Origin of the sequence: Stenotrophomonas sp. GD03794 (assembly GCF_029842145.1) — a bacterium.
GTDB classification, from domain to species: domain Bacteria; phylum Pseudomonadota; class Gammaproteobacteria; order Xanthomonadales; family Xanthomonadaceae; genus Stenotrophomonas; species Stenotrophomonas riyadhensis.
Window position 1 is genome coordinate 1 of record NZ_JAOCFV010000032.1, and the last position, 50,011, is coordinate 50,011.

Consider the following 50,011-nt stretch of genomic DNA (forward strand, 5'->3'; position numbering starts at 1 on the left):
CCTCATACCCCGCCCCGCCGCTGCCGCGCGCCGGCCAGCTCCGCGCCTGGTGGCGCGCCCCCGCCTCGCCGACCGCCCTGGCCTGGTATCTGGCCCAGGCCGCGCGTGCGCACGACGCCCCGCTGCTGGTGATCGCCCGTGACAACCACGGTGCCAACCAGCTCGAAGCCGACCTGCAGACCCTGCTCGGCGGCGATCCGGCCCTGCCGGTGGTGGCCTTCCCGGACTGGGAAACCCTGCCCTACGACCGCTTCAGCCCGCATCCGGACATCATTTCGCAGCGCCTGTCCGCCCTGCACCGCCTGCCCACGCTGAAGCGCGGCCTGGTGATCGTGCCGGTGCAGACCCTGCTGCAGCAGCTGGCCCCGCGCAGCTACGTGATCGGTGGCAGTTTCGACCTGAAGGTCGGCCAGCGCCTGGACCTGGAAGCCGAGAAGCGCCGTCTGGAAAGCGCCGGCTACCGCAACGTGCCGCAGGTGATGGACCCGGGTGACTTCGCCGTGCGCGGCGGCCTGCTCGATGTGTTCCCGATGGGCGCCGACGAGCCGTTGCGGGTGGAGCTGCTGGACGAGGACATCGACTCGATCCGCGCCTTCGATCCGGAAAGCCAGCGCTCGCTGGACAAGGTCGAGGCGGTGCACATGCTGCCTGGCCGCGAAGTGCCGATGGACGAGGCCAGCATCGCCCGCGTGCTGGCCACGCTGCGCGAGCGCTTCGATGTCGATACCCGGCGCAGCGCGCTGTACCAGGACCTGAAGTCCGGGTTGGCCCCGGCCGGCGTCGAGTACTACCTGCCGCTGTTCTTCGAACGCACCGCGACCCTGTTCGACTACCTGCCCGACGGCAGCCTGCCGGTGGTCTGCGCCGGGGCCGGCGAAGCCGCTGAAGCATTCTGGGCGCAGACCGGCGAGCGCTACGAACAGCGCCGCCACGATGTGGAACGGCCGCTGCTGCCGCCGTCGGCGCTGTACCTGTCGCCGGAGCTGCTGCGCGAGCGACTGAACGATGCCGCGCGCATCGAGGTCTGGGCACCCGAGCACGCCCGCATTGCCGATGCGCACGCGCTGGGTGACCAGCCGCTGCCACCACTGCCGGTGGCCGCACGCGAAGCCCCCGCTGGCGATGCGCTGAAATCCTTCCTCGGTCACTATCCGGGCCGGGTGCTGATTGCCGCCGATTCGCCCGGGCGTCGCGAGGCCCTGCTGGAAGTGTTGCAGGCCGCCGAGCTGAAGCCGCCGGTGGTGGCCGACCTGCCCAGCTTCCTCGCCGACGATGCGCGTTTCGCGATCGCGGTGGCGCCGCTGGAGGATGGCTTCGCACTGGACGACCCGCGCATCGCGGTACTGACCGAGCGCCAGCTGTTCCCCGAGCGCGCCGGCAGCACCCGCCGCACGCGCCGTGCCGGCCGCGAGCCGGAAGCGATCATCCGCGACCTCGGCGAACTGACCGAGGGTGCGCCGATCGTGCACGAGGACCATGGCGTCGGCCGCTACCGTGGCCTGATCGCGATGGACGTCGGCGGCATGCCCGGCGAGTTCCTGGAAATCGAGTACGCCAAGGGCGACCGCCTGTATGTGCCGGTCGCCCAGCTGCACCTGATCAGCCGCTACTCCGGTGCGTCGGCGGAAACCGCGCCACTGCATTCGCTCGGTGGCGAACAGTGGAGCAAGGCCAAGCGCAAGGCCGCCGAGAAGGTGCGCGACGTCGCCGCCGAGCTGCTGGAGATCCAGGCCCGCCGCCAGGCCCGTGCCGGCCTGGCGCTGCAGGTGGACCGCGCGATGTACGAGCCGTTCGCCGCCGGTTTCCCGTTCGAGGAAACGCCGGACCAGCTGGCCGCGATCGACGCCACCCTGCGCGACCTGGCCAGCAGCCAGCCGATGGACCGTGTGGTCTGCGGCGACGTTGGCTTCGGCAAGACCGAGGTGGCGGTGCGTGCGGCATTCGCCGCCGCCAGTGCCGGCAAGCAGGTGGCCGTGCTGGTGCCGACCACGCTGCTGGCCGAACAGCATTACCGCAACTTCCGCGACCGTTTCGCCGATTACCCGCTGAAGGTCGAGGTGCTGTCGCGCTTCAAGACCACCAAGGAAATCAAGGCCGAGCTGGAGAAGGTCGCCGCCGGCACCATCGACGTCATCGTCGGTACCCATCGCCTGCTGCAGCCGGACGTGAAGTTCAAGGACCTGGGCATGGTCATCGTCGACGAGGAACAGCGCTTCGGCGTGCGCCAGAAGGAAGCGCTGAAGGCGCTGCGCGCCAACGTGCACCTGCTGACCCTGACCGCCACGCCGATCCCGCGCACGCTGAACATGGCCATGGCCGGCCTGCGCGACCTGTCGATCATCGCCACGCCGCCGCCGAACCGGCTGGCGGTGCAGACCTTCATCACCCAGTGGGACAACGCGCTGCTGCGCGAAGCCTTCCAGCGCGAGCTGGCGCGTGGTGGCCAGCTGTACTTCCTGCACAACGACGTGGAAAGCATCGGCCGCATGCAGCGCGAGCTGTCCGAGCTGGTGCCCGAGGCGCGCATCGGCATCGCCCACGGGCAGATGCCCGAGCGCGAGCTGGAAAAGGTGATGCTGGATTTCCAGAAGCAGCGCTTCAACGTACTGCTGTCGACCACGATCATCGAGTCGGGCATCGACATCCCCAACGCCAACACCATCATCATCAACCGCGCCGATCGCTTCGGCCTGGCCCAGCTGCACCAGCTGCGTGGCCGCGTCGGTCGTTCGCACCACCGCGCTTACGCGTACCTGGTGGCCCCCGACCGCCGCTCGATCACTCCGGACGCCGAAAAGCGCCTGGAAGCGATCGCGTCGATGGACGAGCTGGGCGCCGGCTTCACCCTGGCCACGCACGACCTGGAGATCCGCGGTGCCGGCGAACTGCTCGGCGAAGACCAGAGCGGGCAGATGGCCGAGGTCGGCTTCAGCCTGTACACCGAACTGCTGGAGCGCGCGGTGCGCAGCATCAAGCAGGGCAAGCTGCCCGACCTGGATGCCGGCGAGGAAGTGCGCGGTGCCGAGGTCGAGCTGCATGTGCCGGCGCTGATTCCGGAAGACTACCTGCCGGACGTGCACACCCGCCTGACCCTGTACAAGCGCATTTCCAGCGCGCGCGACAGTGATGCGCTGCGCGAACTTCAGGTGGAGATGATCGACCGCTTCGGGCTTCTGCCGGATGCGGCCAAGCACCTGTTTGCCATTGCCGAGCTGAAGCTGAAGGCCAACACCCTCGGCATCCGCAAGCTGGACCTGGGCGAGAACGGTGGCCGCATCGTGTTCGAGTCCAAGCCGAACATCGACCCGATGGCGGTGATCCAGCTGATCCAGAAACAACCGAACCTGTACGCCATGGAAGGGCCTGACAAGCTGCGCATCAAGCACCCGCTGCCGCTGCCGGAAGACCGCTTCAATGCGGCCCGCGCCCTTCTGACCACCCTCGCCCCGGGTTGATCGCCCCAGAACACCTCGCACCGGTCCCCACCCGGTGCGGGCGGATGACCATGTTTCCTGACGCCGTACCCGCCCCCGACCTGCTGCACGCGCAGGCCTGCCTGATCGATGCCCTCTCGATGTCGCTGCAGATGCGCGACGCCTACACCCGCCACCACTGCGATCGCGTCGGACTGCTCGCGCAGCGCCTGGCCACGCACTGCGATCTCGATGACGATGCCTGCTCGCAGATCGGCCTGGCCGCGCGCTTCCACGACATCGGCAAGATCGGCATCCCCGACGATGTACTGCTGACACCGCGCCGGCATACCGACGAGGAACGCGCGATCATGCGCGAGCACCCGGTGCGTGGCGAGCACATCTTCCTGGCCACCGGCCGCAGCGATGCGGCACCGGTCGCGCGGCTGATTCGCGCCCACCATGAAGCGTTCGATGGCAGCGGCTATCCCGACGGCCTGCGTGGCGAGAGCATTCCGCTGGGCTCACGCATCGTCACCGTTGCGGATGCCTACGATGCCATGACCAGCGTGCGCCCCTACCGCGCAGCGATGGAACGCGAGACTGCGTTGCGCATCATCGACGAGCAGTCCGGCGGCCTGATCGATCCCTATGTGCTGCAGCGCTTCCATCGCATGCTGGCGCAGGAACCAGCGCTGGCCTGAGATCCGCCGGGCATGGCCCGGCGCTACCGATCAGACAAACAAAAGGCCCGGCATTCGCCGGGCCTTCTGCATCACGCATCACGTGCGATCGATTACCAGATCACCACGCGCTTGTCGTCGGCACGCACCATCGCGTCGCCGGCCTTGCACTGGAACGCAGCGGCATACGACGGCATGTTCGACGGCGCGCCGTTGGCACGGAAGTTGGCCGGCGCGTGCGGGTCGGTGTTCAGGCGGACGCGCAGCTCACCGTCGGTGAAGTTGCGGCGCCACACGGTGGCCCAGTTCATGAAGAAGCGCTGGTCCTGGCTGTGACCATCGACTTCGACATTCGCCTTCGGATCTTCCTTCAGCGCCATCTGCAGCGCGTCGTAGGCCACGGTCAAGCCGCCCAGGTCGCCGATATTCTCGCCCAGGGTCAGCTTGCCCTTCACGAACACGCCCGGCACCGATTCATAGCCATCGAACTGCGCGACCAGCTGGTCGGTACGTTCGGTGAAGGCCTTGCGGTCGGCGTCGGTCCACCAGTTGTCGAAGTTGCCGTTGGCAGCGAACTGGCTGCCCGAGTCGTCGTAGCCGTGCATCATCTCGTGGCCGATGACCGCACCGATGCCGCCGTAGTTCAGCGCCGGATCGGCCTTGGCGTCGAAGAACGGCGCCTGCAGGATGGCGGCCGGGAATACGATCTCGTTCTTGGTGGCGTTGTAGTAGGCGTTGACGGTCTGCGGGGTCATGCCCCACTCGGTCTTGTCCACCGGCTTGCCGATCTTGTCCAGCATGTAGCGGTAGTTGAACGCGCGCGCGGCCTGCATGTTGCCCAGGTAGCTGTCACCGTTGGTCTGCAGGCCCGTCCACTCGCGCCACTTGTCCGGGTAGCCGATCTTCGGGGTGAAGCTGGCCCACTTCTCCAGCGCCTTCTTCCTGGTCTCTTCGCCCATCCACGGCAGCTGCTCCAGGCGCGCCTTCAGCGCCACCGAGAGGTTCTCCACCAGGTGCTGCATGGCCACCTTGGATTCGGCCGGGAACACGGCGTCAACGTACAGCTGGCCCAGGGCTTCACCCATGCCACCGTTGACCGACTCCAGCACGCGCTTCCAGCGCGGCTGCATTTCCTGCTGGCCGCGCAGGGTCTTGCCATAGAACTCGAAGTTGGCCTTCTCGAACTGGCTGCTCAGGTACGGCGAAGCATCGTCGATGGTGTGGAAGCGCAGATAGGCCTGCCAGGTGCTGGCCGGCACATCGGCCAGCATCTTGTCCATTTCACCGAAGAAGCCCGGCTGGGCCAGCGAGAACTTCTGCGCGGCCGGCACCTTCAGGGTGTCGAACAGCGCGGTCCAGCTGAAGTTCGGGGTCAGCTTGTCGGCGTCTGCGGCGCTGAGCGGGTTGTAACGCTTGGCCGGGTCACGCATTTCGATGCGCGACATCGAGGCCTTGGCCAGGCGGGTTTCAAAGGCCATCACGGCCTTGGCCTGCTCGGCCGCCTGCGCGGCGTCCACGCCGGACAGGGTCAGCACCTGGGCGATATAGGCCACGTAGGCATCGCGGATCTTGGCCTGCGCGTCATCGAAGTAGTAGCCCTTCTCCGGCAGGCCGAGACCGCCCTGGCCGACATAGGCGATGACGTTGGCCGAATCCTTGTAGTCGGCATTGGCGAACAGCGAGAACAGCACGCCCTTGCCCTCGGCCTGGCTGTCGCGCAGGTACTGGGTGATGGCGGCGGTGTCGTTCAGCGCGGTGATCTTGTCCAGCTGCGGCTGCAGCGGAGCGAGGCCTGCGGCTTCGATCTTGGCTTCATCGTTGCCGGTCTTCCAGATGTCACCGATCTTGGCTTCCACCGAGCCGGCCTTGGCCTGGCTGGCCGCGGCCTGCTGCACCAGTGCGTGCTGCACTTCCAGCGAGCGCTCGCGCAGGATCTCGAAGCTGCCCCAGGTGGTCTGGTCGCCCGGCACCGGGTTGGCCTTCAGCCACTTGCTGTTGACGAAGCCATTGAGGTCGGTACAGGCCGAAATGGCCGGATCCAGGTCGGCGCTGTTGAGCGAGATCAGCGGCGTCTTGATCTGCGACAGGTCGAAGGCCGGCTTGGCGTCGGCGCTGGCCGCCGGCGCGGTTTCATTCTTGCCACAGGCCGCCAGCGAGGCAGCGATGGCGATGGTCAGGCCCAGCGGGACCAGGTTGCGGACGTTCATGAGGCTCTCCTGCGGGTAATTTCACAGGGTAGCCGGGGAGGCCTGCGGTGGGACCGGCCAAAGGTCACAGGACGCGCTTATGTAGAGTCGAGCCATGCTCGACTGCTCTCCGTTCCGGGTTTATTGTCCTTGCGGCAAGAGGCCAACAGCAGTCGAGCATGGCTCGACTCTACAAAAAGCGAAGGCCGGCTTGCGCCGGCCTTCTGTTTTATTTCGCCTTGCCCTGGTTGGCCACGGCTTCAGCGGCCTTGCGCGCTGCTTCCGGGTCGCCCAGGTAGCGGAACGACTTCACCGTCAGGTCGTCGTTCAGTTCGAACAGCAGCGGGATGCCGGTCGGGATGTTCAGCTCGAGGATTTCCTCGCGCGAGACGTTGTTGAGGTACTTGTACAGCGCGCGCAGCGAATTGCCGTGGGCGGTGACCAGCACGGTCTTGCCGTCCTTCAGCTGCGGCGCGATGGCGTCGTGCCAGTACGGCAGCACGCGGTCCAGCGTGGTGGCCAGCGATTCGGTGCCCGGCAGCGCGTTGCGGTCCAGGCCAGCGTAGCGGCGGTCATGGATCGGGTGGCCCGGATCCTCCAGGTCCATGGCCGGCGGCGGGATATCGTACGAACGACGCCACACCTTGACCTGGTCCTCGCCGTGCTTGGCGGCGGTCTCGGCCTTGTCCAGGCCCTGCAGGCCGCCGTAATGGCGTTCGTTGAGGCGCCAGGACTTGTTCACCGGCAGCCAGTCCTGTTCCAGCTCGGCCAGTGCACCCTGCAGGGTGTGGATGGCGCGCTTGAGCACGGAGGTGTGGGCGACGTCGAACTGCAGGCCTTCCTCGCGCATCAGGCGACCGGCGGCAGCCGCTTCCCGGCGCCCCTGCTCGGTCAGGTCGACATCGACCCAGCCGGTGAAGCGGTTGTCCAGGTTCCACTGGCTCTGGCCATGGCGCAACAGTACGAGTTTACGGGTCACTGCAGGGTCTCCAACGCGAGGAAAGACAGGCCGCCATTGTAGCCCCGGCCGCCGCTCACCGGGCCGTGGCACCGCGCATGCGATGCTGTGACCAATGAATACGGTGATCGACCCCGGGCGCTGGGAAGGCAGCGTCGCCGCTGCACGCGCGCAGCAGCTCCAGCTGGCCGGCCGCGTGGAGCGCCAGGACCGCCTGCCACGCAACGTGCGCTGGCTGGCCGGGCTGGATGTCGGCTTCGAGGACGATGGCGCCATCACCCGCGCCGCGGCGGTGTTGTTGGATGCGGAGACGCTGCAGCCCTTGGCGCAGGAGATCGCGCGCATCCCCACGGTGATGCCCTACATCCCCGGACTGCTCAGCTTCCGCGAGCTGCCGGCACTGCTGGCCGCGCTGGCGCTGCTGCCGCATACGCCGGACCTGGTGTTCGTCGATGGCCATGGCATCAGCCACCCGCGACGATTGGGCGTGGCCGCGCATCTGGGCGTGGTCACCGACCTGCCGAGCATCGGCGTGGCCAAGTCGAAGCTGGTGGGCAGGTTCGTCGAACCGGGCGCCGAGGCCGGTGCGCATACGCCGCTGCTGGATGGCGATGAACAGTTGGGCTGGGTGCTGCGCAGCAAGATTCGCTGCAAGCCGCTGTTCGTGGCCGGTGGCCATCGGGTCAGTGCGGATACCGCGCTGGACTGGGTACAGCGCACGCTGCGCGGTTACCGGCTGCCGGAGCCGACGCGGCTGGCGGACCGGCGGGCCTCGCGACGGGACGAATGACCGCACCGGGCATCACCCGGCACGGTCGTCACCCTCGATCAGCGATGCACGTGGCCGCGATGGCCCTGCGCGTCCTCGCCGTGGTCATGGTCTTCATGGCCCTCGTGCTCGCCGCCCTTGGCCGGCGCCGGCTCACCACAGGCTTCGCCGCAATGGTCCGCTTCGATCTGCAGCGTCACGTGCTCGATGCCGAAGTCATCGTGCAGGCGTCCGCCCAGCTCGCGGCGCAGCGCGTCGGCGTCGGTGCCGTCGCGCATCACGATGTGCGCGGTCAGCGCCGGTGTGCTGGAAGCCAGCGCCCACACGTGCAGGTCATGCACGTCCAGCACGGCGGCATGGCCGGACAGGCTGTCGCGCACCTTGGCCACGTCCATGCCCTTGGGCACGCCTTCCAGCAGCACGTTGATCGCCTCGCGCATCAGCACATAGGTGCGCGGCAATACCCACAAACCGATCAGCACCGCCAGGATCGGGTCGATCGGCTTCCAGCCGGTCCACTTGATCAACAACGCACCGGCGATCACCGCCACCGAGCCGAGCATGTCCGCCCACACTTCCAGGTAGGCGCCCTTCACGTTGAGGCTCTCGCCACTGCCCGCCTGCAGCAGGCGCATCGAGATCAGGTTGATGATCAGGCCCGCAGCCGCGATCACCAGCATGCCGGAGGAGGCGATCTCCTGCGGCTCACGGAAGCGCCCGACTGCCTCCCACAGGATGTAGGCGGCAACCACGAACAGCATCGCGCCGTTGATCATCGCGCCCAGCGCTTCCAGGCGCGCATAGCCGTAGGTGCGGCGCGCGTCCGGCGGGCGCCGGCTCAGCCGCACCGCGACCAGCGCGATCATCAGCGCTAAAGCGTCGGTAGCCATGTGCGCCGCGTCGGACAGCAGCGCCAGGCTGTTGGTCCAGAACGCGCCTACCACTTCGACGACGAGGAAGGTGGAGGTCAGGCCGAGCGCCCACCACAAGGGTTTCTCGTGGCGGATCTCGGATGGCAGGTGATCGTGGTCGTGGCCCATGGCAACAGCTCCTTTGCGATGGGAGGCAGGCTACGCCGGAGGGCGTTGGGAAACTATCACGGTGTTTATAACATTGCAGGCCACGCGGTCCCTCACCGGGCATGGCCCGGCGCTACCGGAGCGCGGCCGGCAACGCCAGGCCACGCCTGGCGGACGCAGCGGACCGACGTCCGCCTGCGGTCAGAACCCGAAGCGCAGGCTGGCCCAGTACGCGCGGCCCGGCTCGTTGTAGGTCGCCGCGCCGGCATCGCTGCTGTTGGCCTCGCGGAACAGGCGCTTGTCGGCCAGGTTGTTGACGCCGAAACCGAAGCTGACCGTCTCGGTCACCTTGTAGCGCGCGCTCACGCCCCAGATGTTGTACGCACCACGGTCCTGCAGCGCGATCGACGGATCGCAGGTGCCGGTGCAGCGCGGATCATTGTTGATGTTGGTGGTGGCCGGCTTCTGCTTGCCGTAGAAGGTGCCGGTCAGCAGCACCGACAGCTTGTCGGTGGCCTGCCAGTCCAGCATCGTGTTGACGGTGTACTTCGGAATCACCGACAGCGGCTGGCCGGTGCTCTTGTTCTCGTTCTCCACCATGTAGGTGAAGTTGTTGCTCCACTTCAGGCGGTTGCCCTGCTCGCCCAGCAGCGGGACCACCAGGTTGCCTTCCAGCCCCTGCACGATCGCCTTGGGTGCGTTCTCCCAGCGGAAGATGCGACCCTTGGTGTCGGCGGTCAGCCCGATCTGGTTGTACCCGGCCTGGATCTTGTCCTTGTAGTCGTTGTGGAAGTAGGTCAACGACGCTTGCCAGCCGCTCTGCGGTGCCCACTCGATACCCAGTTCCTTGTTCAGGCTGGTTTCCGCCTTCAGGTCCGAGTTGCCGCGCATGTAGCAGCCGGCGCCCAGGCTCGGCAGTGCATTCGGGCAACCATTGCCCCGGGTGTAGTACAGGTAGTCCGGATTCGACTGGTACAGGTTCGGCGCCTTGAATGCACGGGCGATACCGCCCTTCACCACCCAGTCGCTGTTGATGCGGAACTGCGCGTTGAGGCTGGGGCTGGTGTTGTTGCCGAACTGGCTGTGGTGGTCGAAGCGCAGGCCCGGGGTGACGATCCAGCGCTCGCCCAGGTAGATGTTGTCTTCCACGAACACGGCGGTGGTCTGCGCGTCGGACTTGCCGCGTGCGCGATCGGCCGACAGCCCCGGGATGCCGCCGCCGCTGCTGCTGGACTGGCTCATCGAGTACGGGTCGGTCAGGCGGCTGTCCAGGTATTCAAAGCCCAGCGTCCAGATGTTCTCGGCACCACCCAGCGTGGTCGGGAAACTGACTTCGCCGTCCAGCTGGTAGTTGCGCAGGCGCGAGGTCGACCAGTCGGTCCCGTTGAAGCTGCCTTCCGGGCCACCGGCCAGGCCTTCATTGATGCGCGAGTTGTTGACCGCCTCAACCGCGGCCGTTACCCGCGAGGTCACGTCACCCCAGCGGCCGCGATGGGTGATCGCGCCGGTGTTGCGGTACATGCGGTTGGTCTCCGCCTTGTCGTCGGCCAGGGCGGCCAGATCGATCCCGGTCGACGTGCCGGTGGTGCTGACCGCGCGGTCGCCGGCGTAGATGTTGCCCTGGCGGCTGGTGCCGGCTTCGAATTCGACCACCTGATCGGCGGTGATGTCCCAGCGCAGCAGCGCGTTGACATCGCGGTTCTTGACGCCCTCGCGACCGGCCGGCGGCACCGCGTTCGGATTCGTCGCGAAGTCACGATTGAGTTCCAGCGAATCGGCGTCGGTCTTGTTGAGATTGCCGTACAGGCGGAACGACAGGGTGTCGGTCATCGGCCCGCTCAGCTGCAGGCCGACGCGCTCGCTGCCGCCTTCGGCGCTGTGCTCGGGCACCAGGCCATACAGGTCGACCGCGCCGGTCAGGTCGCCGGTCGGGCGCTTGGTGATGATGTTGACCACGCCACCGGAAGCACCCGAGCCATAACGTGCCGCTGCAGGGCCACGCAGCACTTCGATGCGCTCGATCATTTCCGCCGGCACCCAGTTGGTATCGCCGCGGGTATTGCGCTCACCGCTGCGGCCCATGCGCACGGCATCACGCGCACCGATGCGCTTGCCGTCGACCAGGATCAGGGTGTTTTCCGGGCCCATGCCACGCAGATCGATCTGGCGGTTGTTGCCGTACTGGCCCGAGGCACTGTTGCCGGTCAGGTTGACGCCGGGCATGGTGCGCAGCAGCTCGGCGATGTCGTTGGCCGGCGGGCGCCTGGCGATGTCCTCTGCGGTGATGGTCGAGGTACCCAGGGCCTGGCGCGCGATCTGCGAGGCGGTGACGTGCACCGTGTCGATATCGGTGGCGTCGGTTTCGGCGTGGGCGGTCAGAGCGCTGCCGGCCAGCAGGGCGGCAACGGCAAGCGCCAGCGGGCGCGGCGAAAGGACAACGGCAGGGGACATGATCAGGACCTTCTGGCAGGGCTACGGGGCCTCTGGCAAAGGGCTTGAGGCAACGACGAGGGGGAGGCGGAGCAGTCCTGCAGCAGGCACCTGCAGCCCGTTCCGTGCGCGCATTCTCCCATCAATGCGATTGATTCTCAAATGCGTTCACTCATTGCCGCAGCGGCGCCGATGTGGTTTGCGCACCGTGCAACCCTGCACCGCGCGTAAACTGGCCGGCTAACCCGCCATCAACCGTATGCCGCCGCGGCCGATACCCGTGGTTTGCCGTACGCAGTCAGAGATCGACGTGGAACCACCCCAATTGGACGATGCCAGCCAGCCGCTGGCCGAGGCCTGGCAGCAGTGTCTGCTGCAGGCCGGCCCTGCCGCCACCGCGCTGCTCAAGGCCGCTGCTACCGATGCCCCACCCGCGCTGGCCCAGCGCTTCTATGAAGTGCTGCTGCAGGATGGGCGGGCACGCCGCTTCCTGTCCCACGAGCAGGTCAAGCTGCGCCTGCAACCGGCCATGCAACGCTGGCTGGTGCAACTGTTGACCACCGATGCCGCCGGTATCGCCACCACCGTCGCCTCACAGCGGGTGATCGGCGATGTCCACGCCCGGGTCGGCATTCCTGTCGACCTGGTCACCCGTGGCGCACGCGTGCTCAAGCACGAACTGTTCGTGCGCCTGCGCGACGATGCGCCGGACAGCGACACCGCATTCGCCGCCATCGACTGCCTCAGCGCGATCATGGACATCGCCATGGAAGGCATGACCCTGGCCTACACCCATGCGCGCGAACGCTCGACCCGAGCCGATGCGGCCTACCGCCTGTTCTCGCTGGTGCAGAACGTCAGCACCGAACGCGAGCGCCAGCGCGCATTGCTGCTGGACTGGGAAAACGCCCTGCTCTACGCGTTGGCCGGCCATGTGCAGGGCAGTGACAGCGCCAGCCTCGCCACCTCGGAATTCGGCCTGTGGTTCACCCACAAGGGCATCCCCAGCTTCGGCGAAAGCAGCGAAACGCAGCAGGTGGGCCAGTTGATGGCCCGCATTGATGGCCACCTGCAGCGCGCGAGCGGCGATGCTCCGGCGCAGCGACTCGCGGTGCTGCCGGCCATCCGCGAGGACCTGGCCGCCATCCGCACCCTGATGACACTGCTGTTCGAGCGCATCGGCGAACTGGATGCCGGCAGCGACGCGCTGACCAACCTGCTCAACCGTCGCTTCCTGCCCACCGTGCTGCGCCGGGAAATCGAGCTGGCCACACGCAACCGCACACCATTCTCGCTGCTGCTGCTCGACCTGGATCACTTCAAGGCAATCAACGACGGCCACGGCCACGATGCCGGCGACCGCGCGTTGCAGCACGTCGCCGGCCTGCTCGGCCAGCTCACGCGCGGCAGCGACTACCTGTTCCGCTATGGCGGCGAAGAATTCGTGGTGGTACTGGTGGCTGCCAGCGAATCGCAGGCGACCGTGATCGCCGAGAGCCTGCGGCGGCATATCGCGCAGTCGCCGGTGGTACTGGCCAACGGCCAGGTGCTGGCACTGACCGCCAGCATCGGCGTGGCCGGCCACGATGGCCATCCGGACTACGAGCGGCTGATGGCCCGTGCCGACGCGGCAATGTACGAGGCCAAGCGCAGCGGCCGCAACCGCGTGGTGGTGGCCAGTGCGGACCTGCAGGAAGCCCCGGGACGGCGCGCACTGCAGCGATGACGGCAGGACAGGTAGAGTCGACCGCGGGTCGACTATCGCGCGCACCGCGGGGTTTTTCGCACGCAGGGCGAAGAGCAGTCGACTGACAGTCGACTCTACTGACAGCCGGCACTACCGATACGGCCGCCGGCCGCTGCTTTCACCGCCACCACCCGCCACGCTGCCCACCAGAGCAGCGCCAGCAACGCGATGCCCGCCCCCAACAGGCATACCGCCGGCCAGCCATGGCGCGCCTGCATCCACGGCCCGGCCGCTGCACCGGCACCACTGCCCACCGCATAGAACAGCATGTACAAAGCCACCAGGCGTCCATGCTGTTCAGCCGGCGCGCGCAGCAGCAATGCCTGGTTTGATACGTGCAGTGCCTGCCCACCCAGGTCGAGCACAATCACGCCCAACAGCAGCAACGACAGCGACTGCGGCAGGCCCAGCAAGGGCCACCACGCAACCAGCATCAACAACAGCGCACCGACGCTGACCGGATGCGCGAAACCACGGTCCATCCAGTGCCCTACCCGCGCCGCCAGCAGCGCACCGATCACCCCGGCCAGGCCCAGTGCACCGATGGCGGCGGTCGACCAATGCAGCGGTGGCGCCGAGAGCGGCAAGGGTGCCGCCGCCCAGAACACATTGAGGCCGGCAAACAGCAGCAGTGCCAGCGGCCCGCGTTCGCGCAGCATTCGATCGCGGCGCAGCATGCCCAGCATCGAGCCCAGCAGCTCGCGCCAGCGTGGGGGAACCGACGGCACCGGTACTGGGGGCAGGCGCCGCCACAGCAGCGCCGCCAACCCCGCCATCACCATCGCTGACAACAGGTAGACCATCTGCCAGCCAAAGGCCGCCGCCACCGTACCGGACACCACGCGCGCCAGCAGCAGGCCGATGAACACGCCGCCCTGCACCACACCGACCACGCGACCGCGCTGCTCGGGCGGTGCCAGCATGGCGGTATAGGCGATCAGGCCCTGGGTCAGCGCCGTGCCCAGCAAGCCGGCCAGCAGCATGCCCGACAACAGCCAGCCCGCCGTGCGTGACGCTGCCAGCCACAGCAGCGCCAGCACCAATGCGATCAACTGCAGCCGCAGCAGGCGTCGCCGGTCACCACGGTCCGCCAGCGGCAGCAGGCCAAGCAACGCCAGCACGCTACCGGCCTGGGTAGCAGCCAGCACCGCGCCAGCCACGGCCCGGTCCAGCGCAAAGGCGCGTGCAAGCTGATCCAGCAGCGGCTGCGCGTAATAGACGTTGGCAACGCTGGCACCTGCGGCAACCGCGAGCAGGACCAGCAGTGGGCGGGGAAGCGATGTGGCACTCATGACGTGGTTGCAATTTGAAACTTGATGCAGGCTACTGCCATTGGTTTTAAACTGCAACCACATCAGAGAGGTCCACCATGCACACCGACAGCCCCTGCCCCGTCGCCCGCAGCGCCGATCTGCTCGGTGACCGTTGGGCGCTGCTGGTCATCCGTGATGCCTTCGATGGCGTCACCCGTTTCGGTGATTTCCAGCGCAGCCTCGGCGCGGCCCGCAACATCCTCAGCGACCGCCTGCGCCGGCTGGTAGAGGCCGGCATCCTGCAGCTGCAGCCGGCCTCCGATGGATCGGCCTACCAGGAATACGTGCTCACCGCCGCTGGCCAGGAACTGTTCCCGCTGCTGGTCGCGCTGCGCCAATGGGGTGAACGCCATCGCTTCGAGGCCGGTGAAGCCCATTCACAGCTGATCGAATCGGCGACGCGGCGGCCGCTGCCCTACATGCAGCCGCTAGACGCAGCTGGTCATGCTCTCGCGTCAGGCCAGACGGTCGTGCTCAAGCTCGTCTGAAGCGCGCGCTTCCGCCAGACGAGGATCGGTTCCTCTACAACGTCTCGTAAGGTGCTCTCTACTCGTGATGCTAGACGATGACCACTGCTCATACCTCGGCCCAGTAGGCTTTTGTTCAAGCGTCTTTGAGCTTGCCCTCGTGGCACACGACGCCTCCAAAGCAATTGGCGCATTGCACCCACAGCTCGAACGCCACCGTGCCGAACACAGCACTCGCTGATCTACCCACTTCTAGGTCACTCATCACCACCAGCCCAATCAAAAGGGCAGATTGAAATTTTCAGATGTGCTCAACCCAAGTACGACGTTCTAGTTCTTTTGCAGCGGACAAATACGCAATTTGATCGGCCTTATCAAAGTCATCTCAGTATCTGAGACGAAGATCTCCGATGCTCGAGGCCCATTCCGCCCGTGCATCAAACATGATAGACAAAGACCAATACCCTGAGATCCCCAGCACCCGCATCTTGCTGCTTCGCATCAAACGTCCGAAGCAGGTTATACCCCTCAGCAAGGCGGAAAACTACGTAGTTGGCAGCATGGTCGCGTTGTTCCTTCTGAGCCTTGGATGCATGGCACTTCTGAAGGCAGATCAGATCACTCAGCAGGCTGCCAAAGTGATCGTGCTCCCGCTGACGGGGATTATCATGCTCCTGGGGCTAGTATTCTTTGTAATTCAGGTCATCCAGCTCTTTCTGCTATTCAGGCATGGCTTCAACAATATGGCGGATCGCGTGGATGTCTCTGCTGACGCAGATTCCGCCCTTGCCGAGGATCTTTCGCACTGCAATACCCAGCACTTGGACCAGCGCTCAAAGCTTCTGGAGCAGGAATCCAAGCTCCTCACAAGGCGTGCTGGATTGGCATCTGCAGCAACCGCCATCAGCGCACTGATCATCAATCTCTTGAGCACCGGGAACGGCGACAAGGCCGCGCAGTGGGTGTCAGATGCCAAGCTTCTGATCACCTGTTGCAGCTTGGGTTTGCTGGCGGGAGCAGTGATCGTGATTATCTTTGCAGGGAAGCTAGAGAAGATCTCCACATTGCTGAAACTTGCTTCAGAGAGGGGCTCGCAACGCAAGCTAGAGCGAGAGATGGCCGATTGAAACTCCAAGGGCCCGCGCGGCAGGATCGCACGGTCGGTCACATGCCAACGTAATCCGCGGATACGCGGCATCACGACGGGCCTTCTGGGTCCCCGGTCGACGTTCTTGCCGATGGCCTATCCAGACGACTTCACCTCCATGATCCGCCCATTCGCGCACACCGACGAACACCCGCGCCGGTTAGCATCGGGTCTTTCCGCCACTGGATGCCGCCGATGTCGCGTGATCGCCCTTCCCTGCTGACCGCCCTGCTGTTGCCGCTGCTGGCCTGCGCCACAGCAACCACGCAGGCCCGCGAGGTTGCCGCGCCCGCCGACCACGTGCAGGCCGATGGCCCCTATGTGTTCCGCCAGGGCGATCAGCTGCAGGCCAAGTGGATCTGCGACGACAAGGTCGAGTCGCACACGCTTGCCACGCAGGCCGCAGGTACCGACATCGCCCCGCGCTGCGGCTACGAGCACACGGTGCACGTGGCTGCCCCGAATGCGCCTTCGGTTTCCGTGCTGCCGGCCGTGCCGCGCATCGTTGCGCTGTCCGACATCCATGGCCAGTACGGGTTGCTGGTGCGCCTGCTGCGCGCCCACCAGGTCATCGATGCCCAGGATCGCTGGGCGCTGGGCAAGGACACGCTGGTCATCGCCGGCGATGTGTTCGACCGCGGCCCGCAGGTGACCGAGGCCTTCTGGCTGCTGTATGGCCTGCAGCAGCAGGCGGCCGCCGCCGGCGGTGCGGTCCACTTCGTGCTCGGCAACCACGAAACCATGGTGCTGTACGACGACCTGCGCTACGTCAACCCGAAGTACCTGCGCAGCGCCCAGCTGCTCGGCCGCAGCTACCCGCAGCTGTACGGTGCCGATTCGGTGATCGGGCAGTGGCTGCGCACCCGCCCGGTGCTGCTGAAGATCGGCGACACCCTGTTCCTGCACGGCGGCATTTCGCCCGAGGCAGTGCAGCTGGCGCTGGACCCGGCGCGCACCAATGCGGCCTACCAGGCGTCACTGGGCCTGCCAAAGGCCGAAGTAAAGGCCGACCCGGCCACCGCACCGCTGTATGACGGCAAGACCAGCCCGATCTGGTACCGCGGCTACTTCGATGGCCGCCTCGACACCGCGGGGGTGCAGACCGTACTCGACCGCCTGCAGCTCAAACGCATCGTGGTCGGCCACACCTCGATGCCACACGTCAGCAGCTTCCATGGCGACCGCGTGATCGCCATCGACAGCAGCATCAAGAACGGCGAGAACGGCGAACTGCTGTTCATCGAAAATGGCAGGCTCAGCCGTGGCCTGCTGGATGGCTCGCGGGTGCCGTTGGCGCCAGGTGAGCCGGGCCTGCAGGACTGAATGAAGGGACAGCGCGACGGCACCGGGCGGCGGCGGCGCGCTCCACCTTCACCCGGTTTGCGGCTACCCTCGGCAGCCGAGAGAGGCCCACCCCGTCCATCCGGTGGGCCTGACCGTTACAGGAGCCCCCGCGCATGCGCGTTCTGATTGCTGAAGACGACCCGGATATCGCCTCCGGCCTGTGCGCCTCGCTGCGCCGGCAGGGGCACGTGGTTGACCACGTCGACAACGGTGCGCACGCCGACGCGGCACTGGGCTCGACCCAGTACGCATTGCTGGTGCTGGACCTGGGCCTGCCTCAGCTGGATGGCCGCGATGTGCTACAGCGCCTGCGTCAGCGCGGCGATGGCCTGGCGGTGCTGGTGGTGACCGCCCGCGACGGCCTGGCCGAGCGCGTGCGCGTGCTCGACCTGGGCGCCGATGACTACCTGGTCAAGCCGTTCGCGCTGGACGAGTTCGAAGCACGCGTGCGTGCGCAGCTGCGGCGGGTCACCAGCAATGGCAACCCGGACCTGCGCATCGGCCGCCTGCGTATCGATCTGGCCGGGCACCGGGTGTGGATCGACGACCAGTCGCTGGAACTGACCGCGCGCGAGTTCGGCCTGCTGTCGGCACTGGCGGTACGCGCCGAGCGCATCGTGTCGCGCGCGCAACTGGTGGAAGCGCTGTGCGACTGGGGCCAGGACCTCACAGACAACGGCCTGGACATCGCCCTGCACCGCCTGCGCCGCAAGCTGCAGCCCGGCGGCATGGGCATCCGCACCGTGCGCGGGCTGGGCTACATGCTGGAAGACGCGCAGGACGACAGCGCCCCGTGATCAGTGGACCACCCAGCCTGCGCCGGCGCCTGCTCGCCTTCCTGGCGTTGCCGATGCTGGGCCTGCTCACCTTCAACACGATCCTGGCCTACTACGTTGCGCTGGACTATTCCAACCGCATCCACGACCGCAACCTGATCGACGACACGCATTCGTTCGCGCAGATGCTGAGCACCATGCCGGTGACCAGCGACCTGTCTCCGCAGGCGCGCTTCCTGATCGAGTACGACCCCGACGGCCATCGCTACTTCAACGTCGACAGCAGCCGCATGGGTACGCTCAGCGGCAATGCAGACTTCAGCCCGTACGCCCCTTCGCAGGACTGCACCGGTGTGCATCCGGCGCTGTACGACGGCAACCTCAATGGCCAGCAGGTGCGCATGGCCACCGTCTGCACGCAGGCGATGAACGATCCGCAGGACCAGCTGGCGGTGACCGTGGCCGAGAGCATGGCCGACCGCCGGCAGCGTGCGCGCGAGATCCTGATGATCATCATCCCGCTGATGACCATGCTGGCGCTGGGTACCGCAGCGCTGGTCTGGTTCGGCGTGACCTATGGCCTGCGTATCCTGACCCCGCTGAGGACCCGCCTGGCGCAGCGCCGCGGCGAACTGGCGCCGATCTCCGATGCCGACGTGCCCGAGGAGATCCAGCCACTGATCAGCACCATCGATGATCTGTTTGCCCGCCAGGCGGAAATGATCACCCTGCAGAACCGTTTCATCGCCGATGCCGCGCACCAGCTGCGTTCGCCGCTGGCGGGCATGGCCCTGCATGTGGACCAGGCACTGGCACATGGCGACCCCGATACTGTGCGCGAGGCGCTGCAGCACATCCGCCGGCTCAACCAGCGCACCGCCCGGGTCAGCACCCAGCTGCTGGCACTGAGCCGGGCGCAGACCGTGCCCGATACCGTGGAGGCACTGGACCTGTGCGAGCTGGTACCGCAGTGGGTCGGCATGCGCGTACCGGAGGCGATCCGCGATGGCATCGATCTGGGCTACCGCGGCAGTCCCCATCCGCTGCGTGTACTCGGCAACGGCGCCATGCTGCAGGAAGCGCTGGACAACCTGATCGACAACGCCCTGCGTTATGCCGGCCGCAATGCAACCGTCACGGTGGGCGTGCACGCGCTGGACGACAATGATGTCGAACTGTATGTGGAAGACAACGGTCCCGGCGTGCCCGACGACGTGATGCCACGGCTGGGCGAGCGCTTCTTCCGGGCGCCGGGCACCGCTGCCAGCGGCACCGGCCTCGGCCTGGCCATCGCGCATGAGGCGGTGGAGCACTTCGGCGGCCGCCTGAGCTTCCTGAACCGCCCCGGTGGCGGATTGAAGGTCGCCATCACGCTGCCGCTGCTGAAGGCGCCCTGACCCGGTCCGGGGCGTTGAAAGGCTGGCGAAAATCGCGCTTGCGATCCTGCCATCCCCACTGCCGTCCCGGAGCCGCCAGGTGACCGAATCGCACGACTTCTTCCTCCCCGGTGGCCCACAGGGTGTGCTGCTGGTCCATGGCCTGACCGGCACCCCGGCGGAAATGCGCATGCTGGGCAAAGGGCTGAACAATGCCGGTTTCACCGTGCACGGCGTGCAGCTGCCCGGCCATTGCGGCACCGTGGATGACCTGCTGGCGACCACCTGGGAACAGTGGTACCAGGGCGTGGAAGATGCGGCGGCCGCCCTGCGCGGCAAGGTCGACCAGCTGTTCGTGGGTGGCCTGTCGATGGGCGCGGTACTTTCGCTGGCGTTGGCGGCACGTCGCCCGGAGTGGGTGTCCGGCGTGGGCGTGTACGGCGCCACTTTCCGTTACGACGGCTGGAACATTCCCGCCGTGGCCCGCTTCTCGTTCCTCCTGCCGTGGTTCAAGCGCTTCAACATCGGCCGCGACCGCATGTTCATGGAAGAACCGCCGTACGGCCTGCGTGACGAGCGCCTGCGTGCACAAGTCAGTGCCGCCATGCTGTCCGGCGACAGCGCCGCCGCCGGCCTCCCGGGCAACCCCTGGCATGCGCTGGCCGAGATGCGTGCGCTGAGCAACTGGACCCGCCGCCATCTGCACCAGGTCACCGCGCCGTGCCTGGTGATGCACGCCCGCGAGGACGACGTGGCCAGCATGGGCAATGCCGAGCTGGTGATGTCGCGGGTCAGCGGCCCGAAGGAACTGGTGGTGCTGGAAGACAGCTACCACATGATCACCATCGACCGCGAACGCCGCGACGTGATCCGCCGCAGCGCGCGCTTCTTCACCGAAATCGGTGAACGCAGCGGCGTCCTCAAGGCGGTGGCCTGAGATGGGGGCACTCGCCACGCTGCTGTGGCTGGCCAATGTCGTGCTCGATACCGGTGGCCAGCTCGCCTTCAAGGCCGCTGCCAGCGACCCGCAGGATGGCGAAGGACTGCAGCGCTGGAAACACATGCTCAGCCGCCCCTGGCTGTGGATCGGCATCGCCTGCTACGTGCTTGAGTTCGTGGCCTGGATCGCGTTCCTGTCGTTGGTACCGCTGTCCAAGGGCGTGCTGCTGGGCTCGATCAACATCGTTGCGCTGATGATCGCCGGCCGCTTCCTGTTCCGCGAAAAGCTCACGCCGCTGCGGGTCACCGGCATGCTGCTGGTCACCGCCGGCGTGGCGGTGGTGGGGGCCGGCTCATGAGGCGCCTGTATGTGATCGGCTTCCCGCTGCTGATGGCCTTCGACACGCTGGCCCAGCTGTGCTTCAAGTACGCCGGTGACGCCGCCTTGCCGGTCGAGGCCAACACTGCGTGGCTGCTGCGCGTACTGTCGCAGCCGTGGGTGTACGGCGCGATCCTCGGCTACGTCGGTGCGTTCTTCACCTGGATGAGCCTGCTGCGGCATGCTCCGATCGGCCCCGCGTTTGCCGCCTCGCACCTGGAGGTGATCAGCGTGCTGCTGCTGTCGGCGTGGCTGTTGAACGAACCGCTGACCCTGCACCATCTGCTCGGTGCGGTCCTGATCGTGGCCGGCATCGTCTGCCTTGGCCGCGCTGAAGCGGACGACCCGCACAGCCCCGCTGAAAGCACCTCGTGAGCGGGCTGCGATGAGCCTGTTCGCGCGCGAACTGCCACCGACGGCAGGCCTGCCGATGCAGGCCAGCGATTTCCTTCCCGGTGGCGGCGACCTGCGCGACATCCTGGCCAGCCAGCTCGGCACACCACCGCTGCAGCTGACCTGTTCCGGTACGCACGCGCTGTTGATCGCACTGCGTACGCTGCGCAAGCGCGCGCCCCAGCGCGACACTGTGATCATGCCGGCCTATACCTGCCCGCTGGTGCCGATCGCGGTGCACAGCCTCGGCCTGCGCGTGCAGCTGTGCGACACCCGTCATGGCCACTTCGACTTTGATCCCGGCCAGCTCAAGCAGCTGGCCGATGCACGCACGCTGGCGATCCTGCCCACCCACCTGGGCGGTCGCACCGCCGACGTCGAGCTGGCCTGCGAGATCGCCCACCGCGCCGGCGCCTGGGTGATCGAAGATGCCGCGCAGGCACTCGGCGCACGGGTTGGCAACAGCAGTGTCGGCCTGCGTGGCGATATCGGTTTCTTCAGCCTGGCCGCCGGCAAGGGCCTGAGCCTGCACGAAGGCGGCCTGCTGGTCAGCCGCGATGACGAACTGCGCGCGGCGCTGGCCGGGCATGCCGCCGAACAGGTGCGTTTCAGCCTGCGCTGGGAGCTGTTGCGCAGCGTGCAGCTGCTGGGCCTGGCGGCCTGCTATCGCCCCTCACTGTTGTCACTGGTGTATGGCAATCCATTGCGCAGCGCGCTGCAGCGTGGCGATCTGGAAGAAGCCGTCGGTGACATCTTCCCGCTGGACATCCCACAGCACCGGGTCAGCCAGTGGCGCCAGAACATCGGTGCCCATGCTGCACGACGGTTGCCTGCGTTCCTGCAGGCCGGACGGCTGCGTGCATTGCAGCTGCGCGTGCAGCTGGCACAGCTGCCAGCGGTGGAGGTGGTCGATGGGCTGGCCGGTACCGGCGGCACCTGGCCGATGCTGATGCTGCTGCTGCCCAGCGAGCGCGCACGCGATGCCGCACTGGAGAACCTGTGGCCACGCGGTCTTGGCGCCAGCCGCATGTTCATACGCGCCCTGCCCGACTACGCCTATCTGCGTGGCATCGTGCCGCAGGCCGACGTGCCGAACGCGCGCGACTTCGCCGCACGCATGCTGACCCTCGGCAACAGCGCCTGGCAGACCCCTGAAGAGACCGCGCAGATCCTGCAGGCATTGGCTGACGCACAGCCTTGAAAGCGGATACATCCAGGCGATCCGCCCATTCACAAAGATCATTCCTGAACGCTTTCCCCGCCCGGAAATGAAGGCTTTCAACAGGAAAGGAACGAGAAAGGCTGCCTGCCTACATTGAGCCTGCCCCGGCATCACGCCGGACGTTTCTTTCATCGACGGACCTGCCCATGCGCTGGAGCATCCTGTGTGACTTCGACGGCACCATCAGCCTCGAAGATGTCATCGACTCGCTGCTGGAGAAATACGGCCAGCCGGGCTGGCAGGAACTGGAAGACCAGTGGAAAGCGGGAAAGATCGGCTCGCGCGAATGCATGCAGGGCCAGGTCAGGCTGCTGAAGCTGGACCCGGCCACGCTCGACGCCCACCTGGACCAGGTGCAGATCGATCCGGGCTTTGCCGCCTTTGTCAGCCGTGCCGAACAGCTGGGCCTGCCGCTGCGCATCGTCAGCGACGGCCTGGACCATGCGATCCACCGCATCCTCGCCAACCACGGCCTGTCGCGACTGCCGGTGGTGGCCAATCACCTGCGCTGGTGCGATGACCACTGGGAACTGGAATCGCCCTACCAGGCCGAAGGCTGCCGCAGCGGTACCTGCAAGTGCACCTGCGCCGCACAGGCGCGCGCCAACGAAGCGCCGCGCGTGCTGATGATCGGCGATGGCAGCTCGGACTTCTGTGTGTCCGAAGACGCCGACTTCGTGTTCGCCAAGCGCCGCCTGATCACCCATTGCACCCATGCCGGCATCGAGCATGCCGCCATCGATACCTTCCACGATGCAATCGCACTGCTGCCGCGCTTGCTCGATGGCAGCCTGCTGCAGCCACGTCGCATCGACGCCAGCCCGCAGCCCGCCGTACTGCCCCTGCTGCTGGCCACCGCCTGAGCACTCCCTTCCAAGCACGCCCCCGCTACCTCTTTCGAACGTCCTTCACGGAACCGAACTGCATGAACATTTTTGACAAGAACGCCGACGCCGCTGCCTCCGACGCGCAGCTGCTGGCCGACGAAGCCCGTTACAGCTCCTTCGGCGATACCGTCCACTACGTCGACCCGCCGAAGATCTTCCAGCGCGGCGAAGGCAGCTACATGTTCGACGGTGCGGGCGTGCCCTACCTCGACCTGCAGATGTGGTACTCGGCCTGCAACTTCGGCTACAGCAACAAGCGCCTGAACGACGCGCTGAAGGACCAGATCGACACCCTGCCGCAGGTCGCCAGCCAGTACCTGCACCCGACCCGCGTGCAGCTGGCCAAGACCATTGCCGTGGACATGCACGAGAAATTCGGCCTCGACGGCCGCGTGCATTTCAACGTCGGCGGCGCGCAGGCCATTGAAGACTCACTGAAGATCGTGCGCAACGCGCGTGGCGGCAAGAGCCTGATGTTCGCCTTCGAGGGTGGTTACCACGGCCGTACCCTGGGTGCGTCGTCGATCACCTCCAGCTACCGCTACCGCCGCCGCTACGGCCACTTCGGCGAGCGCGCGATGTTCATCCCGTTCCCGTACCCGTTCCGTCGCCCGAAGGGCATGACCCCGGAAGAGTATTCCGACCACTGCGTGTGGCAGTTCGAGCGCCTGTTCGAAAGCGAATACAACGGCGTGTGGGATCCCAAGGTCGGCCAGGCGGAGTACGCCGCGTTCTATGTCGAGCCGATCCAGGGCACCGGCGGCTACGTCATCCCGCCGCGCAACTTCTTCACCGGCCTCAAGCGCGTGCTGGACAAGTACGGCATCCTGATGGTGGTCGATGAAATCCAGATGGGCTTCTGGCGCACCGGCAAGCTGTGGTCGATCGAGCACTTCGGCGTGACCCCGGACGTGCTGGTGTTCGGCAAGGCGCTGACCAACGGCCTGAACCCGCTGTCGGGCCTGTGGGCACGCGAAGAGCTGATCAACCCGACCGTGTTCCCGCCGGGCTCCACCCACTCCACCTTCAACTCCAACCCGCTGGGCACCCGCCTGGGCCTGGAAGTGCTGAAGCTGGGCAAGGAAATGGATTACGAGCGCACCGTGCCGGAAAAGGGCGCGTACTTCCTCGACGGCCTGCGTGGCCTGCAGAAGCGCCACCCGGAAATCGGCGATGTCGACGGCCTGGGCCTGGCCCTGCGTGCCGAAATCTGCCAGACCGACGGCTACACCCCGAACAAGGAACTGCTGGACCGCATGGTCGACATCGGCCTGGCCGGTGACCTGCTGCACGACGGCAAGCGCATGGGCCTCGTGCTCGACGTGGGTGGCTGGTACAAGAACGTGATCACCTTCGCGCCGTCGCTGGACATCAGCTACGAAGAGATCGACCTGGCGATCACCCTGCTCGACCAGGCGCTGACCAAGGCCAAGGGCTGAGGTCGGATGCGCTGCCGGTTCCCGTGCCGATGGAGATGACGTCACGCGCGTCCAGCACCGCGCTGGAACCGGCCGCGCTGCTGGAGGGCTTCCTGGCCCACCCGCCGCTCGGATTCGAGGCGGGACGCCTTCCCAGCGGCCTGCCGACCTTCCGTGCGCCGCTGGACCTGACCACCACCATGGACGACGACCTGCGCGGCAAGCTGCTTGGCCTGCCGCTGTCGCGCCTGTGGCGGCCCTGGATCACCTGGAAGACCCGCTTCGTCGGTGCCACCAGCACCGAGTACACCCCGCTGCCCGCGCACGTCGCACCAGAGGCATTGGCCGAGGACGTGACGCGTCACGCGATCGGCGATACCCGGCTGCTGGTGGTCAAGGACCTGGCGATCGATTCGCCGCTGCTGGACGACGCGGCCAACGCACACAGCGGTGCCTTCCTGCAGGCGCTGCTGGCACGCGGCTTCGTTGAACTGGAAGGCATGCCGCTGGCCTGGGTGGCGATCGATTTCGATTCGCTTGATGGCTATCTCGGCCGCCTGTCGTCCTCGCGCCGCAAGAACATCCGGCGCAAACTGCGTTCGCGTGACGAGCTGCAGATCGACTGCATCGCCACCGGCGATCCGGCCCTGGCCGACCCGCAGCTGCAGGCCGAACTGTATGCGCTGTACCTGGGCGTGTACGCGCAGAGCGCGGTGCATTTCGACCAGCTCGACCTGCCCTACTTCCAGCACCTGCTGGCCGACAGCCTGGGCCAGGGACGGATGTTCCTGTATCGCCACCAGGGCCAGCTGATCGGCTGGAACCTGTGTTACATCCACGCCGGCAAGCTGGTGGACAAGTACATCGGCCTGGCCTATCCGCAGTCCCGCGAGCACAACCTGTACGCGGTCAGCTGGATGCACAACCTCGAGTACGCACTGCAGCACGGCCTGAGCCACTACGTGGCCGGCTGGACCGACTCGCGGATCAAGGCCGAACTGGGCGCCAGGTTCACCTCCACCCGGCACGCGATCCACGCACGCTCCCCACTGCTGCGCGCCGCCCTGCGCAGGCTGGCCCCGTACCTGCAGGGCGAAGCTGATGGAGGCGGTTGAACGATGCCGTTGCGCTCCCCGTTGATCCTGGACCTGGACGGTGGCGTGCTGCCGCTGCCCCAGGCGCAGACCCTGGCCCTGCCGCAATGGCACGATCCACTGCGCTTCGCCTGCAGCAATGCCACCCTCGACCGTTTCGCCGCTGAAGTGCTGGCACCGCTGCCGGCCCAGCTCGGCACGGTGATGCTCGGCAGTGGCGATTTCCACCACCTCAGCCTGCCGCTGCTGCGTCGCATGCGCGCGCAGGCGCCGTTCCAGCTGGTGGTGCTGGACAACCATCCAGACAACATGCGTTTCCCGTTCGGCATGCACTGCGGTTCATGGGTGAACGCGGCCAGCAAGCTGCCGCAGATCTCGCACATCCATGTGCTCGGCATCACCTCCAGCGACATCGGCCTCGGCCACGCCTGGGAAAACCACTGGCGCCCGCTGATGGGCGGGCGGTTGACGTACTGGTGCATGGACGTGGACGTGGGCTGGGGGCACCGCCTCGGCATGGGCCACGCCTTCCGCCGTTTCGAGCATCCCGAAGCGCTGGTGGCCGCGTTCGCCGCCGAGCAGGCCAAGTCGCCGCAGCCAGCCTACCTGTCGATCGACAAGGACGTGTTCGCTGAAGACGTCGCCCGCAGCAACTGGGACCAGGGCCGCTTCCAGCTGGAGCACGCACTGGTGGTGATCGAGGCGCTGCGCGCCGGCGGCCTGGTCGGCAGTGACATCACCGGGGAAGTGTCGCTGGCCAACTACCAGAGCCGCTTCAAGCGCTGGCTGTCGTCGCTGGATGGTCAGCCCGACGTCAGCGCAGAGGATCTACCGGTGTGGCAGGCGCGGCACCAGCAGGTGAACCGCGAACTGCTGGCCGCGATGGCCGCCGTACCGACGGCCTGCTGACCGCTTCCGGTCGTGCCGGCTGCTGGCCGGCGTGGCTTCGGTAGTGCCGGCCGCTGGCCGGCAATGCCAACCAAGGTTGGCAACTACCAGACCCAGGCAGAGTCGGTAGTGCCGGCCGCTGGCCGGCATCCTTGTGAGCCCGGGAACAATGAGGATGCCGGCCAGCGGCCGGCACTACACTGGACGCCTGCCCCAGGAGCCCTCGCCATGCCCCAGACCGTCATCCCGCAGCTACGCATGCGCCATGCCGATACCACCCTGCCGTTCTACGTGCAGGGGCTGGGCTTCGTGGTTGACTGGGAACACCGCTTCGAACCCGGCTTCCCACTGTTCGCCCAGCTCACCCGCGACGGCCAGACGATCTTCCTCACCGAACACAGCGGCGACTGCGAAGTCGGCGGCGCGGTGTACTTCATCGTCGAGGACGTCGACGCCCTGCATCGTGCCTTCAGTGCCGCAGGCGTCCCCATCGAACAGCCGCCGCATGACACCGAATGGGGCAGCCGCGAGATGCTGCTGCGTGACCCTGACGGCAACCGCCTGCGCTTCGCCACCGACGCCAGCTGAACCGGGCGGCCTTGAGCTGGATATACGAAACATATACGCTTCGTATATCCACTCCTCCAGGACCGCCCATGGGCATCGTCAACATCGATGACACCCTGCACGACCAGCTGCGTCGTGCCTGCACCGTCTCCAGCCGCTCGATCAATGCCCAGGCCAACTTCTGGATCCGGGTCGGCATGCTGTGCGAGATGAATCCCACGCTGAGCTTCCAGGACATCGTTGCCAGCGAACTTCGGGCGGCCGGCGTGCAGCCGCCGCTGCTGGCACCGGGACAGGTCTGAGCAGATGGCGATCATCAAGCGCCCCGACGAGATCGCGCTGATGGCCGAATCGGGCCGCCTGCTGGCGCAGGTGTTCGCCGCGCTCGACCGGCTGCCGCTGCAGGGCCGCAGCACCATGGAGATCAACGATTTCGTCGAACGCATGATCGTCGATGAACTGCAGGCGAGGCCGGCCAGCAAGGGCCAGTACGGCTTCCCCTACGTGCTCAATACCTCGATCGACAACGTGATCTGCCACGGCGTACCCAGCACCACCGACGTGCTGCGCAACGGCCAGATCGTCAACCTCGACATCACCCTGGAGAAGAACGGCTACATCGCCGACTCCAGCACCACCTACCTGGTGGGCGAGGTCGACTACGCCGCGCGCAGGCTGGTGCAGACCGCCTACCAGGCGATGTGGAAGGGCATCGCTGCGGTCCGCCCCGGCGCGCGCCTGGGTGACATCGGCCACGCCATCGCCCGCCACGCGCGCAGCCACGGCTACAGCGTGGTGAAGGAGTACTGCGGCCACGGCATCGGCCAGGAGATGCACGAGGAACCGCAGATCCTGCACTACGGCCATCCCAACACCGGCATGGTGCTGGAAGAAGGCATGGTGTTCACCATCGAGCCGATGCTCAACCAGGGCAAGCCGGCCATCCGCCAGCAGCCGGACGAATGGCCGGTCTACACCCGCGACGGCAAGCTGTCGGCGCAGTTCGAGCACACTGTGGCGGTCACTCGCAATGGCGTGCGCGTGCTGACCCTGCGCCCCGGCGAGACGCCGTTGTGCGCGGTGGATGCCGCCTAGAGTGGCCGTTGCTGCATCCCGGCAGCCTCGTGCACGGCGCGCTTCCGTGCCGTCAGCGGTTCGCGTACCCGCTGTGCCACATAGCCGACGCTGGCTGCGAGAATGAAGGTGTAACCAAGGAGTTCGGTGGTCTCCTCGATGGTGTTCTTGAACACGCGGATGTACTGGTCACCCAGCAGTCCGGTCCACAACGACGTCATGCCGATCAGACGCGAATAGAACAGCAGCAGAACCAGGCCGATCGTCATCACGGTACCCGGCCGGGATACGAGAAAACGCACCAGCGCCGGCATGGCCCGGCGCCAGTCGCGACTGGCCCAGGCCAGTGAGCCGATGATCAGCACGGCCACCGGGTACTTCCAGAAGCCGTGTGCGATCAGGTCCAGCGCCTCATCCATTTCACGCAGGAGCATGCAGGCGAACAGCGCGGCCGCCAGAACGGCAAAGGCCCGATCATCGGCACGTCGCAATGCAAGCCGGACGAAGGCAGCCACGCTGGCGACCAGGAAGCCTTCCTGGGTCAGTTCGACCAGCGACCACTCGCCGACTGCATTGCCCAGCCAATGGATGTCGAGCCAGGCCAACGCAGGCGGAAGCGCCATCATCAGGCCGAACAGGAAGGTGCGCCCCAGGTGGGACAGGAGCAGCTGTAGATTGTCTTTCATGCAACACCGATGCCGCGCCGTGGCGGTCGTACAACGAGAACACAGGCGACCGGGGGGCTGCCGAACGACGGCATGCGCGGCGGGGTCGCGACCAGGCGCGCATTATCCGCGCTGTATCCGGCCACGTGAACCGTACCGGTGGAACACATACGCAACACCGGCGTACGTCACGCACTCATGGCGATAAAGGACGCAGCAGCAACAACGTCGCCAGGCAGAACATGAAGATCGCCACGCCTGCATCCAGTACCCGCCAGGCACCCGGCCTGCGGAACACTGGCTGCAACAGGCGCGCGCCATAGCCCAGCGTGCAGAACCAGGCCACGCTGGCAGCGCAGGCACCGGCGGCGAAGGCCCAGCGCAGTTCGCCCGGGTAACGCGTGGACAGGCTGCCCAACAGCACCACGGTATCCAGATAGACATGCGGGTTGAGCAGGGTGAAGGCCAGGCAGGTCAGCAGTACCTGCCGTCCGCTGCCGCCCTGCGCCTCGGCGGCGGCCAGCGCACTGCCACCGCGCCATGCGCGCAGCCCCGCCTGCAGGCCATACCAGAGCAGGAAGGCCGCGCCACCGAAGCGCAGCACCTGCAGCAGCAGCGGCCACTGCAGCACCAGCGCGCCCATGCCACCGACGCCGGCCAGGATCAGCACGATGTCCGCGCCGGCACAGGCCAGCACCACCCTGCCCACATGGCGCTGCTGCAGGCCTTGGCGCAGCACGAAGGCGTTCTGCGCGCCGATGGCGATGATCAGGCCGGCACCTGCGAACAGGCCGGCGGCGGTAGCGGCGATCCACATCAGGACAGGCCAGGCAGCGAGGGGACGCGCAGGGTGCGGCCGCCGACCCTGTTTAGACAATCTGATTTTTCTTTATCCTGTGCAGGAAAACTGAAGAGGCACCGGCATGGATCTGGTACATCCACAACTGGCCGCGTTTGCCGCGGTGCTGGAAGAAGGCAGCTTCGAGGCCGCGGCACGCCGCCTGTCGATCAGCCCGTCGGCCCTGTCGCAACGGATCAAGGCGCTGGAGGACAGGCTCGGCCAGGTACTGGTGGTACGTCAGGCACCGTGCCGCCCCACCGCCGCAGGCGAAGCGCTGCTGCGCCGGGTCCGGCCGATGCAGGCGCTGGAGGCCGAGGCATTGGCCGAGCTGCTGCCCGAGCGTGGCAGCGACGCTGCGCGCACGCCGATCCCGCTGGCGGTCAACGACGACTCGCTCGATACCTGGTTCGTGCCGGCCATCGGCGACCTGCACCAGCGCCATGGCTACCTGTTCGACCTGCGCATGGACGACCAGGACCATACCCTGCAGCTGCTGCGCGATGGCAGCGTGCTCGGCGCAGTCACTGCCGAAAGCCAGCCGGTGAAGGGTTGCAACGTGCACCCGCTCGGCGCGATGCGCTACCACGCCATCGCCTCCCCCAGCTTCGCCCGCCAGTACTTCAGCGATGGCATGCAGGCCGCGGCCCTGGCGCGCGCGCCGATGCTGGTGTTCAACCGCAAGGATGAACTGCAGTGGCGCTTCGTGCGGCGCCTGACCCGCGCGCGGCTGCAGCCGCCGCTACACTACCTGCCCTCCTCCACCGGTTTCGTCGAAGCCGCCGCGTGCGGACTCGGCTGGGGCATGGCCCCGGAAACCCTGGTCGCGCCCGCCGTGCGCGCCGGCCGCGTGGTGGTACTGGAACCCCGCCGCTGGCTCGACGTGCCGCTGTACTGGCAGCATGCCGCCGTACGTTCAAGCACGCTGCAGCACATCACCCAGGCGCTGCGCACTGCGGCCAGCGGCACCCTTCGTTGAGGACAAACCGATGACCGCAGACCCGGGCTTCACGCCGCGCGCACTACCGTTTGCGCACTTCTTCACCATTGGGACGGCATGGGCGTGATCGGCCGACGTACAAGGATACACGGCGCGAAGACCGCGCTGGCGCTGGCAGCCTGCCTGCCACTGGCTGTGCCGGCGCAGAGTCTCACCGATGCACCCGCATTGGACTGGGAACAGGCACGGCAGCGCCTGGAGCAGGTCTCCGATGCACTGGCCGCCGCTGATGCAGCGGTGCGCAACAAGCAGGACCTGCAGGACGCCACCCGCCTGCTGCGCCTGCCGGAGATCACCGGCGAAGTGCGCCGACTGCAGTTCCAGAAGACCCTCACCCTGCCACTGGGTTCGCTGGCACCGGTGGCCGAGGCCTATGGCATCGACTCGCCGCTGTCGTTCACCGAACGCGACTGGCGTACCCGCCCGGTGGTGACCGCGGTGCTGCCGCTGTACACCGGTGGTGTGATTCCCGCCGCGCAACGTGCGGCCAGCGCCGCCCACGAACAGGCCAGTGCCGAGCGCGAAGCACAGCGCCAATCGTTGACCGTGCAGCTGGCCCAGGCCTATTTCGGCCAGCGCCTGGCCGAGCAGGCGGTGGACGTGCGCCGCGACGTGCGCGATGGCCTGAACCGCCACCTGTCCGACGCAGAGAAACTGGAACGCGAGGGCTTCGCCACCCGCGCGCAGCGCCTGCAGGCCACCGTGGCCCGCGACAAGGCCGAGCGCGAATACCAGAAGACAGTGAACGACCTGGCCACGCTGAAGGCCGCACTGGCCACGCTGCTGCGCAGTGGTGGCGAGGTGCAGCCGGTGTCGCCGCTGTTCGTGCAGCGCGTGCCGCTGGAACCGGTGGCCAGCTTCGAGCGTACGGCGCAGGCGCGCCAACCGCAGATCGCACGCCTGCGGGCGATGGTGGCGCAGGCCGAACAGGGCGTGCGCGTGCAGCAGGCCAAGCTGAAACCGCAGATCTTTGCCTTCGGCCAGTACGACTTCCGCCGCCGCGACGAAATGCTGACCGATCCGGACTGGGCGTTCGGCATCGGCCTGAAGTACACCTTCCTGTCGCCGAATTCGCGGCCGGCGCAGATCAGCGCCGCGCGTGCGCAGCAGGACCAGGCCGAAGCGGGCCTGCGCGAGGCCGAGAACCAGGTCGCGCTGGGCGTGCGCAAGGCCTGGAACGAACTGGAAACCGCGCGCCAGCAGTACGTGCTGCTCGACAGCAGCATTGCCCAGGCACAGGAAAACCTGCGCCTGCAGGAGCTGGCGTTCCGCGAAGGCCAGGCCACCTCGCTGGATGTGATCGACGCGCGGCTCGGCCTCGGCGGCGCCCGCGTCGAGCGCGCACAGGCCGCCTACCAATACGATATTGCGCTGGCACAGTTGCTGGAGGTCAGTGGACAGATGGACCGTTTCGAAGAGTTCCGGCGGCGTGCGGACGAGGTGATCGACCATGAGTGATGTGCTGCACGACGATGCGACGACGCCCCCGGGCAAGCGCCGGTTGGGACCGATCCTGATAGTGGTGCTGCTGGTCGTGGTGGTGCTGGGCCTGTGGCTGGCCTGGCGCAGCCCAGGCGACCAGATCCAGGGCATGGCCGATGCGGACACGATCAACGTGGCCGCCAAGATCACCGCGCGCGTGGCCGAGCTGAAGGTGCGCGAGGGTGACCGCGTGCAGCCCGGGCAGGTGCTGTTCCTGCTCGACAGCCAGGAAGTGGCCGCCAAGGAACAGCAGGCGCACGGCGCATTGGCCGCCGCACAGGCGGTGGCCGACAAGGCCGACGAAGGCGCGCGCAGCGAAGACATCCGCGCCGCCGAAGCCAACTGGAAGCGGGCCGAAGCCGGTGCGACGCTGGCCGAAGCCACCTACCAGCGCGTGCAGAACCTGTTCAACGAAGGGGTGATGACCCGGCAGAAGCGCGATGAAGCGCATGCCCAGGCCACCAGTTCGCGTGAACTGGCCCGTGCCGCCCGCGCGCAGTACGACATGGCGTTGGCCGGCGCGCGCGAGCAGGACAAGCGTGCCGCGCAGGGCCAGGTGCAACAGGCAGAGGGTGCGGTGGCCGAAGTCAACGCCGCGCGTGTCGAAGTGGAAGGACGCGCGCCGGTGGCCGGCGAGATCAACAAGCGCATGGCCGACCCGGGCGAACTGGTGCCAGCGGGCTATCCGGTGTTCACCCTGGTCGACATCGACCGCATGTGGGTAGCGATGAACCTGCGCGAATCGCAGATGCAGGGCCTGAAGGTCGGCAGCAAGCTGCGGGGCAGCGTGCCGGCGCTTGGCCAGGAAGGCGAGTTCGAGGTCTATTTCATCAATCCGGCCGGTGACTATGCGACCTGGCGGACCACCCGCCAGTCGTCCGGCTACGACGTCCGCAGCTTCGAGGTGCGGGTGCGCCCGGTACGCCGCATCGAGGGCTTCCGCCCCGGCATGAGCGTGCTGTTCGCATGGCCCCAGCACTGAGCCCCGACAGCAGCGGCTTCGCCGTCAGCTGGCGGCGCGAGCTGCGGTCGCTGCGCGGCAACCGCGCCGACCTGCTGCTGGTCACCCTGCTGCCCCTGCTGATGCTGGCCGTGATGGCGTGGATGTTCACCCCCTCGGTGATGCGCGATATCCCGATCGCCGTGGTCGACCTCGACCACAGCAGCGACAGCCGCCTGCTGCTGCGCATGCTCGATGCCAGCCCCGGCGTGCGCATCGCCAGCCAGCCGGTGGACCTGGAAGACGCACGTTCGCAGCTGCGTCGGCTGGATGTGTTCGCCATCGTACTGGTGCCGCGCGATGTCACCCGGCAGGCGTTGCGTGGACGCCAGGGCACCGTGTTCGCCTATTACAACGCCACCTACATGACCACCGGCCAGTCCGCGGCGCGCGATATCGGCGACGCGGTCTCGGCCTGGAACGCGCGCCTGCTGCGCGAGCGCATCGGCCTGCAGGTCGGTCCGGCCAAGCTGCGTGCGGCACCGATCGCGGTGCAGTCGGATATCCTGTACAACCCAGCGCGCAGCTACGAGCTGTTCCTGCTGCCGCTGATCTTCCCGGCGGTGCTGTCGCTGGTGCTGGCACTTGCGGTGGCCGGCAGCCTCGGCCGCGAAATCCGCGACGGCACCCTGCCCGCCTGGCTGGGCCGCACGCCGTGGGCTGCGATTGCCGGCAAGGTCGCGCCGTACATCCTGCTGTTCTCGCTGTATGGCGCGCTCGGCATCGGTTACCTGGCCTGGCTGCGCGGCGATGGTGTGGCGGGCAGCGTGCTCCTGCTGCTGCTCGCACAACCCCTGTTCTATCTGGCCACCGCCGCCTACGCGCTGTTCTTCGTCGGCGTCACCCGCGACATGGGCACCGCGTTGTCCGCGGTCGGCCTCAGCATCGGCACCGCACTGGCGTTCTCCAGCGCCACCTTCCCGGTGCTGGATGGCCCCCTGTTCACCCGCATCTGGCATCAGCTGCTGCCGCTCAGCGCCTACATCAAGCTGCAGACCCAGCAGCAGTTCATCGGTTCGCCGCTGCAGGTTTCGGCATGGCCGCTGGCCACGCTGCTGCTGATGTCAGTGGTGGCCGGCGGCATCGGTGGACTGCGCCTGATCGCCTTTGCGCGCACGCCTGCCGCCGCACATCCCGCAGGGGCCGACGCATGAGCGCACTCTGGCGCAGCCTGCGGCAGACCCTGATGGCGGTGCTGTGCGACCGCTATGCGATCGTGGTGATGGTCGGCGCGGTAATCCTGTACTCGTTCTTCTACCCGGCCGCGTACCGTCACCAGGTGGCCGGCAACCTGCCGGTGCTGGTGGTGGATGAAGACCACAGCGCGACCAGCCGCGAGCTGCTGCGCAAGCTCGATGCACTCCGTGTTGCGCGCGTGGTCGGACAACCGGCAGACATCGACAGCGCGCGCCAGCAGCTGGAAGCCGGCCACGCCGAAGGCATCGTGCTGATCCCGGCCAACCTGGAGCGCGACATCCTGCGCGGCCATCCGGCCAAGCTGGTGCTGCTGGGCAACGGCGCCTACCTGGGCCGTGCCAGTTGGGTGCTGGGCAGCGTGGCCGATGCACTGGGCGCGTTCGGACGTGATGCCGTGGTCGGCCAGGCGGCCTTCATGGGCGCGCCACAGGCACCACCGGTCACCCTGGTGCAGCGCCCTCTGTACAACACACAGGAAGGCTATGGCAGCGCCATCGTGCCCGGCGTGGCCGAGCTGATCGTGCACCAGACCCTGCTGATGGGCATCGGCGTCCTGCTCGGTGGCCGTCGTCTCGCACTCGGCCGGCGCCTGCGCTTCGACCTGCCGACCCTGGCCGGCATGGCACTGGGCTTCGGCCTGATCGGCCTGTTTGGCCTGTTCTATTACGCCGGCTTCACCGCCTGGGTGCAGGACTACCCGCGCGGCGGCAATCCGCTGGGCCAGCTGCTGGGCGGCACCTTGTTCATCGCCGCCACCGTGGCCTTCGGGCTGTTCGTCGGCAGCTTTTTCCGCACCCGCGAACGCGCCTTCCAGTACATCATCGCCACCTCGATCCCGCTGTTCTTCCTGGCCAACCTGTCGTGGCCGGCGGTGATGACGCCGCAACCGCTGGTCTGGCTGGCGCAGCTGCTGCCGACCACCTCGGGCATCAACCTGATGGTGCGCCTGAACCAGATGGACGCCAGCCTGGCCGAAGTCAGCCACGAACTGATCACCCTCACCGTCCTGCTTGTGCTCTACGGCAGCCTTGCCAGCTGGCGCCTCCTCGCAAAAAAGGGGACGGAGGGGATTAAGTCGTAAGCGGCCGGTTTGGGGAATTACGACTTAATCCCCTCCGTCCCCTTTTCCTGCAACGAAGAACGCCGGCGCGAGGCCGGCGTTCGGATACTGCATCGTGGAAGGGCCAACCAGGTCGGTCAATCAGCGGTAGACGCGCTCGCAGCGGCGTTCCACCACGCGGTCGCCGTTCTTCTGCTGGCTGTTGCCCTGGATCTGGCGACCGGCTGCACCACCGGCGACGGCACCGGCCACGGTGGCCAGTTTCTTGCCATTGCCGCCGCCCACCTGGTTGCCCAGCAGGCCGCCGATCACCGCGCCGGTGGCAGTACCGGCAATGCGATTGGGATCGCGCGAGTTGCGCTGCACTTCCACGTTCTTGCAGACCACGCGGCTGCCATCGTTGAATCGGCGTCCTTCATCGCGCGGCCCGTAGGTCTGCGCACCGGCCACCGACGTAGCCGCCAGCAGCGTGCCCAGCACAAGCAATCGGGTCGAGGTCTTCATGGCCATCTCCTGCGTTCCGGTATGGCGCAAGTGTCCTCCCGCGGTTGGCAACCGGAAGTGAAATGCGCGTGTCCGCCGCCTCATCGGCCATCGCGCGTTCAGGAAGAAAATCCGCGCCCATCACGACCAGCCATCGTGATGGGCGCCGTCTCCCTACCGGCGTGCTGCCTTGCTAGAACTCTTCCCAGCCCCCGGCGTTGGCCGCCAGTGTCGGCTCGATTCGGGGTGAAAGCGCAGCGGGCCGGCGCACCGGGGTGACCGTCGCAGCCACCGCGGCCAACGCAGGGCGTACCACTGCCGCTGCCGTGGCGGCGCCTGTGCGGAACACCGATACCGCCTCGGCCAGCAGGTTGGCCTGCTCTTCCATCGAACGTGCCGCCGCGCTGGCTTCTTCCACCAGCGCCGCATTCTGCTGAGTGGTCTCGTCCATCTGCACCACCGCCTGGTTGACCTGCTCGATACCCGAGCTCTGCTCCTGCGAAGCGGCGGAGATGTCGGCCATGATGTCAGTCACGCGCTGCACCGAGGCCACGATCTCGCCCATCGTGGTGCCCGCCTGGCGGACCAGCGCCGAGCCATCGGCGACCTTGCCGACCGAATCCTCGATCAGCCCCTTGATCTCCTTGGCCGCACCCGCCGAGCGCTGCGCCAGCGTACGCACTTCGCTGGCCACCACTGCAAAGCCCCTGCCCTGTTCCCCGGCACGCGCAGCTTCGACCGCCGCGTTCAATGCCAGGATGTTGGTCTGGAAGGCGATGCCGTCGATGACCGAAATGATCTCGGCGATCTTCTTCGACGAGGCCTCGATGGCCGACATCGTGGTCACCACCTGGCCCACCACTTCACCGCCTTGGGACGCAACACCATGCGCGCCGATGGCCAATTGGTTGGCCTGCCGTGCATGCTCGGCATTCTGCTTCACGGTGGAGGTCAGCTCCTCCATCGATGCCGCCGTTTCTTCCAGGTTCGCCGCCTGCTGTTCGGTACGCCGCGACAGGTCGGTGTTGCCCGAAGCAATTTCACCTGCGGCCAGATTGATGCTGGAGGCGCTGGACTGGATGCGGCCGACGATCTGCTTGAGCTGATCGACGGTGGCATTGCAGTCATCACGCATGCGGGCGAACACGCCGTGGAAGTCACCCTGCATGCGCACGGTCAGGTCGCCGCGCGAGATCGCCTGCAGCAGGGTCGACACCTGCACCAGGTTCTCGTCGGTGGTCTGCATCAGGCGATTGAGCCCGGCCACCATGTCGCGGAAATCGTAGGCGAAGCGGTCTTCATCGCCGCGCAGGCTGAAGTCACCGGCCGCTGCAGCGGTTGCCAGCCGGCGGATCTCGCTGTTGATCGCCGACAGGCTGGACTTGGTCTCGTCCATGGCCTGGGTGATCGCCGCCTTCTCGCCGGGCAGCGGATCCATGTCCACCGACAGATCGCCGCGGGCGTAGTGCTTCATCACCTCGATCAACCGATTCTGTACCTGCACGTGCGAACCGACCAGCGCATTCGTCTCGTGCACCATGCGTCCGTAGTCGCCGGGGAATGCGCTCTCGTCCATGCGGTAGCTGAGGCTGCCCGCATCGTGCTGGCGTGCCAGCTCCCCCTGCGCGGCCATGACCGACTGCAGCTGCGCCTGCATGCGCTGCATCGACCTGAGCAGCTGGGTCACCTCATCGTTGCCCGAGGCATCGATGACACTGTCCAGGCGACCACCAGCGATGCCGTCAGCCAACTTCACCGCCCCTTCCAGCGGGCGGGTGAGGCTGCGGGTGATCGCCCAGGCGGCCAGCGAACCGAGCAACAGGCTCATCACACCGAACACGATCGACAACGTGCCGGTCCAGGACTCGGTTGATCGGTACTCCTCGCGGCTGCGCGCGGTCAGCGTCTCCTGATGCCGCAGCAAGCTCGAGATGGCTTCGTTCCACGCGGTTGCCAGCCCGTGCTCGGCGAGCAGTTCCTTGGCCGCGCCGTCGAAATCACCGGCCTTCATGCGCTCGTGCAGATGCTGGGTGGAGGCATCGGTGGCCTTGCGTGCCGCGTCGATTTTCGCAACCAGCGCATCGCCGGTGGCATCGCGCGGAATCTTGATGTACTTGGCCCAGATGCCGTCGTAGGTCTGCGACAACTCCTGCGCCTTCTGATAATCCCTGTCGAAATCCTCGCCACGCTTGATCACCATCAGGCGCCGATGCATCAGCACCGCATTGTTGGTATCCAACATGTCGTTCAACAGCCGCATCTTCACCATGTTGACGTCCACCACTTTCTCGAACTGGGCGGATTTCAGGTGATTTCCGTACAGCACCAGGCCAATGATGGCCATGATGAACAGCAGCAGCAGACCGAAGCCGGCGCCAAGCCGGGATCCCACACGGAGATTACGTAAGGCAAGCATCTCAATTCCCTTGATCGTGGCCGTACGTTCGATGGCGGCGCAGCGCAGGGAAACTTTATGGGAGTTTATATATGGAACGATCCAAATATATGGAACTGTGCAGACAGGCATGAAATCCGGCAGTTAATCGCGGTGCCGCACGGATTTTCTCCACCACTGAAATCCCGACGCACGAGGAAAATCACGCCGCCTTTACACCATGAATCTGGGCAAGGCCTGCAGAATGCAGCAACCGCCGCAACCGGGCAGATTCATCCAGAGTCGACACATGCCACTTGTCCTGCACATCGAAGGCACGTCCATCAACGACATCGCCAGCCTGTACGTGGAAATCAACCGTGTATTCATGGCCAGCGAGGACTGGCGACTGGGGCCCAGCCTGGACGCGCTGGATGATCTACTGTGGGGCGGCTATGGCGCGCTCGCCGGTCATCCCGCCGCAACGGTGGTGTGGCGGGATATCGCGCACAGCCGCGCGGCGCTGGGCTACGAGACCACGCGGGCATGGCTGCAGGCAAAGCTTGAGCAGGCCGGCCGGTTCAATCATGCGGCCATCCGCGACACGCTGGCAGCATTGGAGCAGGGCCGTGGCCAGACCTACTTCGAGATCGTGATGGAAATCTTCAGCGGGCATCCGCAGATCACCCTGATACCGGCCTGAGCGCGATGAGGCAACGGTACGCTGGCCTCAGACCTTGGCCAGGGCTTCGCTGAGGCGCAGAGGGAACGCAACCTCGGTCGCCAGGTGCCACGCGCGTGCATTGGCGCCCAGCCGGCGCCATTCAGCCTCGTCCATCGCCAAGGCGCGCTCCACAGCCTGTTCCAGCGCTGCTTCATCCACATGCCAGGTCCTGGACAAGTGACACGGCGGGCCTTCATGGGCAGCAACCAGAAGACCGCGGCTTTCGTCGATCATCTGGTTCATCGGCGCGCCATCGCAGGTGATCACCACCGCCGCACAGCTCATCGCCTCCACCAGGTAGTGGCCCCAACCCTCCGTCTGCGACAGGCACAAGTGGAACGCATGCTCGTTCTGCAGGCGTTGCACCTCCTCGTCGGGCAGTCGTTCACGGACGATGCGCAGGTTCGCGGCACCGGCCTCGTCCTCGTCCGAAGGCCCGCCGCGCAGGACGGTCAACAACGGCCATTCGGGGTGCCGTTTCCAGACTTTGACCAGCGTCGCCGTTCCCTTCATGTGGCTGCTGCCCGCCGCGTGCAGGAAGCTGCGGGGCTTGCGCGGCACCGCTGGGTCGTAGCGGTCGCGGCTGCAGAAACCGACTTCCAGCGCGCGCATGCCCAGCGCATTGAAGATGCGCGTAGCGTCTTCGGTCTTGGTCAGCAGCGCATCGAAGCGCGGCAGGATGCGCAGGCTGCGCGCGGACACCCATTCCGGATTCGGGATGAGCAGATTGACCCTGGCCAGGCCGAAGCTCGCCGGCCGCACATGCTCCAGCGAGATGTTGATATCGAAACGAGCCGGCGTGCGCCCCAGGCTCAGCCATGAGGCCAGCAGCCTGCGCAGGCGCATCCCGCGGAGTTTCCACGCGCCACCGTTGCGCACTGCGTCCAGACGGCTGACGGTCACCTCGTGGCCCAGCTGCTGCAGCGAACGCTCGATCACCTGGATGTCGTGGGTCAGGCCACGCTGGTTGTCGGCTGCAAGCAGATGGATATGCGCCATCAGCAGGCCCCCCCTTGCCTGCGCACATCGCGCGCAGGCAGGGCGGTGGCCAGCATGAAGCCCAGCACAAGATAGAAATAGAACGAATGCGGCATCGCCCGGTAGAACACGTTGTCCGTGAACGCCGACAGTGCGTAAACGATGACCACGGCAAGCCCAGCGGTGGCGATCATCGCCGTGGTTTCATCGGCATGGCCGACACGCCGCACGAAATGGAAGCCCGGCAGGATGAACAACAGCAGCATGATCACCAGCAACGGCACGCCACCGGTCACCGCCGCTTCCAGATATTCATTGTGCGGATGGTTGTAGCGGGAGATCGAATCGGACACCTCGCCGCGGCTGATGCCCTCGCGGGCATAGTTGCCGAACTGGTTCAGGCCCACGCCGGCCACCGGGTGCTCGGCGAATCCGTCGATCGCCACGCCCCACATGGCGATGCGCTCGCGGACCGAACCCACCTCGTTTTCCTGGCTGAAACCGGAGATCTCGCCACTGACCTCTCCAAAGCGCTGGATGACCTGGTGGTTGAGCACCGTGGTGGCACCGACCACGCCGATGACCAGCGCCACGACGAAGCCCAGCGCGCCGCGCCAGCGCCCGGTGCGCCGCACGTGCACGGCGATCACCATCAGCATGGCCGGAACGAACGCCAGGATCGGTCCCCGGCTCTGTGCCAGGATCGAGCCGTACACCCCTACGGCAATGGCGATGCCATGCAGCCAGCGCTCGGCCGGATGCACGTTCGGTTGGATCAGGCGAATGACCGAGAACAGCGCCATGCACAGCGTCACCATGGTGAACTCGATGGCCGTCCATTCTCCGCCACTGAAACCATGCGCGCGCTCAAGGCCCATCACGTGGTGCTGGACAATGCACGACCCGCCGAAGACCAGGGTGGACAGCGCGAAGATCTTCCAGATCAGGCGCCAGTCCAGCACCGTTGCGAATACGGCCGCCGTGCCCAGGTAGAGCAGCGTCTGTGCCGGCAGGTCCAGTTCGTTCCAGCGCAGGCCGTGCCAGGCAATGCTGTAGAAGGCATAGGCCAGGCGCAGGAAGCAGACGATCACGATGAAACGTGCGATGCGGTAGCGCAGCCGGACATCGGGCTGGCGGCGGATCAGCACCACCCCCGTGACCAGCAGCACCAGCAGTACCACCGCCTTCAACAGGGTGTACGGCGCGGATCCGGCAAGCGGAACGATGGCGACCAGGATGCTGAGCAGGAGGGTACGCCAGGTGCAGCGGGGTTCGGCGGCCATGCAGGCTGCAGTCATGCTGGTTCTTTCTCTTTCCATCAACGCCCGCCAGGGAATGAGCCGCCCCGGTTTCCATGGAGGCCGTTTGGCGGAAATCGCCGGGGCTGACACTACCGTGGGGTCCCATGGAAATCAACCAAACCGCAGGTGTACGGGGGCCTGCGTTGGCGTACGGACAGTCGCGGGCAACCGCGCCTGCCCCTGGGCCTCTGGCCGGATCATCGATCGGTCCAGATCGCTACACTAACGGTCCCCCCGGCCATGCCCGCATGGCCACGCCCCGACGCCCTGCCCAAGACGCGAAACGCCCCAAGTGACTGATACAAAAGACAACACCAGCAACGCCAAGGCGTCCAAGGAACACACCCCGCTGATGAAGCAGTTATAGCGTGGGGCGGGAGCGACCACTTATCTCATTGTTTTATATGGCGCTTTCATGGCCGCCAGCTTCGCAGACACAATTTGGCTACCCTCTGGCTACCTACGGCAGGCATAGATCCAGCCAGTGCGCTCACTCGCACGTTGTCAGATAGCATTTGGGCCCGACCATGCGGAACACCGCCCAAACATCCACGTGGGCAGAGTGCTTCTATTTTATTAATTCAAATACACGACTTGCGCTAATTTAAAATGGTGCTAAGAGTATAAGTGTCTGATTGAAAGAGGCTCCTCCTTCCTCGACGTAAATTAGACATTACGAGACGGTCGTGTCTCCAGCCCCCTCGAAAGAGGGGGCTTTTTTGTGCGCGCAATATTCTAATAACCGCCCCTTGCGCAAACCCAATCTCCTGTTATTTGTGGATAGGTAGAACCACAAATTTAAAAGGAGGCCAGGTAATGCCAATCATTAAACCCGCAATTGCGCTATCGCTTTTTTTAGCGACATTAAGCGCAAACGCAGCAACAGCCAAAGAAGATATCGCCTTAATTAAGCAACTGGCAATCCAGCCAATAGCCTTAGTTGACGGGAATTTATGCCACATACGCGGAGCAGTCTGGCTTGATAAGCCATTGGCCGATGTTGAAGTGGAAATACTGGACGGCAGTCGCACTTGGAAAACAAAAACAAATGCAAACGGTATTTATTCAGCCTCCATTCCTTTCGAAGGAAATGATAAGGCTCTGCTTGAGAGGCCAACCAGCCTTTCTATTCCGGGGAATGCCAGCGAAGTAAACATTTTAAAACCCACATTCCTATGCAGCAAATCCACCACAACCAACATCATGGCAAAGCCCAAAGGAGCAAATTAATGAAAAGCAAATTAAACAAATCCAGGTTAGCAATTGCGGCGATGGCACTGCTTTCAGCGGGCCTTGCCAACGCCTCATTAATTCAGATTGGCGATGGTTCCACTGCGGCGGCACAAGGCGATGTTGCTATTGGCGATTTAGCCAGTGCCACTACAGGCATGTTCCAGAGAATGACCTGGAACGGCAATTCTTGGGACATTGAAAATATTACCGCGACAGCCGTTTCAATCGGCAAGCAATCAAAAGCAATTGCAGGCGGTGTCGCAATAGGTGAGCAATCACAAGCGGCAAGCGCTTCAGTTTCAATAGGCAGCAAAGCAATTGCAACCCAGCAAGGTGGAGTTGCTGTAGGTGAAAACGCTCAAGCTAAAGATCAAAACACAATCGCCATTGGATCCAATGCAAAAGCAACCGCAAATGGAGCAGTTGCTATTGGAGCAAATACAATCGCCGATCAATACGACACCGTTGCAGTCGGTGGCGGGAAACCAGAGGGAAAAAGAATAGTAGGTGTTGCCAAGGGAGTGGGCGACTACGACGCTGTAAACGTTAAACAGCTGAATGAAACAGTCGCTGCGGGAAGTGGCAGTAACAGAATTGCTGTTAACGGCCCCGAAACAGGCGGAGCAGCACGCGCAATAGGAAGCTATGACATTGCCATTGGCGCAAATGCAGAGACTCAATTTGATAACGGCGAATACGGACCGAACATAGCAATAGGTCGAAACTCAAAGGCATTTTATGGAAGCACCGTTGTGGGAGACAATGCGTCCGCAGGTCGAAAAGGTGTTGCTATCGGTAATGGCGCTTACGCTGGAGGCGTTAACGACGGCGGCGGGGTTGCAATTGGCCGAGACGCGAGAGTTGAAAGCAATGGTGTAGTTGGTGGAAATGGCGTTGCTATCGGCCCAAACGCTTATGTTACTGGCGGTGCAACTGCGGCAATTGGTCCTGGAGCTAAAGCAGACGCCCCGGACTCAATCGCCATCGGCGGTTCAACAGGTGGAAGGGCTAACACAGTAGCCTTTGGAAATCGCCAATTAACAGGCGTAAACGCGGGCACAGCTGATACAGATGCCGTAAACCTCAAACAATTAAACGATGCCTTGGCTGGCATCCCTACAATCCCCGGAACAGGCAATCCCTATTTCGCTGCTAATGGGGATCCATCTAAAAATGATCCAGCGCTAGCTACAGGCGAAAATTCAGTAGCAGGTGGCCCATCGGCACGTGCGGCTGGAAATCAGTCTTCAGCCTACGGTTCTAATGCCAATGCCAACGGCGAGGGTTCTCTTGCGGCAGGCCACCAGGCAAACGCATATGCCGACCAATCGACTGCAGTAGGAGCATTTTCATCCGCGACAGCGAAATGCACGGCAATTGGCTATGGCGCTGAGTGCTCTGAAGACGGGACTGTATCTTTTGGCAGAGCAGGCGATGATAAGCGTCTGAAGAATGTTGCTGGCGGCATTGAAGACAACGATGCGGCTAATACCGGGCAAGTTAGAGCAGTAGATTTGCGTGTCCGTCAAACTCAAACCGCAGTGTCCAGGCAAGCCGTGTGGTTCGGCGGCGGGGCTTCATATGATCCAACAACTGGGATTTGGACCAACCCAAGCTTTGCGATGCCCAGCGGTCCTAGTTTCAATAATGTGAATGACGCTCTTGTCTACTTAGACAACCGCATTGGCGCATCCTCCCCTGGAACTGGACCTCAAGGCCCTGCAGGTGCAAACGGCGCAGATGGCCGGAGCGCCTATGAAGTTGCCGTAGACAATGGTTACAGCGGCACTGAAAAGGAATGGCTTGCTTCTCTCAAAGGTGTTGACGGAAAAGATGGCGTTGGCGGTGGTAGCGGCAGCAAATCTGTCGCAGGCAAGAACATCGAAGTCAGCGAGAACCAGGATGGCACTCAAACAGTGGGTGTGGCTGACAACGTAGTCCTCAGTGAAAACGGCAGCGTCAAGATCGGCGCAACAACCATGGACGCCAAAGGAGTCTCCATTGAAGGCGGCCCATCCATGACAAGGGATGGTATCAATGCCGGTAACCAGCGCGTCACAGGCGTGGCAGCTGGGCGCATAGAGAAAGGTTCAACGGATGCGGTGAACGGTGGCCAGGTCTATGACATGCAGACCGCTCTTAATGATCGCTGGGACGAAACCAACAGGCGCATTGATCGCCAGGACCGTCGCATTGATGCAATGGGAGCTCAAGTAGCGGCCATGTCGATGATGGCGGCCGCGAACGTCCCAGCTGCCGTAGGCGAAGTCCAGGCTTCTGCTGGCATCGGCTTTAGCGGTAATGAGGCAGCGCTGGCTGTGGGTTGGAGAGCTCGTGTTTCAGAGCGAACCAGCGTTTCGGGTGGTTTCTCGTATAGCGCAAGAGGTAAAGCAATGGGTGGCGTCGGAGTGTCAATCAACTTGGGGCGCTAAAGAATGTGTCGGCAGAAAAGGAGGTGATCTGTATCTCGGCAAGGGCCCTTTGGGGCCTTTGTTCGTGGAATATGCTTGCCAAATCATTATGAATCAGATTAAATCCAGCGCATCCTTCAAGAGCTAAGAACTGATGAATATAAGTTTCGACAAAGATACAGTGACTGTATTTCTAAGTATTGCAACGATCCTTATAGCCCTATCGCAAATGAAGATTGCCAGTTCAAAATCGAGGCTGGATCTGTATAACAAGAGATTTGCAATTTACACGACCGCACTTGAATACTATCAAGTGCTGTGGGGAAAATCTGACGCTTCACTCAAGGTGAGCGAAGCCAACATGATCAAAGCCTTCCGTGAATCAAAGTTCCTTTTCAAGAAATCCGATGGAATTTACGGAACATTAGAAAAGATCAAAGATGCTGGAGCTATGGCTACAGGCATAAAGGAAAGAATTGAAATAATGGAAAAAGAAGTTTCTGCAGATGGACGTGTGTTAACGAAAAGCCGGGAAAACAGGTCGGCCGCACTCCAGCGCTTTGAAGACAACCTAAAGACACTTGAACAACAGCTTGAAAAATACCTGCGATTCAAGACGGCCAGCGGGTGGTCTTTTTTACCCTGGTAAACCTCAGATATAGCAAAGGGACCTCAGGGTCCCTTTTTTATTTCCGAATAACCGCTTGCCATATCTCAGTTTCCGCTTATGTATGAGTTATCAAACATACATAAGGAGACCCATGAGCTGGAAGCGAGATCAAAAGTATCACGTAAGATCACGAACACTCTACGCCTTAATTTTTGAAAATGGACACGTCTACATCGGCCAAACAGTTGACCTGGATCAACGTCAAAAGCAGCACAGAAGTTTAAGAGGCGGATGGGAAGGCAAGCCGTTCGACGTAATCAATCTCGGCTCTGTCAACGCGACAGAGGCTCAAGCGTCGGAATACGAATATGCGTGGAGGATCAATGCAGCGAAAGCAGGTTGCAAGATCTATGCGAAGCCTCCAGGCATTACATGTGATCCCTGGAAGAGAGCAACGCGGCAGAGACAGTATTTAGCCGGAACGTTGTCCTGGCAGATACCACGCAGAAGATTCCCTTTTTTTAAGCTCGCCGCTTTGATGGCGGCAGTATCAATCGGAGCGTCCCTGCTCCTAACTTTGACCTTGTGATTTCAGGAACCAAGCCCGAACACGTTGATTGTCTTTCTCGTCTTCTGAATATTATCAATCCTTTGTCCATCCCGCTTCTTATCCAGACCATTAAATGCCTCGATAGAGCTCCGCAGCTGGCTGAGAGCAATGTGATTTTTATCAATCTGTTTTGCGTCCTTTAAAATACCCTCAGTTGTGGCATTCGCCTTCAATCGCTCCATCCCCATGCGCTCATGAATGCGCTCAATAGTTTCGGTGTCGCCATACATCGTATATTTACCCTTTGTAAGGCGAGTGAAGGCAACTAGAGCACTGTGATTATCCATCACGCCTAAATGAGCAAGATGGAAAACATCCTCTTTACCTTGCCCCTGACTATCATGAATAGTGACGGCATAGTTGTGTCGAATATTATTGAACGAGTCCGTATTGAAACTAACCAATTTCCCATCTTTGGCAGGCGTTTCAGACCTCAACCTAACAACCATGTCATAGCCGCCAGACTTGCCTTTTTCCACACTCAATAGCGTCCCTGAATCGCCATTTACAACCCCTAGGCCCTTTTCATCATTCTTCGTGAAAGCGATACGATCCCCTGGCGACAGATCAATAAAATACTTATCACTCTTATTGACAACCGATACGCTGACCGCAGAAGAATCAACAAGACCAGCGGAGGCCATTGCAGATCGTATTTTTTCGTTCAAGTCTCTTACATCTTTCCGCGTGCTGCCGAGAACGAGTCTTTGATCAACACTTGCGCCAGAGGACATGTAGTCTTCAACAAGCGCGTCAATAGCCTGATCGCGCGTATCGTAATCATCAATGCAGCCCCTTGCCTCTAGAGCATCAAATATTGCTTTTCCGTGCAGTAATGTTTCGCTGCGCGACTTTTCACCCTTTTTGTGGTGTTTGATAGATCCGTCAGGTCCCCGGCTATAAAAAAGGCCCGCGATCATCCGATCTTCAGCGTTTTTCTGTCTTCTGATTTCCGTCAACTGAACATCGTCAACAGCCACCTTTGCAAGTGCCATCCCGGAACCAGCCCCAATGGGCTGAAGCTGCATTTCATCACCTTGGAGAATTACTTTAGCTCCACCTATTTGAGCGTATGAAAGCAAACGCCTTGTCTGATCAGCATCTATCATTCCCGCCTCATCAATGACCAGCACATCCTTATCAGTAAGCGTCATCATATTTCTGTCAAGCAACGATAACGCCTTGGCTACTGACTTACATGGCATCCCGCTTTCAGCTTCCAACTTTGAAGCCGCCTTGTTGGATACGCAAACACCAATCATGTTGCGTCCATCCGCCTTAAATACATCGCTATAGATATCACTGACACTAGTCTTTCCTGTGCCCGCACCACCTGTAAACACTGCAACTCCACCTGATTTTGAAGTCACATGGATGACGCTATTGCGTTGTTCGCCCGTGACTGTGAAATCCTTTCGCGACTCATATGCAGCGATACATTCCTCAACTTTATCTAAAGGAATTTTCTGATGCTCCTCCCCTTGTCTTGCTGTGACTCCACTTACTATTTCCCTTTCCCACTCCACCATCCACCCTGCGGCATATCTCACCTCTGTGTTACGGCGAGAAAGTGTCTCCCCGGCGTCGGCAGCTGCAATCTTCTCAGGCGCGATCTCAACCAGCTGCATGCGAGATTTAAATTCCTTGACCTTCTCGACTACATCAGGAAGGCGAACCTTTCCCATGTTTTCCTTTGCGATAGCCTCAATAAGATGGCACTCAGTGAACACTGAATCTGTTTTATGAAGACGCTTTAATATTTCTGCACCCTCATCAATCCGCATGTTTTTATCACCCGTAGACTTTAATTGCTGTATAGACGGCACCAGCTCTGCGCGCTCCTGCTGGATCGAGTTCAAGGTGACAGTCCACATAGCCTGTAGCTCATCAAACGCAGGCTCATCTTTGTGTTGTCGCGTCGCAAGGCAAGCTGCTTGACGATCTACTCCGTGCTCTAATTCATATTTTAGAATTTCAGCGCGGCGGCTCGAATTAAGATCAATCAATTCGCGGCTGATACCTGATATTTCAAATGAAACATTGGCCGTCTCTTCTCCAAGAACATCCACCTCCCGCAACTGCTCAATTCCATACTTGAGCTCACGCAAGTTCATTGCGAGCTCATTCTTGTAAATTTGATCTGCAGCCTTCTGATGGCGGTATAACTCCTGAGCATCAAAGGTTCCGTATTTGCCATCAACACCCTTTGAAATACCAAAGCACAAATTATGAGTATGAATATTAGGCTCTAGATTTCTATTACCCATGTGATCAGCCTGCATGATGATCATGCCTTCAGTTCCGATCACATTTACTCCCTGCGTCCCCCTGCGGGTTTCAATTTTGCTTTCAAGGAACTTCATCGCAACATCATTTGCACGTCTATGAGCCTGGAGAATTTCCAGCTTTTCATCATCATTGCCAAGTGCGAATGCAATGGACACACTCTTAGGAGGTGTTGTTACAAGGTCAAAGCCGACCCTATGCCCTCCCTCTGACTTTAGAATTACATTCCCATCTTTATCCAGCTTAGGCTTTCCTGTTTTTCGATCAATCTTTTCAACATCCTTTGGCTTCTCTCCCGCGTTCTTACAAAGCGGCTCCCCTGTGTAGGGATGAAATCCTTCTGCGAGCTTCAACATCGCCTGCTTCTCAACGGGCTTTCCTTCCAGTCCCAAGTCGGCAGCCAATTTGCCTGACCATCGCTGGATAGCATCTGCTTTCTCATCATAGTAATAAGATGCAAGGCCATCTTCTGACGCTGCGAGGGAATTAGCCCTCTCAGCTGCATTCTTCATTCCTTGTGATAGTTCTTCCATGGCAAGCAAGTAATCAACCACCGCCTCACCATTTTGTTTTCGCCCACGGGCATTGATACGACCAATAGAAATCATCTTTATCTCCCAAAGCGCCGTTGTCGAAGCGGCAAGTGCGACCACTTCAGTAAAAGGCAAATGACGTTTTTGGCAAGAACTGAATGAGCCTTAAGACTTGTATATCCGCGATGCCTCTCTAGCCAATACATCAGCAATTGAAAGACCAATGTCCGCCCCTTCTTCAATCATGCCCGTTGGGTTGGAGGTGACTACTTTTGGCGCTGATCGAGGACCAAGCGTCCACCTTGCTGGAACTTGTCCTGGACGCTGGTTTTCTATTTGGTTGCCTGGAAAATTGAGCAACAAGGGATCACCGCCCATCTGAACAATTGCGCGAATGCCCCAGCCGTTTGGCCCAAACGCCTTACCCTTGCGGAATCCCAAACGATCTGTCAGCTCAGGCGAAGAAACGATGGCTCGTGTCTCTTCATGGACAGTTGCGTTGTCGTCATACGTCCTCCACGCCACTTTGTGCTTACCGAGCGTTGAGGCGAGGTAGTCCCGCGTATCTCCGGCCTGGACTTCACAAATAATTTTTGTTGCGACTGTGCTAGAGAACGTCTTAGCCACTTCCCTTGAATACACAGCTTCCATCTGACTGAAGTCTTGATAGCAGAGCACTGCACATACGCCCTTAGAGCGCCCCAGGGTAAGCAGCTGATCGATGTTCAAACGCCCGA

The 50,011-nt window shown here is 63.8% G+C and carries 43 protein-coding genes; 30 read left to right on the top strand and 13 right to left on the bottom strand.

Translation table 11 applies throughout. The features are described from left to right. Both mfd and N5D91_RS15985 read left to right on the top strand, forming a co-directional pair. The coding region (gene mfd / locus N5D91_RS15980; protein ID WP_279922708.1) for a transcription-repair coupling factor at positions 1 to 3,455 on the top strand (3,455 nt) is incomplete at its 5' end. A 44-nt stretch (positions 3,456 to 3,499) separates the two neighbouring features. Beyond that, complete coding sequence (locus N5D91_RS15985) at positions 3,500 to 4,117, top strand: HD domain-containing phosphohydrolase (protein WP_032127517.1); 618 nt, start codon at positions 3,500 to 3,502, stop codon at positions 4,115 to 4,117. 92 nt (positions 4,118 to 4,209) lie between these two features. Here the strand turns inward: N5D91_RS15985 and N5D91_RS15990 are convergent, their stop codons facing one another. Together N5D91_RS15990 and gpmA are read right to left on the bottom strand one after the other, a co-directional pair. Continuing rightward, positions 4,210 to 6,303: a M13 family metallopeptidase gene (locus N5D91_RS15990; RefSeq protein ID WP_180846346.1), complete on the bottom strand. Its 2,094-nt coding sequence runs from the start codon at positions 6,301 to 6,303 to the stop codon at positions 4,210 to 4,212. A gap of 208 nt (positions 6,304 to 6,511) precedes the next feature. Then, on the bottom strand, positions 6,512 to 7,261 hold the full coding sequence (gpmA, locus tag N5D91_RS15995) for a 2,3-diphosphoglycerate-dependent phosphoglycerate mutase (RefSeq protein WP_004150217.1): 750 nt from the start codon (positions 7,259 to 7,261) through the stop codon (positions 6,512 to 6,514). Between the two features lie 94 nt (positions 7,262 to 7,355). Here gpmA and nfi point away from each other — a divergent pair, with 94 nt between their 5' ends. Next, positions 7,356 to 8,030 (top strand): deoxyribonuclease V, encoded by a 675-nt coding sequence (gene nfi / locus N5D91_RS16000; protein ID WP_180854197.1) that lies wholly within the window; start codon positions 7,356 to 7,358, stop codon positions 8,028 to 8,030. A gap of 38 nt (positions 8,031 to 8,068) precedes the next feature. Here nfi and N5D91_RS16005 read toward each other — a convergent pair whose 3' ends face one another. Beyond that, the gene (locus N5D91_RS16005; RefSeq protein ID WP_180854196.1) at positions 8,069 to 9,049 is read right to left on the bottom strand and encodes a cation diffusion facilitator family transporter; all 981 of its coding nucleotides are present in this window, start codon (positions 9,047 to 9,049) and stop codon (positions 8,069 to 8,071) included. A gap of 180 nt (positions 9,050 to 9,229) precedes the next feature. Beyond that, a complete protein-coding gene (locus N5D91_RS16010; protein WP_180854195.1) occupies positions 9,230 to 11,479 on the bottom strand; it encodes a TonB-dependent siderophore receptor in 2,250 nt (749 codons plus the stop codon). 289 nt (positions 11,480 to 11,768) lie between these two features. Here N5D91_RS16010 and N5D91_RS16015 point away from each other — a divergent pair, with 289 nt between their 5' ends. Further along, entirely contained in the window at positions 11,769 to 13,184 is a 1,416-nt protein-coding gene (locus tag N5D91_RS16015; protein ID WP_279907585.1) for a GGDEF domain-containing protein, read from the top strand. Between the two features lie 95 nt (positions 13,185 to 13,279). On the opposite strand, the gene N5D91_RS16020 is transcribed toward N5D91_RS16015, so the two are convergent. Then, the gene (locus tag N5D91_RS16020) at positions 13,280 to 14,497 is read right to left on the bottom strand and encodes an MFS transporter (RefSeq protein WP_164161702.1); all 1,218 of its coding nucleotides are present in this window, start codon (positions 14,495 to 14,497) and stop codon (positions 13,280 to 13,282) included. A 77-nt stretch (positions 14,498 to 14,574) separates the two neighbouring features. Between N5D91_RS16020 and N5D91_RS16025 the strand changes: the two genes are divergently transcribed. The 16 genes from N5D91_RS16025 (at position 14,575) to map (ending at position 28,510) form a co-directional block, all read left to right on the top strand. Beyond that, entirely contained in the window at positions 14,575 to 15,006 is a 432-nt protein-coding gene (locus tag N5D91_RS16025) for a helix-turn-helix domain-containing protein (RefSeq protein WP_164161703.1), read from the top strand. A gap of 389 nt (positions 15,007 to 15,395) precedes the next feature. Beyond that, complete coding sequence (locus tag N5D91_RS16030) at positions 15,396 to 16,112, top strand: hypothetical protein (RefSeq protein WP_164161704.1); 717 nt, start codon at positions 15,396 to 15,398, stop codon at positions 16,110 to 16,112. Between the two features lie 215 nt (positions 16,113 to 16,327). Then, on the top strand, positions 16,328 to 17,455 hold the full coding sequence (locus tag N5D91_RS16035) for a metallophosphoesterase (protein ID WP_071228483.1): 1,128 nt from the start codon (positions 16,328 to 16,330) through the stop codon (positions 17,453 to 17,455). A gap of 134 nt (positions 17,456 to 17,589) precedes the next feature. Next, entirely contained in the window at positions 17,590 to 18,273 is a 684-nt protein-coding gene (locus N5D91_RS16040; RefSeq protein ID WP_014646433.1) for a response regulator, read from the top strand. Further along, entirely contained in the window at positions 18,270 to 19,649 is a 1,380-nt protein-coding gene (locus N5D91_RS16045; RefSeq protein ID WP_005412674.1) for a sensor histidine kinase, read from the top strand. Before N5D91_RS16040 ends, N5D91_RS16045 begins: the two co-directional genes overlap by 4 nt. 79 nt (positions 19,650 to 19,728) lie before the next feature. Further along, the gene (locus tag N5D91_RS16050; RefSeq protein WP_110711657.1) at positions 19,729 to 20,565 is read left to right on the top strand and encodes an alpha/beta fold hydrolase; all 837 of its coding nucleotides are present in this window, start codon (positions 19,729 to 19,731) and stop codon (positions 20,563 to 20,565) included. 1 nt (position 20,566) lies between these two features. Continuing rightward, positions 20,567 to 20,926 carry an EamA family transporter gene (locus N5D91_RS16055; RefSeq protein ID WP_006425769.1) on the top strand — a complete coding sequence of 120 codons (360 nt, stop codon included), beginning with the start codon at positions 20,567 to 20,569 and terminating at the stop codon, positions 20,924 to 20,926. Beyond that, positions 20,923 to 21,321 carry a DMT family transporter gene (locus N5D91_RS16060; RefSeq protein WP_049446815.1) on the top strand — a complete coding sequence of 133 codons (399 nt, stop codon included), beginning with the start codon at positions 20,923 to 20,925 and terminating at the stop codon, positions 21,319 to 21,321. The genes N5D91_RS16055 and N5D91_RS16060 overlap by 4 nt, the downstream gene beginning before the upstream one ends. A 10-nt stretch (positions 21,322 to 21,331) precedes the next feature. Continuing rightward, positions 21,332 to 22,540 carry a DegT/DnrJ/EryC1/StrS family aminotransferase gene (locus tag N5D91_RS16065; protein WP_110711656.1) on the top strand — a complete coding sequence of 403 codons (1,209 nt, stop codon included), beginning with the start codon at positions 21,332 to 21,334 and terminating at the stop codon, positions 22,538 to 22,540. Between the two features lie 167 nt (positions 22,541 to 22,707). Continuing rightward, the gene (locus N5D91_RS16070; protein ID WP_153856857.1) at positions 22,708 to 23,424 is read left to right on the top strand and encodes an MtnX-like HAD-IB family phosphatase; all 717 of its coding nucleotides are present in this window, start codon (positions 22,708 to 22,710) and stop codon (positions 23,422 to 23,424) included. Positions 23,425 to 23,486: 62 nt separating this feature from the next. Beyond that, positions 23,487 to 24,887 carry an aminotransferase class III-fold pyridoxal phosphate-dependent enzyme gene (locus N5D91_RS16075; protein WP_012510460.1) on the top strand — a complete coding sequence of 467 codons (1,401 nt, stop codon included), beginning with the start codon at positions 23,487 to 23,489 and terminating at the stop codon, positions 24,885 to 24,887. Positions 24,888 to 24,916: 29 nt separating this feature from the next. Next, positions 24,917 to 25,981, top strand: coding sequence for a GNAT family N-acetyltransferase (locus tag N5D91_RS16080; protein WP_149908612.1), 1,065 nt, complete (start codon positions 24,917 to 24,919; stop codon positions 25,979 to 25,981). 3 nt (positions 25,982 to 25,984) lie between these two features. Next, positions 25,985 to 26,869, top strand: coding sequence for an arginase family protein (locus N5D91_RS16085; protein ID WP_153856856.1), 885 nt, complete (start codon positions 25,985 to 25,987; stop codon positions 26,867 to 26,869). Positions 26,870 to 27,076: 207 nt separating this feature from the next. Beyond that, positions 27,077 to 27,436 carry a VOC family protein gene (locus N5D91_RS16090; protein ID WP_071228487.1) on the top strand — a complete coding sequence of 120 codons (360 nt, stop codon included), beginning with the start codon at positions 27,077 to 27,079 and terminating at the stop codon, positions 27,434 to 27,436. 68 nt (positions 27,437 to 27,504) lie between these two features. Continuing rightward, positions 27,505 to 27,717, top strand: coding sequence for a ParD-like family protein (locus tag N5D91_RS16095; protein ID WP_005415768.1), 213 nt, complete (start codon positions 27,505 to 27,507; stop codon positions 27,715 to 27,717). 10 nt (positions 27,718 to 27,727) lie between these two features. Beyond that, positions 27,728 to 28,510 (top strand): type I methionyl aminopeptidase, encoded by a 783-nt coding sequence (map, locus tag N5D91_RS16100; RefSeq protein ID WP_180854193.1) that lies wholly within the window; start codon positions 27,728 to 27,730, stop codon positions 28,508 to 28,510. Here map and N5D91_RS16105 read toward each other — a convergent pair. After that, positions 28,507 to 29,175, bottom strand: a complete 669-nt coding sequence (locus tag N5D91_RS16105; protein ID WP_180854192.1) for a hypothetical protein — start codon at positions 29,173 to 29,175, stop codon at positions 28,507 to 28,509. The two genes, map and N5D91_RS16105, sit on opposite strands and share 4 nt — an antisense overlap. 175 nt (positions 29,176 to 29,350) lie before the next feature. Further along, positions 29,351 to 29,971 carry a LysE/ArgO family amino acid transporter gene (locus N5D91_RS16110; RefSeq protein ID WP_180854191.1) on the bottom strand — a complete coding sequence of 207 codons (621 nt, stop codon included), beginning with the start codon at positions 29,969 to 29,971 and terminating at the stop codon, positions 29,351 to 29,353. Between the two features lie 106 nt (positions 29,972 to 30,077). Here N5D91_RS16110 and N5D91_RS16115 point away from each other — a divergent pair, with 106 nt between their 5' ends. The 5 genes from N5D91_RS16115 (at position 30,078) to N5D91_RS16135 (ending at position 35,752) form a co-directional block, all read left to right on the top strand. Continuing rightward, entirely contained in the window at positions 30,078 to 30,971 is an 894-nt protein-coding gene (locus tag N5D91_RS16115; RefSeq protein WP_180854190.1) for a LysR family transcriptional regulator ArgP, read from the top strand. Between the two features lie 78 nt (positions 30,972 to 31,049). Next, positions 31,050 to 32,450, top strand: coding sequence for a TolC family protein (locus tag N5D91_RS16120; RefSeq protein WP_180854189.1), 1,401 nt, complete (start codon positions 31,050 to 31,052; stop codon positions 32,448 to 32,450). After that, positions 32,443 to 33,456: an efflux RND transporter periplasmic adaptor subunit gene (locus N5D91_RS16125; RefSeq protein WP_180854188.1), complete on the top strand. Its 1,014-nt coding sequence runs from the start codon at positions 32,443 to 32,445 to the stop codon at positions 33,454 to 33,456. Before N5D91_RS16120 ends, N5D91_RS16125 begins: the two co-directional genes overlap by 8 nt. Then, the gene (locus N5D91_RS16130) at positions 33,441 to 34,628 is read left to right on the top strand and encodes an ABC transporter permease (protein ID WP_180854187.1); all 1,188 of its coding nucleotides are present in this window, start codon (positions 33,441 to 33,443) and stop codon (positions 34,626 to 34,628) included. Before N5D91_RS16125 ends, N5D91_RS16130 begins: the two co-directional genes overlap by 16 nt. After that, complete coding sequence (locus N5D91_RS16135) at positions 34,625 to 35,752, top strand: ABC transporter permease (RefSeq protein ID WP_164160801.1); 1,128 nt, start codon at positions 34,625 to 34,627, stop codon at positions 35,750 to 35,752. The genes N5D91_RS16130 and N5D91_RS16135 overlap by 4 nt, the downstream gene beginning before the upstream one ends. A gap of 120 nt (positions 35,753 to 35,872) precedes the next feature. Here N5D91_RS16135 and N5D91_RS16140 read toward each other — a convergent pair whose 3' ends face one another. Next, positions 35,873 to 36,241, bottom strand: coding sequence for a glycine zipper 2TM domain-containing protein (locus N5D91_RS16140; RefSeq protein ID WP_110711644.1), 369 nt, complete (start codon positions 36,239 to 36,241; stop codon positions 35,873 to 35,875). Between the two features lie 166 nt (positions 36,242 to 36,407). After that, positions 36,408 to 38,630, bottom strand: coding sequence for a methyl-accepting chemotaxis protein (locus N5D91_RS16145; RefSeq protein ID WP_180854186.1), 2,223 nt, complete (start codon positions 38,628 to 38,630; stop codon positions 36,408 to 36,410). Between the two features lie 268 nt (positions 38,631 to 38,898). Here N5D91_RS16145 and N5D91_RS16150 point away from each other — a divergent pair, with 268 nt between their 5' ends. Continuing rightward, entirely contained in the window at positions 38,899 to 39,291 is a 393-nt protein-coding gene (locus N5D91_RS16150) for a barstar family protein (protein WP_153856848.1), read from the top strand. Between the two features lie 27 nt (positions 39,292 to 39,318). Here N5D91_RS16150 and N5D91_RS16155 read toward each other — a convergent pair whose 3' ends face one another. Together N5D91_RS16155 and N5D91_RS16160 are read right to left on the bottom strand one after the other, a co-directional pair. Beyond that, entirely contained in the window at positions 39,319 to 40,311 is a 993-nt protein-coding gene (locus N5D91_RS16155; RefSeq protein ID WP_110711641.1) for a glycosyltransferase, read from the bottom strand. Continuing rightward, positions 40,311 to 41,573, bottom strand: a complete 1,263-nt coding sequence (locus N5D91_RS16160; RefSeq protein ID WP_228756481.1) for an O-antigen ligase family protein — start codon at positions 41,571 to 41,573, stop codon at positions 40,311 to 40,313. Before N5D91_RS16160 ends, N5D91_RS16155 begins: the two co-directional genes overlap by 1 nt. Before the next feature lie 834 nt (positions 41,574 to 42,407). Between N5D91_RS16160 and N5D91_RS16165 the strand changes: the two genes are divergently transcribed. From N5D91_RS16165 to N5D91_RS16180, 4 genes are all read left to right on the top strand, one after another. Beyond that, on the top strand, positions 42,408 to 42,821 hold the full coding sequence (locus N5D91_RS16165) for a hypothetical protein (RefSeq protein WP_180854185.1): 414 nt from the start codon (positions 42,408 to 42,410) through the stop codon (positions 42,819 to 42,821). Then, complete coding sequence (locus tag N5D91_RS16170) at positions 42,821 to 45,256, top strand: YadA-like family protein (RefSeq protein WP_180854184.1); 2,436 nt, start codon at positions 42,821 to 42,823, stop codon at positions 45,254 to 45,256. Before N5D91_RS16165 ends, N5D91_RS16170 begins: the two co-directional genes overlap by 1 nt. Positions 45,257 to 45,389: 133 nt before the next feature. After that, the gene (locus tag N5D91_RS16175; RefSeq protein WP_180854183.1) at positions 45,390 to 45,884 is read left to right on the top strand and encodes a hypothetical protein; all 495 of its coding nucleotides are present in this window, start codon (positions 45,390 to 45,392) and stop codon (positions 45,882 to 45,884) included. Between the two features lie 112 nt (positions 45,885 to 45,996). Next, positions 45,997 to 46,434 (top strand): GIY-YIG nuclease family protein, encoded by a 438-nt coding sequence (locus N5D91_RS16180; RefSeq protein ID WP_180854182.1) that lies wholly within the window; start codon positions 45,997 to 45,999, stop codon positions 46,432 to 46,434. Between the two features lie 2 nt (positions 46,435 to 46,436). Here the strand turns inward: N5D91_RS16180 and mobF are convergent, their stop codons facing one another. Together mobF and N5D91_RS16190 are read right to left on the bottom strand one after the other, a co-directional pair. Next, positions 46,437 to 49,409, bottom strand: coding sequence for a MobF family relaxase (gene mobF / locus N5D91_RS16185; protein WP_279907604.1), 2,973 nt, complete (start codon positions 49,407 to 49,409; stop codon positions 46,437 to 46,439). 30 nt (positions 49,410 to 49,439) lie between these two features. Continuing rightward, a partial coding sequence (locus tag N5D91_RS16190) for a type IV secretion system DNA-binding domain-containing protein (protein WP_279907606.1) occupies positions 49,440 to 50,011 on the bottom strand: 572 nt, incomplete at its 5' end.

What these genes read in the sequence shown, in the direction of transcription:
- N5D91_RS15985 (WP_032127517.1), top strand. Translation starts at nt 3,500, where the DNA reads ATGACCATGTTTCCTGACGCCGTACCCGCCCCCGACCTGCTGCACGCG.
- N5D91_RS15990 (WP_180846346.1), bottom strand. Translation starts at nt 6,303, where the DNA reads ATGAACGTCCGCAACCTGGTCCCGCTGGGCCTGACCATCGCCATCGCT.
- nfi (WP_180854197.1), top strand. Translation starts at nt 7,356, where the DNA reads ATGAATACGGTGATCGACCCCGGGCGCTGGGAAGGCAGCGTCGCCGCT.
- N5D91_RS16005 (WP_180854196.1), bottom strand. Translation starts at nt 9,049, where the DNA reads ATGGGCCACGACCACGATCACCTGCCATCCGAGATCCGCCACGAGAAA.
- N5D91_RS16010 (WP_180854195.1), bottom strand. Translation starts at nt 11,479, where the DNA reads ATGTCCCCTGCCGTTGTCCTTTCGCCGCGCCCGCTGGCGCTTGCCGTT.
- N5D91_RS16020 (WP_164161702.1), bottom strand. Translation starts at nt 14,497, where the DNA reads ATGAGTGCCACATCGCTTCCCCGCCCACTGCTGGTCCTGCTCGCGGTT.
- N5D91_RS16025 (WP_164161703.1), top strand. Translation starts at nt 14,575, where the DNA reads ATGCACACCGACAGCCCCTGCCCCGTCGCCCGCAGCGCCGATCTGCTC.
- N5D91_RS16030 (WP_164161704.1), top strand. Translation starts at nt 15,396, where the DNA reads ATGCTCGAGGCCCATTCCGCCCGTGCATCAAACATGATAGACAAAGAC.
- N5D91_RS16035 (WP_071228483.1), top strand. Translation starts at nt 16,328, where the DNA reads ATGTCGCGTGATCGCCCTTCCCTGCTGACCGCCCTGCTGTTGCCGCTG.
- N5D91_RS16040 (WP_014646433.1), top strand. Translation starts at nt 17,590, where the DNA reads ATGCGCGTTCTGATTGCTGAAGACGACCCGGATATCGCCTCCGGCCTG.
- N5D91_RS16055 (WP_006425769.1), top strand. Translation starts at nt 20,567, where the DNA reads ATGGGGGCACTCGCCACGCTGCTGTGGCTGGCCAATGTCGTGCTCGAT.
- N5D91_RS16060 (WP_049446815.1), top strand. Translation starts at nt 20,923, where the DNA reads ATGAGGCGCCTGTATGTGATCGGCTTCCCGCTGCTGATGGCCTTCGAC.
- N5D91_RS16065 (WP_110711656.1), top strand. Translation starts at nt 21,332, where the DNA reads ATGAGCCTGTTCGCGCGCGAACTGCCACCGACGGCAGGCCTGCCGATG.
- N5D91_RS16070 (WP_153856857.1), top strand. Translation starts at nt 22,708, where the DNA reads ATGCGCTGGAGCATCCTGTGTGACTTCGACGGCACCATCAGCCTCGAA.
- N5D91_RS16075 (WP_012510460.1), top strand. Translation starts at nt 23,487, where the DNA reads ATGAACATTTTTGACAAGAACGCCGACGCCGCTGCCTCCGACGCGCAG.
- N5D91_RS16080 (WP_149908612.1), top strand. Translation starts at nt 24,917, where the DNA reads ATGGAGATGACGTCACGCGCGTCCAGCACCGCGCTGGAACCGGCCGCG.
- N5D91_RS16085 (WP_153856856.1), top strand. Translation starts at nt 25,985, where the DNA reads ATGCCGTTGCGCTCCCCGTTGATCCTGGACCTGGACGGTGGCGTGCTG.
- N5D91_RS16090 (WP_071228487.1), top strand. Translation starts at nt 27,077, where the DNA reads ATGCCCCAGACCGTCATCCCGCAGCTACGCATGCGCCATGCCGATACC.
- N5D91_RS16095 (WP_005415768.1), top strand. Translation starts at nt 27,505, where the DNA reads ATGGGCATCGTCAACATCGATGACACCCTGCACGACCAGCTGCGTCGT.
- N5D91_RS16105 (WP_180854192.1), bottom strand. Translation starts at nt 29,175, where the DNA reads ATGAAAGACAATCTACAGCTGCTCCTGTCCCACCTGGGGCGCACCTTC.
- N5D91_RS16110 (WP_180854191.1), bottom strand. Translation starts at nt 29,971, where the DNA reads ATGTGGATCGCCGCTACCGCCGCCGGCCTGTTCGCAGGTGCCGGCCTG.
- N5D91_RS16115 (WP_180854190.1), top strand. Translation starts at nt 30,078, where the DNA reads ATGGATCTGGTACATCCACAACTGGCCGCGTTTGCCGCGGTGCTGGAA.
- N5D91_RS16120 (WP_180854189.1), top strand. Translation starts at nt 31,050, where the DNA reads ATGGGCGTGATCGGCCGACGTACAAGGATACACGGCGCGAAGACCGCG.
- N5D91_RS16125 (WP_180854188.1), top strand. Translation starts at nt 32,443, where the DNA reads ATGAGTGATGTGCTGCACGACGATGCGACGACGCCCCCGGGCAAGCGC.
- N5D91_RS16130 (WP_180854187.1), top strand. Translation starts at nt 33,441, where the DNA reads ATGGCCCCAGCACTGAGCCCCGACAGCAGCGGCTTCGCCGTCAGCTGG.
- N5D91_RS16135 (WP_164160801.1), top strand. Translation starts at nt 34,625, where the DNA reads ATGAGCGCACTCTGGCGCAGCCTGCGGCAGACCCTGATGGCGGTGCTG.
- N5D91_RS16140 (WP_110711644.1), bottom strand. Translation starts at nt 36,241, where the DNA reads ATGGCCATGAAGACCTCGACCCGATTGCTTGTGCTGGGCACGCTGCTG.
- N5D91_RS16145 (WP_180854186.1), bottom strand. Translation starts at nt 38,630, where the DNA reads ATGCTTGCCTTACGTAATCTCCGTGTGGGATCCCGGCTTGGCGCCGGC.
- N5D91_RS16150 (WP_153856848.1), top strand. Translation starts at nt 38,899, where the DNA reads ATGCCACTTGTCCTGCACATCGAAGGCACGTCCATCAACGACATCGCC.
- N5D91_RS16155 (WP_110711641.1), bottom strand. Translation starts at nt 40,311, where the DNA reads ATGGCGCATATCCATCTGCTTGCAGCCGACAACCAGCGTGGCCTGACC.
- N5D91_RS16160 (WP_228756481.1), bottom strand. Translation starts at nt 41,573, where the DNA reads ATGGCCGCCGAACCCCGCTGCACCTGGCGTACCCTCCTGCTCAGCATC.
- N5D91_RS16165 (WP_180854185.1), top strand. Translation starts at nt 42,408, where the DNA reads ATGCCAATCATTAAACCCGCAATTGCGCTATCGCTTTTTTTAGCGACA.
- N5D91_RS16170 (WP_180854184.1), top strand. Translation starts at nt 42,821, where the DNA reads ATGAAAAGCAAATTAAACAAATCCAGGTTAGCAATTGCGGCGATGGCA.
- N5D91_RS16175 (WP_180854183.1), top strand. Translation starts at nt 45,390, where the DNA reads ATGAATATAAGTTTCGACAAAGATACAGTGACTGTATTTCTAAGTATT.
- N5D91_RS16180 (WP_180854182.1), top strand. Translation starts at nt 45,997, where the DNA reads ATGAGCTGGAAGCGAGATCAAAAGTATCACGTAAGATCACGAACACTC.